This window comes from Klebsiella sp. JN_Kp126 (assembly GCF_033843325.1).
Lineage (GTDB): Bacteria > Pseudomonadota > Gammaproteobacteria > Enterobacterales > Enterobacteriaceae > Klebsiella > Klebsiella michiganensis.
The window spans coordinates 57324-98071 of the sequence record NZ_JAWXQV010000094.1; the positions used below are offsets into that span (position 1 = coordinate 57324).

40 protein-coding genes, 2 tRNA genes and 1 other RNA gene are annotated in these 40748 nt (G+C 57.2%); 20 read left to right on the forward strand and 23 right to left on the reverse strand.

The annotated features are described in order from the left end of the window. Positions 1-3 precede the first annotated feature (3 nt). Positions 4-726, forward strand: coding sequence for an ABC transporter ATP-binding protein (locus SIK97_RS26385; protein ID WP_014228488.1), 723 nt, complete (start codon positions 4-6; stop codon positions 724-726). On the opposite strand, the gene bioD is transcribed toward SIK97_RS26385, so the two are convergent. The 4 genes from bioD to bioB are packed head-to-tail and all read right to left on the reverse strand — an operon-like array spanning position 668 to position 4316. Beyond that, a complete protein-coding gene (gene bioD, locus SIK97_RS26390) occupies positions 668-1390 on the reverse strand; it encodes a dethiobiotin synthase (protein ID WP_032748817.1) in 723 nt (240 codons plus the stop codon). The genes SIK97_RS26385 and bioD overlap by 59 nt on opposite strands. Beyond that, positions 1383-2138 (reverse strand): malonyl-ACP O-methyltransferase BioC, encoded by a 756-nt coding sequence (gene bioC, locus SIK97_RS26395; protein WP_057173976.1) that lies wholly within the window; start codon positions 2136-2138, stop codon positions 1383-1385. Before bioC ends, bioD begins: the two co-directional genes overlap by 8 nt. Next, a complete protein-coding gene (bioF, locus tag SIK97_RS26400; RefSeq protein WP_057173974.1) occupies positions 2122-3279 on the reverse strand; it encodes an 8-amino-7-oxononanoate synthase in 1158 nt (385 codons plus the stop codon). The genes bioC and bioF overlap by 17 nt, the downstream gene beginning before the upstream one ends. Further along, a complete protein-coding gene (gene bioB / locus SIK97_RS26405; RefSeq protein WP_014228484.1) occupies positions 3276-4316 on the reverse strand; it encodes a biotin synthase BioB in 1041 nt (346 codons plus the stop codon). The genes bioF and bioB overlap by 4 nt, the downstream gene beginning before the upstream one ends. An 85-nt stretch (positions 4317-4401) precedes the next feature. Between bioB and bioA the strand changes: the two genes are divergently transcribed. Both bioA and SIK97_RS26415 read left to right on the forward strand, forming a co-directional pair. After that, a complete protein-coding gene (gene bioA, locus SIK97_RS26410) occupies positions 4402-5691 on the forward strand; it encodes an adenosylmethionine--8-amino-7-oxononanoate transaminase (RefSeq protein ID WP_032750110.1) in 1290 nt (429 codons plus the stop codon). A 69-nt stretch (positions 5692-5760) separates the two neighbouring features. Next, the gene (locus tag SIK97_RS26415; protein WP_009653774.1) at positions 5761-6237 is read left to right on the forward strand and encodes a kinase inhibitor; all 477 of its coding nucleotides are present in this window, start codon (positions 5761-5763) and stop codon (positions 6235-6237) included. Between the two features lie 99 nt (positions 6238-6336). Here SIK97_RS26415 and SIK97_RS26420 read toward each other — a convergent pair whose 3' ends face one another. The 5 genes from SIK97_RS26420 to hutI form a co-directional block, all read right to left on the reverse strand. Then, complete coding sequence (locus tag SIK97_RS26420) at positions 6337-7719, reverse strand: amino acid permease (protein ID WP_004849033.1); 1383 nt, start codon at positions 7717-7719, stop codon at positions 6337-6339. Between the two features lie 112 nt (positions 7720-7831). Continuing rightward, positions 7832-9355 (reverse strand): histidine ammonia-lyase, encoded by a 1524-nt coding sequence (hutH, locus tag SIK97_RS26425; protein WP_025108118.1) that lies wholly within the window; start codon positions 9353-9355, stop codon positions 7832-7834. Next, entirely contained in the window at positions 9352-11040 is a 1689-nt protein-coding gene (gene hutU, locus SIK97_RS26430) for a urocanate hydratase (protein ID WP_004849031.1), read from the reverse strand. The genes hutH and hutU overlap by 4 nt, the downstream gene beginning before the upstream one ends. 143 nt (positions 11041-11183) lie before the next feature. Then, positions 11184-11909: a histidine utilization repressor gene (locus SIK97_RS26435; protein WP_057173972.1), complete on the reverse strand. Its 726-nt coding sequence runs from the start codon at positions 11907-11909 to the stop codon at positions 11184-11186. 140 nt (positions 11910-12049) lie between these two features. After that, positions 12050-13267, reverse strand: coding sequence for an imidazolonepropionase (gene hutI, locus SIK97_RS26440; RefSeq protein ID WP_049102784.1), 1218 nt, complete (start codon positions 13265-13267; stop codon positions 12050-12052). 355 nt (positions 13268-13622) lie between these two features. Between hutI and SIK97_RS26445 the strand changes: the two genes are divergently transcribed. The 3 genes from SIK97_RS26445 (at position 13623) to SIK97_RS26455 (ending at position 16151) form a co-directional block, all read left to right on the forward strand. Beyond that, positions 13623-14906 (forward strand): putative acyl-CoA thioester hydrolase, encoded by a 1284-nt coding sequence (locus SIK97_RS26445; protein ID WP_048252225.1) that lies wholly within the window; start codon positions 13623-13625, stop codon positions 14904-14906. 413 nt (positions 14907-15319) lie between these two features. Beyond that, positions 15320-15538 (forward strand): hypothetical protein, encoded by a 219-nt coding sequence (locus tag SIK97_RS26450; protein ID WP_014228477.1) that lies wholly within the window; start codon positions 15320-15322, stop codon positions 15536-15538. Between the two features lie 58 nt (positions 15539-15596). After that, positions 15597-16151 carry a LuxR C-terminal-related transcriptional regulator gene (locus SIK97_RS26455; protein ID WP_057173970.1) on the forward strand — a complete coding sequence of 185 codons (555 nt, stop codon included), beginning with the start codon at positions 15597-15599 and terminating at the stop codon, positions 16149-16151. Positions 16152-16245: 94 nt separating this feature from the next. Here SIK97_RS26455 and SIK97_RS26460 read toward each other — a convergent pair whose 3' ends face one another. Continuing rightward, positions 16246-16977, reverse strand: a complete 732-nt coding sequence (locus tag SIK97_RS26460; protein WP_004849019.1) for a MerR family transcriptional regulator — start codon at positions 16975-16977, stop codon at positions 16246-16248. Positions 16978-17166: 189 nt separating this feature from the next. Then, complete coding sequence (locus SIK97_RS26465) at positions 17167-18390, reverse strand: diguanylate phosphodiesterase (RefSeq protein ID WP_014228474.1); 1224 nt, start codon at positions 18388-18390, stop codon at positions 17167-17169. A 335-nt stretch (positions 18391-18725) separates the two neighbouring features. Here SIK97_RS26465 and ycgZ point away from each other — a divergent pair, with 335 nt between their 5' ends. From ycgZ to SIK97_RS26480, 3 genes are all read left to right on the forward strand, one after another. Then, entirely contained in the window at positions 18726-18968 is a 243-nt protein-coding gene (gene ycgZ / locus SIK97_RS26470) for a regulatory protein YcgZ (RefSeq protein ID WP_032748797.1), read from the forward strand. A gap of 121 nt (positions 18969-19089) precedes the next feature. Next, on the forward strand, positions 19090-19413 hold the full coding sequence (locus SIK97_RS26475; RefSeq protein ID WP_049079122.1) for a hypothetical protein: 324 nt from the start codon (positions 19090-19092) through the stop codon (positions 19411-19413). A 54-nt stretch (positions 19414-19467) separates the two neighbouring features. Next, positions 19468-19734: a biofilm development regulator YmgB/AriR family protein gene (locus SIK97_RS26480; protein WP_004849010.1), complete on the forward strand. Its 267-nt coding sequence runs from the start codon at positions 19468-19470 to the stop codon at positions 19732-19734. 243 nt (positions 19735-19977) lie between these two features. On the opposite strand, the gene SIK97_RS26485 is transcribed toward SIK97_RS26480, so the two are convergent. Then, the gene (locus SIK97_RS26485) at positions 19978-21447 is read right to left on the reverse strand and encodes a PLP-dependent aminotransferase family protein (protein ID WP_025108125.1); all 1470 of its coding nucleotides are present in this window, start codon (positions 21445-21447) and stop codon (positions 19978-19980) included. A 133-nt stretch (positions 21448-21580) separates the two neighbouring features. Between SIK97_RS26485 and SIK97_RS26490 the strand changes: the two genes are divergently transcribed. Further along, positions 21581-22057, forward strand: a complete 477-nt coding sequence (locus tag SIK97_RS26490; protein WP_025108126.1) for a GNAT family N-acetyltransferase — start codon at positions 21581-21583, stop codon at positions 22055-22057. A 58-nt stretch (positions 22058-22115) separates the two neighbouring features. Here the strand turns inward: SIK97_RS26490 and pgl are convergent, their stop codons facing one another. Next, positions 22116-23111: a 6-phosphogluconolactonase gene (pgl, locus tag SIK97_RS26495; protein ID WP_014228470.1), complete on the reverse strand. Its 996-nt coding sequence runs from the start codon at positions 23109-23111 to the stop codon at positions 22116-22118. A gap of 221 nt (positions 23112-23332) precedes the next feature. On the opposite strand from pgl, the gene SIK97_RS26500 reads away from it, so the two are divergent. Then, the gene (locus tag SIK97_RS26500) at positions 23333-24151 is read left to right on the forward strand and encodes a pyridoxal phosphatase (protein WP_025108127.1); all 819 of its coding nucleotides are present in this window, start codon (positions 23333-23335) and stop codon (positions 24149-24151) included. Here the strand turns inward: SIK97_RS26500 and modC are convergent, their stop codons facing one another. The 4 genes from modC to SIK97_RS26520 all read right to left on the reverse strand — a co-directional run bounded on the left by modC (position 24152) and on the right by SIK97_RS26520 (position 26969). Then, entirely contained in the window at positions 24152-25210 is a 1059-nt protein-coding gene (gene modC / locus SIK97_RS26505; RefSeq protein WP_057173535.1) for a molybdenum ABC transporter ATP-binding protein ModC, read from the reverse strand. 2 nt (positions 25211-25212) lie between these two features. Next, on the reverse strand, positions 25213-25902 hold the full coding sequence (gene modB, locus SIK97_RS26510; protein ID WP_004848997.1) for a molybdate ABC transporter permease subunit: 690 nt from the start codon (positions 25900-25902) through the stop codon (positions 25213-25215). Next, a complete protein-coding gene (gene modA / locus SIK97_RS26515) occupies positions 25902-26675 on the reverse strand; it encodes a molybdate ABC transporter substrate-binding protein (protein ID WP_047724234.1) in 774 nt (257 codons plus the stop codon). The genes modB and modA overlap by 1 nt, the downstream gene beginning before the upstream one ends. Before the next feature lie 144 nt (positions 26676-26819). Beyond that, positions 26820-26969 (reverse strand): AcrZ family multidrug efflux pump-associated protein, encoded by a 150-nt coding sequence (locus SIK97_RS26520; RefSeq protein WP_004848993.1) that lies wholly within the window; start codon positions 26967-26969, stop codon positions 26820-26822. Positions 26970-27122: 153 nt separating this feature from the next. On the opposite strand from SIK97_RS26520, the gene modE reads away from it, so the two are divergent. The 7 genes from modE to gpmA all read left to right on the forward strand — a co-directional run bounded on the left by modE (position 27123) and on the right by gpmA (position 34929). Next, positions 27123-27911, forward strand: a complete 789-nt coding sequence (gene modE, locus SIK97_RS26525; RefSeq protein WP_004848991.1) for a molybdenum-dependent transcriptional regulator — start codon at positions 27123-27125, stop codon at positions 27909-27911. A gap of 67 nt (positions 27912-27978) precedes the next feature. Then, complete coding sequence (modF, locus tag SIK97_RS26530) at positions 27979-29448, forward strand: molybdate ABC transporter ATP-binding protein ModF (protein ID WP_014228466.1); 1470 nt, start codon at positions 27979-27981, stop codon at positions 29446-29448. A 211-nt stretch (positions 29449-29659) separates the two neighbouring features. Continuing rightward, positions 29660-30676, forward strand: coding sequence for a UDP-glucose 4-epimerase GalE (galE, locus tag SIK97_RS26535; protein ID WP_004130603.1), 1017 nt, complete (start codon positions 29660-29662; stop codon positions 30674-30676). Positions 30677-30685: 9 nt separating this feature from the next. Next, positions 30686-31732 carry a galactose-1-phosphate uridylyltransferase gene (gene galT, locus SIK97_RS26540; protein ID WP_004848986.1) on the forward strand — a complete coding sequence of 349 codons (1047 nt, stop codon included), beginning with the start codon at positions 30686-30688 and terminating at the stop codon, positions 31730-31732. Positions 31733-31734: 2 nt separating this feature from the next. Then, positions 31735-32883 (forward strand): galactokinase, encoded by a 1149-nt coding sequence (gene galK / locus SIK97_RS26545; protein ID WP_032748787.1) that lies wholly within the window; start codon positions 31735-31737, stop codon positions 32881-32883. Next, the gene (gene galM / locus SIK97_RS26550; RefSeq protein ID WP_057173533.1) at positions 32877-33920 is read left to right on the forward strand and encodes a galactose-1-epimerase; all 1044 of its coding nucleotides are present in this window, start codon (positions 32877-32879) and stop codon (positions 33918-33920) included. The genes galK and galM overlap by 7 nt, the downstream gene beginning before the upstream one ends. Before the next feature lie 256 nt (positions 33921-34176). Further along, a complete protein-coding gene (gene gpmA, locus SIK97_RS26555; protein ID WP_004100351.1) occupies positions 34177-34929 on the forward strand; it encodes a 2,3-diphosphoglycerate-dependent phosphoglycerate mutase in 753 nt (250 codons plus the stop codon). A gap of 67 nt (positions 34930-34996) precedes the next feature. Here the strand turns inward: gpmA and aroG are convergent, their stop codons facing one another. After that, positions 34997-36049, reverse strand: a complete 1053-nt coding sequence (gene aroG / locus SIK97_RS26560; RefSeq protein WP_014228462.1) for a 3-deoxy-7-phosphoheptulonate synthase AroG — start codon at positions 36047-36049, stop codon at positions 34997-34999. 314 nt (positions 36050-36363) lie between these two features. Between aroG and SIK97_RS26565 the strand changes: the two genes are divergently transcribed. Together SIK97_RS26565 and zitB are read left to right on the forward strand one after the other, a co-directional pair. Further along, positions 36364-36735, forward strand: coding sequence for a YbgS-like family protein (locus tag SIK97_RS26565; protein WP_025108131.1), 372 nt, complete (start codon positions 36364-36366; stop codon positions 36733-36735). Positions 36736-36852: 117 nt separating this feature from the next. Beyond that, positions 36853-37797, forward strand: a complete 945-nt coding sequence (gene zitB / locus SIK97_RS26570) for a CDF family zinc transporter ZitB (RefSeq protein ID WP_014228460.1) — start codon at positions 36853-36855, stop codon at positions 37795-37797. Here the strand turns inward: zitB and pnuC are convergent. The 5 genes from pnuC to SIK97_RS26600 form a co-directional block, all read right to left on the reverse strand. Further along, positions 37794-38513 (reverse strand): nicotinamide riboside transporter PnuC, encoded by a 720-nt coding sequence (pnuC, locus tag SIK97_RS26575; RefSeq protein ID WP_014228459.1) that lies wholly within the window; start codon positions 38511-38513, stop codon positions 37794-37796. The two genes, zitB and pnuC, sit on opposite strands and share 4 nt — an antisense overlap. A gap of 35 nt (positions 38514-38548) precedes the next feature. Next, a complete protein-coding gene (gene nadA / locus SIK97_RS26580; RefSeq protein WP_004848967.1) occupies positions 38549-39592 on the reverse strand; it encodes a quinolinate synthase NadA in 1044 nt (347 codons plus the stop codon). A 673-nt stretch (positions 39593-40265) separates the two neighbouring features. Next, a tRNA-Lys gene (locus SIK97_RS26590) sits at positions 40266-40341 on the reverse strand. 134 nt (positions 40342-40475) lie between these two features. After that, positions 40476-40551 (reverse strand) — tRNA-Lys (locus SIK97_RS26595). Positions 40552-40597: 46 nt separating this feature from the next. Continuing rightward, positions 40598-40748, reverse strand: a non-coding RNA gene (locus SIK97_RS26600) — RtT sRNA; the annotation flags it as partial.

Here is a 40748-nt window from a genome sequence, read left to right on the forward strand (position 1 = left end):
TCTATGTTGAGTCTACGCGCCGTGAACCACTATTACGGAAGCCAGCACACGCTGTGGAATGTTGACCTTGAGCTCAAACCCGGTAAATGCACTTGCGTCATGGGGCGCCAGGGAATGGGGAAAACCACGCTCGTCAACTGTATTACCGGTCATCTGCCGGTGGCCAGCGGCACTATCACCTGGCAGGACGGAGGATCGGCACCCTATGACCTGATGCCGCTCTCCGCGCAGTCGCGCAGCGCCATCGGCATTGGCTATGTACCGCAGGATAAACGGATTTTTTCGCAGCTGAGCGTGGAGGAAAATTTGCACATTGCCCTTGCGGCGGGCGGCGAACCGGCGTCAGCGGTCGCCGGAGAGATTTACGATCTGTTCCCCGAGCTGTACGCTCTGCGCCAAAGTAAAGGGATTACCCTGAGCGCCGACGATCAGTACCAGCTGGCGCTGGCCAGGGCGCTGATAACCCGTCCGCGCCTGCTGATCCTCGACGAACCTTCGCGCGGCGGCGGCCAGCGCTTCCTGCACAAGCTCGGGGATTTACTGATGCGCCTGAACCGCGATATTGGCCTGACGGTGCTGATCGCCGAACAGCACCTGCCGTTTATTCGTCGGGTGGCGGATCGTTTCTGTCTGCTGCACTGTGGACGCAGCGTAGCCCAGGGCGACGTTATCCAGCTGGATGCCCCACTGCTGGCGAAGTGGATGACGCCCGATCCAGCGCGCTGAGGTCGAGATACTGACCGAGATCCTCGCGCTGAGCCGCCTCCGCCAGCCACGGGATCTCGCCAAGAAACGGCGCGGGCAGCACGCGTTTCAGCGTTGCCAGATATTCAGGGTGGCGCCTGCCGGGCGGTTGGATATCGTTGGCTATCCAGCCCGCCAGCGGCAGTCCGGCCTGCAGCACCGCCTGAGCGGTGAGCATGGCATGGTTGATGCACCCCAGCTTAACGCCGACCACTAAAATCACCGGCAGCCGCTCTTCCTCTACCCAATCGGCAAAGGTCAGCGTTTCTGACAGCGGCGTAAACCAGCCCCCCGCCCCTTCCACCAGTAGCCAGTCGGACAGCGCTTCCAGCTCGCGCAGTCCAGCAGAAATCGCGGCGGCGTCAATCGGTCTCCCTTCATCGGCGCTGATAATATGCGGTGACGTCGGTTCAGCAAAGGTGAACGGATTGACCTGCTCGTAGCGCAGCGCCACGCGGCTATTGCGCTGTAAAGCCAGCGCATCCTCATTACGTAATCCCTGGGCCGTATAGTCGCTGCCGGAAGCCACCGGTTTGTAGCCAGCGCTTTTAAATCCCTCGCGATTGGCCGCCTGCAGCAGCGCGCAGCTGGCGACGGTTTTCCCCACCTCGGTGTCGGTGCCGGTAACGAAGAAACGTTTAGTCACGTTCGATAACTCCTGTAAAAAGATGATACGTCAGCGGGCACTGGCCCTGCTGCTGTGGCCAGGCGAGCTGGAGCTGCCGCAGCTTGCCGCGGCTGAGCGGCGCAGGGCTGCGTCCGTGGTGCAGATGGGTCGCGCCAATGCCTTTAAGCGAGCGCATCGCGCCAAGCGCGTCGGGAAACGGCAGCGTGATGGCGTGGACGTGGCCGCTGACGCGGCGACCGGCCAGCGCCTGACGCACCGCCTGCTCGCTGAGAAAACGGTTGGCGTGCGGCCGCTCATCGATGGCTCGCCAGGCCTGATTGAGCTCAGGTAACGAACCTGACAGCAGCGTACTAAACGCCACGCGGCCGCCGGGCCGCACGACCCGGGACAGCTCATCAATGGCGGTCGCGAGATTGTCGCACCACTGAACCGCAAGGTTGCTCCACGCCAGATCAACGCAGCCGTCCGCCAGCGGCAGCGCTTCGATGTCGCCCTCGACGTAGCGGTGCGCGCAGTTTCCGCGGCGGGCCTCCGCCAGCATGTCGACGGAAAGATCCAGCGCCGTCACCCGGCTCCCTGCATCGCGCCAGAAGCGGCTTATGCTGCCGGGGCCGCAGCCCGCGTCCAGCACCTCAGGAAAAGTCTTGATATCGAGCTGTTCCAGCAGCAGCGAGGCGCTAAGGCGCTGTAATTCGTCGTGCTGAGCGTAATGTCCCGCCGCGCGGCCAAACGCCGCCGCGACGGCGCGCTTATTCACCGCCGTCATGCAGCACCTCCAGCAGGCGGGCGATATCGGCAGACTCGTGCGCGGCGGTCAGCGTCAGGCGCAGCCGCGCGCTGCCGACGGGGACCGTCGGCGGGCGAATGGCCGTCGCCCAGCAGCCTTCCTCACGCAGACGCGCCGCCAGCCGCAGCGCGCGGGCGTTGTCGCCGACGATCAGCGGTTGGATCGCGCTGCCGGAATCAGTGAGCTCCCCGGGATAGTGGGACATTCCCCGGCGAAAGTCGGCGATATGGCCGGCCAGCGTTTCCCGCCGCTGCTGACCCTCGTCGCTGCGAATCACGGCCAGCGCGGCGCTCAGCGCCACCGCCTGCGCCGGCGGCATGGCGGTGCTGTAAATCAGATGGCGGGCAAACTGCAGCAGATAATCCGCCAGCGCCTCGCTGCACAGCACCGCCGCGCCGCTGACGCCAAACGCTTTACCGAAGGTGACGATAAGCAGATCCGGGCGTACCTGCTGCGCGTAGCAGCTGCCGCGCCCCTCTTCGCCGAGCGCGCCGATACCGTGCGCGTCGTCAACCAGCAGAAGCGCGCCGGCCGCCCGCGCCGCCTGAGAAACCTCAGCCAGCGGCGCGCTATCGCCGTCCATGCTAAAAATGCCTTCGGTCACCACCAGCTGCTGGCCGGATAGCGGTTTCGCCAGCAAATCGTCAAGATGGCGGCTGTCGTTGTGCTGAAAACGCCGCAGCTGCGCCGGGCTAAGGCTGGCGGCTTCCAGCAGCGAAGCGTGGCTGAGACGGTCGGCGACAATCCGATCCTCTTTGCCCGCCAGCGCGGCAATCACCGCCTGATTCGCGGCAAAGCCGGAAATAAACAGCAGCGCGCGCGGATAGCCCAGCCAGCCGGCCAGCTGCTCCTCCAGCGCGCGGTGCGCCTCGCTATAGCCGCTGACGTGGCCGGAGCCGCCGCTGCCGACGCCGTAGCGGTCCGCACCCTGCTGCCAGGCCTTGACGATAGCCGGATGCTGGCTGAGGCCAAGATAATCGTTGCTGGAAAAATTGAGCCAGCGCCGCCCTTCGCGGCTGAGCCAGCGTCCTGCGCCCAGCGTCACCGGCAGGCGACTGCGCAAGGCATCCGCCGCCTGCCGTTCCGCCAGCGCCAGCTCGATGCGGTGCTGCCAGCTCATAGCGCCGCCGCGTTGTAATATTCCTCGGTATCCGGGTTCATCAACGCCTGCTCCAGCCGCTGCTGCTGGGCGTTATCGCCTTCCAGTACCTCGGTCTGCTGCGGATTAATCCCCAGCTTGCGGAACAGCTGCAGGTCTTTGTCCTCTTCCGGGTTTGGCGTGGTCAGCAGCTTGCAGCCGTAGAAAATCGAGTTCGCCCCGGCCATAAAGCACATTGCCTGGGTCTGTTCGTTCATCTGTTCACGACCGGCGGAGAGGCGCACGTGCGAGGTCGGCATCATGATGCGCGCGATGGCGATAGTACGAATAAAATCAAAGGCGTCCACGTCGTCGTTATCCGCCAGCGGCGTGCCTTTGACCTTCACCAGCATGTTAATCGGCACGCTTTCCGGCGGCGTCGGCAGATTGGCCAGCTGTAGCAGCAGCCCGGCGCGGTCTTTGACCGTTTCCCCCAGCCCGACAATACCGCCGGAGCACACTTTAATTCCGGCATCGCGCACTTTATCGAGGGTATCGAGGCGCTCCTGGTAGGTGCGGGTGGTGATGATATTGCCGTAGAATTCCGGCGAGGTATCGAGGTTGTGGTTGTAGTAATCCAGACCGGCGCCGGCCAGACGCTGGGCCTGGCTATCGTTGAGCGTGCCAAGGGTCATGCACGCTTCCAGCCCCAGCGCTTTTACCCCTTTCACCATCTGCTCAAGATACGGCATATCGCGATCGTTCGGATTCTTCCACGCCGCCCCCATACAGAAGCGGGTTGAACCGGCTTGTTTCGCCTGTCGCGCCGACTCAAGCACCTGTTCAACCTCCATCAGGCGTTCGGATTCCAGACCGGTTTTATAGCGCGCGCTTTGCGGGCAGTATTTGCAGTCTTCCGGGCAGGCGCCGGTCTTAATCGACAGCAGCGTGCTGACCTGAACCTGGCGCGGGTCGAAGTGCTGGCGATGGATCTGTTGCGCTTCAAACAGCAGATCCAGAAAGGGTTTATTAAATAACTCAGTAACTTGCGACATTGTCCAGCGGGGGTGGTGAGCCATTAGCCTCTCCAAAGGGTTTTGTTAATTGTTGGTTCGGTTTATACTCGTAAACCTAAATGTTTTCAAAATGGTTTACAAGTCGATTATGACAACGGACGATCTCGCTTTCGATCGGCGCCACATCTGGCACCCTTACACTTCAATGACTTCGCCGCTGCCGGTCTATCCGGTCGTGGCCGCCCACGGCTGTGAGCTGACCCTCGCCGACGGCGGGCAGCTGGTTGACGGCATGTCGTCCTGGTGGGCGGCCATTCATGGCTATAATCACCCGCGCCTGAACGCGGCGATGAAAGCGCAGATTGACCAGATGTCGCACGTCATGTTCGGTGGGATTACCCACCCTTCCGCGGTCGCCCTGTGCCGCCAGCTGGTGGCGATGACCCCGGAAAGCCTCGAATGCGTGTTCCTCGCCGATTCCGGCTCCGTCGCCGTCGAAGTGGCGATGAAAATGGCGCTGCAGTACTGGCAGGCGAAGGGTGACCCGCGCCAGCGCTTTCTCACCTTCCGCAACGGCTATCACGGCGATACCTTCGGCGCGATGTCGGTCTGCGATCCGACGAACTCAATGCACAGCCTGTGGCAGGGCTATCTGCCGGATAACCTCTTCGCCCCGGCGCCGCAGAGCCGCTTCGACGGCGACTGGGATGAGCGGGATATGGTACCGTTCGCCCGTCTGATGGCCGCCCACCGCCATGAAATCGCCGCGGTGATCCTCGAGCCGATTGTTCAGGGCGCGGGCGGAATGCGGATGTACCACCCCGAGTGGCTCAGGCGGATCCGCAGGATGTGCGATCGCGAGGGCATCCTGCTGATCGCCGATGAGATCGCCACCGGCTTTGGTCGAACCGGTAAGCTGTTCGCCTGCGAGCACGCGGGGATTGCGGCGGATATTCTGTGCCTCGGCAAAGCGCTGACCGGCGGCACCATGACCCTCTCCGCCACCCTCACCACCCGTCAGGTGGCAGAAACTATCAGCGACGGGGAAGCCGGCTGCTTTATGCACGGCCCGACCTTTATGGGCAACCCGCTGGCCTGCGCGGCGGCGACCGAGAGCCTGCGCCTGCTGGAAAGCGGCGAATGGCAGCAGCAGGTGGCAGCCATTGAAGCGCAGCTCAGCGCCGAACTGGCGCCGGCGTGCGAATCCGCGCAGGTTGCCGATGTGCGGGTGCTGGGAGCGATTGGCGTGATCGAGACGCATCGGCCGGTGAATATGGCCGCCCTGCAGCGCTTTTTCGTCGAACAAGGCGTGTGGATCCGCCCGTTCGGTCGCCTGATTTACCTGATGCCGCCGTACATCATTACGCCGGAGCAGCTGAGTCGCCTGACGCGGGCGGTAAACGCCGCGGTTCAGGAAGAAACATTTTTTAGCGAATAAGCGACGGTAATGGCGCCTCTCTCGCGCTACACTTTCTGGCTAATCAGCGGATGACTACGAGGAGAGACGATGAAATTAATCAGTCATGATTTACAGGATGGTGAGAAGCTGCCCAATCGTCATGTCTTTAACGGCATGGGCTACGATGGCGATAATATCTCGCCGCATCTGGCGTGGGACGATGTCCCGGCCGGAACCAAAAGCTTTGTGGTGACCTGCTTCGATCCCGATGCGCCCACCGGCTCCGGCTGGTGGCACTGGCTGGTGGCCAATCTTCCGGCCGATACCCGCGTGTTACCGCAGGGAGCCGGCTCCGGACAGGCGGAACTGCCCGAAGAGGCGATTCAGACCCGTACCGATTTTGGCCAGGCCGGATACGGCGGCGCGGCGCCGCCAAAAGGCGAGACCCATCGCTATATCTTTACCGTCCACGCGCTGGACGTCGAAAAAATTGCGGTCGATGAGGGCGCGAGCGGCGCGATGGTCGGCTTTAACGTCCATTTCCACAGCCTCGGCAGCGCGTCGATTACCGCCCTGTTTAGCTAATCCCCGGATGGCGGCGTAAACGCCTTATCCGGGCTACAGGTGAGTGCGATTAGGTAGCCCGGGTAAGGCGTCAGCCGCAACCCGGGTAAACCAAAACAATCACGACTCCGTCACCGCCTGCACGGCGTTTTTGCGCACCCGCGCAAACCACACCGCCGTCAGCAGCCCGAGCCATACCAGACCGGCGATAAGCGCAATCCGCGTCTCCTCCACCATCCCCAGCACCGCGATGACCAGTCCCATAAACAGCAGCGTCAGCAGCGGCGCAACCGGCCAGAACGGCACCGGGAACGCGATATTGCCGCGCTCTTCAGCGGACAGGCCGCGACGCATCGCAAAGTGGGCCAGCAGGATCATCAGCCAGACCCACACCGTCGCGAAGGCCGCCAGCGAGGCAATCAGCACAAACACCTGCTCCGGCATCAGGTAGTTCAGCACCACCGCCGCCAGCAGCGCCACGCCCATCACCACCACCGTCATCCACGGCACCCCGTTGCTGGCGATGCGCTGGAAGCTCTTCGGCGCCAGCCCCTCTTTCGCCATGCCGTACATCATGCGCCCCGCGCCAAAAATATCGCTGTTAATCGCCGAAATACTGGCGCTGATCACGATGATATTCAGGATGGTGGCCGCCGCCGGAATCCCCAGACCATCAAAAATCAGCACGAACGGACTGCCCCGCTCGCCGAAGCTGTTCCACGGGAAAATCGCCATCAGAATCGCCAGGGTGCAGACATAGAACAGCACGATTCGCAGCGGGATAGTATTGATCGCCTGCGGGATCACCTTCTGCGGATTCTTCGCTTCCGCCGCGGTCACGCCGATAATCTCGACGCCGCCAAAGGCAAACATCACGATACCGAGCGAGGCGATAATCCCCTCCCAGCCGTTAGGGGCAAAGCCGCCGTGGCTCCACAAATTCTCCAGCCCGGTTGCCGGAAAGGCGTTACCGAATCCAAAGAAAATGATGCTGCCGCCCGCCACAATCATGGCAATAATCGCCACCACTTTGATCAGCGACAGCCAGAACTCCATCTCGCCGAAAACGCGCACGCTGCACAGGTTCATGGCGCCGATAAAAAAGATAATGCTCAGCACCCAGATCCAGCGGGGAACATCGGGATACCACAGCCCCATATAGATGCCGAACGCGGTAACGTCCGCGAGGGCGACGATCACCATCTCAAAGGTGTAGGTCCAGCCGGTAATAAAACCCGCCAGCGGGCCAAGATACTGGCGCGCGTAGCTGCTGAAGGAGCCGGAAACGGGGTTGCGTACCGCCATTTCCCCCAGCGCCCGCATCACGATAAACACCGCCGCGCCGCCGATCAGATAGGCCAGCAGTACCGCCGGGCCCGCGGCCTTGATCGCCGATGCCGAGCCGTAGAACAGCCCGGTACCGATGGCGGAGCCGAGGGCGATAAAACGAATGTGCCGGGCATTCAGCCCGCGCAGCAGGTGTGGCTTGTTTTGTTGTTGCATATGCAAGTGTCCTGATAGTTTTTATACGACGACAAATATGCGTGTAGGGTGGCCGGGAGGAAGAGATCCTCCCGGCGCAGGTACAGAGAACAGCGATGGTTTAGCGTTGGTCTCAGAGCACGGCAGGCAGCAGCCGCGTCAGATGACGCGCCGCCAGGAGCGCAATGGCGTTTTCGATGTCCGGGGCGAAGAAGCGGTCCTCGGTGTAATGGGTCACCCGTTCGCGCAGCAGGTGGCGCGCCTCTTCCAGCAGCGGGCTGCTGCTCAGGCCTTCGCGCATATCCAGACCCTGCACGGCGGCCAGCCACTCAACGGCCAGTACGCCGCGGGTATTTTCCGCCATCGCCCACAGGCGGCGGCCGGCGGCCGGGGCCATCGAGACGTGGTCTTCCTGGTTAGCGGAGGTTGGCAGACTGTCCACGCTGTGCGGGTGCGACAGCGCTTTGTTCTCGCTGGCCAGCGCCGCCGCCGTCACCTGGGCAATCATAAACCCGGAGTTGACGCCGCCGTTTTTGACCAGGAAAGGGGGCAGCTGCGACATATGGCTGTCCATCATCAGCGCGATACGGCGCTCCGACAGCGATCCGATTTCGGCAATCGCCAGCGCGATATTATCCGCCGCCATCGCCACCGGTTCGGCGTGGAAGTTACCGCCGGAAATCACGTCGTTCTCGCTGGCGAACACCAGCGGGTTATCGGATACCGCGTTGGCTTCAACCAGCAGCACTTCCGCCGCCTGGCGAAGCTGGGTCAGGCAGGCACCCATCACCTGCGGCTGGCAGCGCAGAGAGTACGGATCCTGCACCTTGGTGCAGTTATGGTGCGACTGGGAAATCGCGCTGTCGTCGGTCAGCAGATGGCGATAGAGCGCCGCGGCGTCAATCTGCCCGCGCTGACCGCGCGCTTCGTGAATGCGCGGATCAAACGGACGACGCGAACCGAGCGCCGCTTCGGTGGTTAACGACCCGCAAACCACCGCGGAAGCGAACAGGTCTTCGGCTTCGAACAGGCCGCGCAGGGCAAACGCCGTCGACGCCTGTGTGCCGTTGAGCAGCGCCAGCCCCTCTTTCGCCGCCAGAGTAATCGGCTCAAGCCCCGCCTGACGCAGCGCTTCCGTCGCCGGCAGCCACTCCCCGCCGCGCACGCGCGCTTTCCCTTCGCCAAGTAGGGTCAAAGACATATGCGCCAGCGGCGCGAGGTCGCCGGAGGCGCCGACCGATCCCTTCGCCGGGATCCACGGCGTCACGCCCGCGTTGACCAGGCCAATCAGCGCCTGAATCACGCTCAGGCGAATGCCGGAAAAGCCGCGCGACAGGCTGTTAATTTTCAGCACCATAATCAGACGCGCGAGGTCATCATCCAGCGGTTCGCCAATCCCCGCCGCGTGCGACAGCACCAGCGATCGCTGAAGGTTTTCCAGATCTTCGGTTGAGATGCGCGTCTGCGCCAGCAGGCCAAAACCGGTGTTGATACCGTAGGCGGTGCGGCCTTCTGCCAGAATCGCGTTGACGCAGGCAACGCTGTCATCAATCGCCGCGAACGCGCTTTCGTCTAGCGTAATGTTCAGCGGCTGGCTGTAGACGTCGCGCAGCTGCGACAGGCTGAGTTGACCCGGAATCAGTGTTAAAGCGTTCATTTAGCGTGCCCCTGCGTTGCTGCCACCATCGGAAGATTCAAACCTTGTTCTGTCGCGCACTCAATCGCGATATCGTAGCCCGCGTCGGCATGACGCATCACGCCGGTCGCCGGGTCGTTGTGCAGGACGCGGGCAATGCGCGCCGCCGCTTCATCGGTACCGTCGCAGACGATAACCATGCCGGAGTGCTGCGAAAAGCCCATCCCGACGCCGCCGCCGTGATGCAGCGACACCCAGGTCGCCCCGCTGGCGGTATTCAGTAAGGCGTTGAGCAGCGGCCAGTCGGAGACGGCGTCGGAACCATCGCGCATCGCTTCCGTCTCGCGGTTCGGGCTGGCGACGGAGCCGGAGTCAAGATGGTCGCGGCCAATGACGATCGGCGCGGAGACTTCGCCGCTGCGGACCATTTCGTTAAACGCCAGCCCCAGCTTCTGCCGCCATTCGAGGCCTACCCAGCAGATACGCGCCGGTAGCCCCTGGAAACTGATACGCTCGCGGGCCATATCCAGCCAGTGATGCAGGTGCTTATCGTCTTTAACGATCTCTTTCACTTTCGCGTCGGTTTTATAGATGTCCTGCGGGTCGCCGGACAGGGCAACCCAGCGGAACGGGCCGATGCCGCGGCAGAATAGCGGGCGGATATAGGCGGGAACGAAGCCTGGGAAAGCAAACGCGTTGCCAACGCCCATCTCCTGGGCCATCTGGCGAATGTTGTTGCCGTAGTCAAACGTCGGCACGCCCATTTCGTGGAATGCCAGCATCGCCTGCACGTGGTCGGCCATTGCGCGTTTCGCCGCCAGGATAGTGCCCTGCGGGTCCGACTCGGCCTTAGCCTGGTACTCTTCCCAGCTCCAGCCTTTCGGCAGATAGCCGTGCAGCGGGTCGTGGGCGCTGGTCTGATCGGTCACCATATCCGGGCGCACGCCGCGTTTGACCATTTCCGGCACGATCTCTGCCGCGTTGCCGCACAGTGCGATAGAGATTGCCCGGCCCTCGGCGGTGTATTTTTTGATGCGCGCCAGCGCGTCATCCAGCGACGTCGCCTGTTCATCAACGTAGCGGGTACGCAGGCGGAAATCGATGCGGCTCTGCTGGCATTCGATATTCAACGAGCAGGCGCCCGCTAAGGTCGCGGCCAGCGGCTGCGCGCCGCCCATGCCGCCCAGACCGGCGGTCAACACCCAGCGCCCCTTCAGGCTGCCCTGGTAGTGCTGGCGGCCTGCCTCAACGAAGGTTTCATAGGTGCCCTGCACGATGCCCTGGCTGCCAATGTAGATCCAGCTGCCGGCGGTCATCTGGCCGTACATCGCCAGCCCTTTGGCATCCAGCTCGTTAAAGTGTTCCCAGGTTGCCCAATGCGGCACCAGGTTGGAGTTGGCGATCAGCACCCGCGGCGAGTTTTCATGGGTTTTGAATACGCCCACCGGCTTACCGGACTGCACCAGCAGCGTTTCGTCGCTCTCCAGGTTTTTCAGCGCCTTCACGATAGCGTCATAGCATTCCCAGTTGCGCGCCGCGCGTCCGATGCCGCCATACACCACCAGCTCATGCGGGTTTTCGGCGACATCCGGGTCGAGGTTATTCATGAGCATACGCAGCGGAGCTTCGGTCAGCCAGCTCTTCGCATTTAACGTTGTGCCACGCGGTGCACGTACGTCCTGCTGGCGGTATTTGCTTTGCGACATCGGGGGTTTCTCCTGACAATTAACGTTGTGTACGTAGATACATATACTTGTCTATACAAGCATACGCAAGGCAGGATTTAACACAAAAGATACATTTTTGTTATATTGCGTCAGCAATCACGTTTTGCCGACGCGCAGGAAGATCAGGAACCAAAATAGCCCTGCAGACGGTAGCGGCTGCCGGGGAAAATCAGGCGCGCGTGGGAAACGATATGGGTGGTGGACCAGGTGCGGCGGCGGATCAGCAGACACGGGTCGTGCGCGTGAATATGCAGCAGCGCGCACTCCTCCGCCGTTGCCTGCACCGCCTCAACAATGTGCTCCCCTTCGGTCAGAGGGGCGATCAGCGACAGATAGTCGTGGGGCGTGGTCGCGGTATAGTCCTGACGCAGATAGTCCGGCACCACGGAGGCGTTGACGCAGCGGTCCTCAATCTGTACCGGGACCTCATTTTCAAAATGCACCATCAGCGAATGGAAAATCCGCGTACCGGCGGCCACGTTGAGCGCCGCGGCCTGAATCAGATCCGCCTGCGCTTCCTCCAGCAGCACCACCTCGCAGCGGTGCTGATGATGACGAGAGGTAATTTCCTCCGCGATGCTGCGCACTTCAAACAGCGCCGACTGCCCTTTCGGCTCCGCGACAAACGTCCCCACCCCCTGTAATCGCACCAGCCGGCCTTCATCGGTCAGCTCGCGCAGCGCCCGATTGATGGTCATCCGGCTAAAGCCAAACTGCGCCACCAGCTCCGCCTCTGAAGGAATGCGATCGTGCGGACGCCAGACGCCGCTGTGGATCTTTTCGCTAATAGCCTGTTTCACCTTTTCATAGAAAGGCGCAGGCGCGGAACGAGGTTGCGATGAGAACATGGCCGGGCTTCCTTGTGCGAATGGGCGGCGAAACGTCCAGAATATACTGAATCGCTACTGCCACCAATGGGCGATTTGCCGCGCCTCCGCGCTGTGGTCGCGCCCCTGACAAATCCCGGCGGTCGTCGGTTGTCATAGCTTCACGCGATTTCTCCTCGCACCACGCGCTGCCAGAGCGGGCTGCGCCCCGGCTCGTAAACCATCTCAACCGGATGCTCCGCGTCCCAGATAGCAAAATCAGCAACGAAGCCCGGCGCCAGCCGGCCGTGGCTCGCCTGGCGGCCCAGCGCCTGCGCCGCATGACGGGTTACGCCTGCCCACGCCTCCTCCGGCGTTAAGCCAAATTTCACGCAGGCCATATTCATCGCCAGATGCAGGCTGGCGAAGGGGCTGGTGCCGGGGTTGTAGTCCGTCGCCACCGCCATCGGAACCTGATATTCGCGCAGCAGTTCAACCGGCGGCCTGCGGGTTTCGTTAAGGAAATAGAACGCGCCGGGCAGGAGCACCGCCACGGTGCCGCTGCGGCTCATCGCCGCCACGCCCTCTGGGGTCAGGTATTCAATATGGTCGGCGGACAGGCCTTTATAGCGGCTCACTAATTCGGCGCCGCCCAGCGAAGAGAGCTGCTCAACGTGACCTTTTACCGGGATACCTAATGCCTGGGCCGTACTGTAAACCCGTTCAGTCTGCGCGGGGGTAAAGCCGACGTTTTCGCAGAAGGCATCGACGCTTTCAAATAGCCCCTCTTCCCACAGCGTGGGCAGAATGATTTCGCATACCAGATTGATATAGCCGTCCGGGTCGCCTTTATATTCCGGCGGCGTGGCGTGGGCGGAGAGTAGCGTGGGGGAAATCTCAACGGTATGCGTTGCGGCAAGCTGTTGTACAACCCGCAGCATTTTACGTTCGTTTGCGAAATCCAGCCCGTAGCCGGACTTGATCTCCAGGGTGGTGACCCCTTCGCGCAGCAGACGAGCCAGCCGCTGCCGGGCCAGCGCCAGCAGCTCCGTCTCGCTGCTTTCCCGGGTGGCGCGCACGGTCGCGTTAATGCCGCCGCCGTTGGCGCTAATGGTCTGGTAGGAGACGCCGTTGAGGCGCTGCTCCCACTCCTGCGCCCGGCTGCCGCCGAAGACCAGGTGCGTGTGGCAATCAATCAGCCCCGGCGTGAGCAGCCTGCCGCCGAGGTCAATACTCTGCCCTGCGGGCGCCTCGCTTTCGGGCACAATAGCTTCAATGCGTCCATCGCGCACCAGCAGCGCATGATGCTCCACGAGTCCATACGGCTGAGAGAAACGCGGATCGAGCGTGGCCAGGCGGACGTTTCGCCAGATTACGCGTTCGGAAGGTGTGTGTGTCATAGCGGTCAACTTGTCATGGGTTGTATAGACATTTATTTTGATTCCGCGAGAAATGTCAACTCAGCTCCCAGCAAATGTTATTTATTTGTGATCAAAAGCGGCTCGTTTCCGGCTCTTATTATGTAAAGAAACAACTTTTTTGCGCTACGTCTTCCCGTTTCGCTTAAGTTGGTATAAAACAGCAGGCTTTAAAGGACCTATACACAAAATCATTCGAGTTGCATCAAGGCGGCAAGAGAACGAGTCCCCAGGAGCGTATATAAATACGTGACTGGGGTGAGCGAACGCAGCCAACGCCGAGGCAGCTTGAAGGATGAAGTGTATATACCCTTAATTTATTCTTGCCCGGAGCAACATGAACACATATTCCGTTTCCCACCTGGCGCTGGCGCTGGCCTTTGGCGTGACGTTGTCCGCCTGTAGTTCGACGCCTGCCGATCAACAGCCCTCAACGCAAACAGCGCCGGGCACGGCCTCTCGTCCAGTTTTAACCGCCGATGAGGCGAAAAACTTCTTACCGGCGAGCTATTTCCAGTCTCTCGATCCTAACGCCGCGGCGTGGAGCCCGTCCGCCATCAGCCTCCCGGCGCAGCCGGATTTTGTTGTGGGTCCTGCGGGTACCCAGGGGGTAACCCACACCACGATTCAGGCCGCGGTGGATGCAGCGATTACCCGCCACTCCAATCGTCGTCAGTTTATCGCCATCATGCCGGGTGAATATGCGGGCACCGTATACGTTCCGGCGGCGCCTGGCGCGCTGACCCTGTACGGCACCGGTGAGAAGCCGATTGATGTAAAAATCAGCGCAGCGATTGATTCAGAAATGGATCCGGTCTCCTGGCGTCATCAGGTTAATCCGGGCGGCAAATATATGCCGGGCAAACCGGCCTGGTATATGTACGACAGCTGCCAGAGCAGACGTGCCGCCACCGTTGGCGTGATGTGCTCAGCGGTATTCTGGTCGCAGAATAACGATCTCCAGCTACAGAACCTGACTATCGCCAACAACCTCGGCGACAGCGTAGACGCGGGCACCCATCAGGCCGTGGCGCTGCGTAGCGATGGCGATCGTGTGCAGATTAACAAGGTGAATATCCTCGGTCGCCAGAACACCTTTTTCGTGACCAACAGCGGCGTACAAAACCGCCTGCAGGATAACCGTCAGACCCGAACCCTGGTCAGCAACAGCTATATTGAAGGCGACGTGGATATCGTTTCCGGTCGTGGGGCGGTCGTGTTCGACAATACCGACTTCCGCGTGGTCAACTCGCGCACCCAGAAAGAGGCTTACGTTTTCGCCCCCGCAACCCTGAAAAGCGTGACCTACGGCTTCCTGGCGATTAACAGCCGCTTTACCGCTTCCGGCGATAACGTCGCGCAACTGGGCCGCTCTCTGGACGTTGACGGTAATACCAATGGCCAGGTCGTTATTCGCGATAGCGTCATTAATGAAGGCTTTAATATTGCCAAACCGTGGGCTGATGCCGTCGGTTCAAACCGTCCGTTTAGCGGCAACACCGGTACTGCGGATGCCAAAGGCAACCCGCAGCGTAACTTGAATGACGCTAACTTCAACCGCATGTGGGAATACAACAACCGCGGCGTGGGAAGCTTTGTCGTCGCTGAACCGAAGCAGTAACGCTTACGCCAAAAGGGGGAAGCTATTCCCCCTTTGTCTCTTTCTCTTCCCGCTGTGCCCTTCCCGCTTCTTCACCGCTATCCCCTCATCCTGTAGGTTATCCCTGTACAGACGCCGTTCTGTACAACTTTTTCACATTACCTTTACAAAAAATAACCATACAAAACAATATCTTATAAGTCAATGTTAAAAAAACCAACTAAATGTACAAAATTAATTCGGAAAAATTGTACATCCTGAAGATCGTGACTATAGTTATTACGTAAGTTTTAAATTCTGCGTTACAGCATTCTTATGATTTAAAAAAATGCACACCATTTCCTTTGAAATGGTGAAGAACCGTAGAGCAAAGATGATTTTTATCCCGCATCTTTGTTTGTTGATTTATTGTCTAACATAACCCGAGATATACCATGCAGATTAAAAATACTATTCCTGCAGAGTTTATTTCTAACTCTGCTTTGCTGAAAAATATCGAACACATGGTGCAGACCCAGACGGAGAGCGAAGCCGTTAGCCATGAGCGTTTAATCGTTGAGGTTCAGCGGCGCCTGAATCTCGAGAAAAATGAAATACTCGCCGATTTATATATCCAAACGCTGCATGTGCTACGTGGTAAAAACCATCACTAAGCATGATATGTGATTTGTTAAATTAAGCCATTATTAACACTTCTACCTCGGAGGACAAATGAATAACGACAAGCAAGGTCACTTTTTTAATCATTACGATCTTTGGATTAACAATAACCTTCTTCGTCAAGGATTACAGCTTGTACTCGATTCATTATCACCAGGCTGTTTTCATGGAAAATATGTCTTTTTCACCAGCGATAACTATTATGCGGTGCTTAATCATCATTACGATCGCAAAAGAGTTCGTTTTGTCCTGCTCACCGACGGTAATGATTTGAACTTCCTGAGCGAAATACCAATGTACAGAATCCCGGCGCGCTCAACGCCCGCTGAGATACAATCGTTTATTCTCCGCCCCACCTTGTTCGGTAAGAAGCCTGACCGGGAATCTGAAAGTATCGTTTTTACCAATCGCGAAAAAGAAGTGATTCGCCTGATGAACGATGGTGAAGCGATGGCAAATATAGGGAAGTCGCTGAATTTACATATTAAAACAATTTATCAAATTCGCCTGACCTTAATCAAAAAGCTCGGCTGCTCGGGTCGGACAGATTTTTTTAATATTAGCCGCAGCGAAACGTTTAAAGCCTGGACCCAGCTCAATTTTTGATAATTTACCTGCCAGCGCATGTTGCCATGCTTCAGGAAGACAAGCGGCGGAATAACATCTCTAAAAATGTTCCGCTGCTAACCCTCTAAGACGCTTACTCTCCGTGAAACTCAATGGTGAAGCCCTGGCTTTGCCAGTGGCTAAGTAATTCTGCCTGCAAGGGGGTCAGCGCGCGGCCGGTCCAGACAAAAATGTGCTGACCAGGAAACAGTTCCGGGCGAGGAGAATCCAGCGGCTCCGCCAGCACGTTGACGTGCCAGGCGCGCTGCGATAAACGCCACGCTTCCAGCCACAGACGGGTACGGTCTTCATTACCCCACCCCACCAACAGCGTCTCTTTCCCCACCTTTTTGCGCGATTCCGCAAGAATGGACGCTACGCAATCAATCAGGATACCGTCCAGCATACTGATAATCGCCATGGAAGTGTTCGGATCGAGATTGAGCTTACTGCGGACGGGGACAAAGAGCCGGTCAATCAGTTTATCTACGGGATATTCATGGCTGAGGGACATGATGCGGGTGCGTAATTTTGAGGGCTGGACGCCTCGCAGAAGCGTCATCATCTCTTCCTGGAGCAGGATGGCAGCGTCTTGCGTTTCAGGCTGATGGCCTTCCAGAAGCGCCTTAACCTTGCCCACGGAGACCCCGCGATCGATCCAGCGTTTGATTTCCTCAATGCGCTGAACGTCCTCTTCGTCAAACTGGCGGTGTCCTCCCTCGCTTCTCTGCGGCTTTAGCAAACCATATCTTCGCTGCCATGCACGCAAAGTCACGGGGTTGATTCCGCAACGTTCGGCAACTTCACCGATGCTGTAATATGCCATTAGCGCCCTCTAACCTGATAATACTTTACCGACTAAATTAACGAATTTAGCCTGGTTGTACAATTAACTTTTCTTGTACAGCTAAAATAAACAGGTCGGGCGCCGATATACTGGGCAAAAAAACAGGGCTTATTTTACCGTTATACACCGCTTTTTAACCGACACGCTGCGCTGAGCCGGGGTCAAAATTTAAAGAAGCTCACACGCTACTTTTTTCTCTGGCCATGCTACCGGCGGAATGCCTCCCAGACACGGACTGGCAAATAAATTTCCCTGGAAATGCGTAATCCCCGCTGACTCCAGCCACATCCACTCCTCCGCCTGCTCGATACCCACCGCAGAAATGGCGATTTCCAGGGAATGACAGCATTTAATAATCGCCTGAACGATTGCCTGTTTTGGGCCGTGCTTATGGATATCTTTGACCAGCTGGCGATTAATCTTGATGCGGTCCGGCTGAAACTGAGCCAGCAGCAACAGCCCGGCAAACCCGGCGCCAAAATGATCGATAGCCACGCGAATTCCCGCAGACTTGAGCTTACGTACGGAATCGGTGAATTCATCAAGACGGGAAATGGCTTCGCTTTCGGTAAATTCCACAATAATTTGCTCAGGGATCAAACCGCTGGCTTCAATTTCCGCTAACAGAAATTCGACAGCGTTGGGAACATTCACCAGCGTCATGGGCAGCAGATTAATCGACAACGTGCGTCCACGGAGGTGCAAAAGTCCCGCCATGGCGAAGGCAATGCGCTTGCTGTGGAGATCCGTCCAGTAGATTTCCTCTCGCGAAAGTCCGTCAAAATAGACCGCTGGCGAATCACCGGAAGTCGTGCGCAGCAGCGCTTCGTAGGAGACGACCTCTTTGGCAAACGGATCGATGACCGGCTGAAAAGCAAAGCTGCATTCGGCCTCTTGCAGCGGAGTTTCAGGGTAGCAGGCAGCGTCTTCTATCACAAACTCCCAGCTTTCAGCCGCAGGAATTTCGTAATAGTTTTCCTTTTCCGTGGCTTCGACGAAGGTACGGAAAAAATGGAGCGCTCTGTCGTCATAGGTGAGCTGATATTTTGTGGTCCCTTTATCCAGCACAGCCTGCAGCACTTCATCGCGGTCAAACTCTCGTAAATCAAAGAGTTCCATGCCAATTTTACCAAAGCGCCGCATCGGTCCATGATCCCTGAGCAGCTCCACGAGGTTATGGTGCCGCGGGTCTGCGCAGATACGGCGGTAAATTTCCTCTACCTTCTCTTCAGGTCCTTCTAATAGCTGAAAAAAGTGGGTGCCGTTAAAAAGCAGAATACCCGACACGTTTTCCTGACTATTTTTGACATTTGCTTCAGCAACCATGCTTTCGAGCGATTTAATTGACACGTTGTCGCAGATATGGCTGCGATAAATAATGGTAGTGAGCATGAAGTTTCCGACAGAAGAGATGAAAGCTAATAAGATATTACAGTAGCAGGTCTACCCGCATAAGTCCTGTAAAAGCGCCCGAGTCATCAACAAATAAATCACATTAACACCCTCTTTTCGCTGGCGTTCTTGCCTTCCTGTATACCTGTACAATTCGTACATCTCCACTCGATGTTTACCTTAAGATTTGTACAATTTTAAAACCATATAAATCAATATGTTATAAAAAACATTAAGAAAATTAACATATTTTTTTCATTTCCTATGTACAAGTTGATAAACATTGTATAACTTTAATCGCAACTTCACTGATAATTGAACTTACAGGAGCACATATGCAGCAGAACGGTTACATTCCTGACACGGCTAACGCTATTGCCCACTACTTCAATAAAGCGTCGTTACCTTCGCAGCAGGAGACGTTAGGGCAGATTGTAATGGATATCCTTAATGAAGGACGCAACCTGAATCGCAAATCCCTGTGTACGAAACTGCTGGGTCGCCTTGAAGTGGCTTCAGAACCTGAAGAAGAAAGCCATTATCAAACGTTGATTGGTCTCTTGTTTGAGCATCAGTGATATAAGTGGCTTCAGCTATCTGGTGATTTAAGTCGTTACTGAATGAGGAAATATAAGGGATGGGCCAGTATCTGACACGGATTACCGGCTTGCTACTAAATTCCCAGTCAAGGAGATGACAATGATCAGAGATACCGTTATGAATCGCAATGATTATGATCCACTAACCGATTTATTGATTGGAGAGGCTGTCCTCTCTCTACTCAAAAATAAGGGGCCTATTAGTAAACAAGCACTGATCGGGAAACTCCAGGCCATGCAGGCTGGGGAACAGGATAAAAAACGGCGGAATGCACTTGGGCGTATTATCGATGAAATCAGTAATATGGTAGCTCGCCGTGGAAAAAACAATGCCGTGGGTACTTCAGGCGCTAAGCATAATTGGGATGAGCCGAATTCGTTATTAGGTTCTCCTCAGCAGCCAGGTACGAATAAAATACACTGACCACTACTGGTCTAATGTTTAACTTACAAAGTAGAGAATATGATGAGACAGACTATGCATCAGCAACCGGATATTTACGCAGGCCTGAACGATACCGCACTCTCTGAATATTTCCGCAACGCAGGCGACAGACTGATCGATGAATCAGCGGTGATGTCGCTGGCTATCAGCAGCATCCTTGAGTCTGAGGGTCACCTCAGCAACAAGGCGATTATTTTGTGGTTAATTACGGCGCTGGAAACCACCAGCGATGTCGTAACTGCAGACGTTATCCGCAAAACCCTGGAAATCGTCGTCAGCTACACCATGGATGATATCTGATTTATTAACCGGCTGTAATTAAACAGGGAAGTCACATATCGCTAAGCGAATGGTTATATTATTACAGAAGCCGTGGATATACGTTAAATCCAGGCGCGGTATCTCTCTTTTTAAAACTCTGCCCCTGTTGTCAGATGAATAATCAGGACGGGGCAGGTTTTCCAAAAAGATAATCATTGTCTGCAATATAATCCGGCAATGAATGCCATTAATCCCCTGCAAAATATTTCCCGTATTGCTGAGCTAAAACATCGCAGCCAGGCGGCGAATTCCCTCGGTCAAAACCGCTGGGGGATGGTTTGCAAAACCGAATAGAACTCCTTCGCGCGACATCGGCCGCTGACAATAGCGCTCAAACGTCTGCACGCCGAAACCTGGCTGGCGCGCCTTAGCGACGACCTCTTCTGCCTTTAAACCCGCTGATAGCCAGCAGACTATGTGAATACCCGAATCCGTTGGATGTACGACCATGCGCCCGGCAAAGTAGCGTGCAATCGCCGCCTCCAGCGCGCTTTTACGCTCAAAACAGGCTTTGCGAATACGACGGACGTGGCTGGCATAGTGCCCCTCGCTGATGAAACGGGCCAGGACGGCCTGTTCGAGATATCCACTACAGAGATCGGTGTAATATTTCGTCATGGCAAACTGTTCACGCAAATGCTCGGGGACCACTAAAAAGCCCAGCCGGAACTCCGGATACATCATCTTAGAAAATGTGCCCGCGTAGATGACGCGCTGATGATTATCTAACCCCTGCAACGCCTGCAGAGAGCGGGCGGCATAGCGGAATTCGCTATTGTAATCGTCTTCAAATATCCACGCCCGATGGGCTTCCGCCCATTCCAGTAAGGCGAGCCTTCTGGGCAGGCTAAGCGTTCCACTGAGCGGGAACTGGTGCGACGGCGCGGTATAGACCAGCTTAGCTTGCGGGTAATGGCGAATGCCATCCTGAATATCCATGCCCTCCTCGTCAACCCGAACGGGCCGGACCACAGCTCCCCTGGCGGCGAATGCGCCGCGGGCGCCGTTGTATCCGGGATCGTCGAGCCAGACTTCATCGCCCTTTTCCAGTAAAGCCTGAGCGGTGATGGAAAGCGCTTGCTGAATACCGTTGACAATGATCACCCGATCTTCGTGGCAATTGACGCCGCGCGTCGCCTGAATATAGCGACTAATCGCCTGGCGTAGAGGTTGATATCCATAGGGCGTGGCGTGCGCTCCCAGCTCACGACGCGATTGCCGCCAGACGCGCCCCAGCAGCCGCCCCCATAAAGCATGAGGGAAAAGATCGGTACAGCCGATACCGACGGCAAAAACCTGACGCATTTCGCCGCTGTCCTCTCTTTCTGACCATGATGACACCAGAGCGGCGACATCAGGATTAAGCGGCCCTGCGGCGGCTATTGCCGTTTCGGGCGGCGTCGACGCGTCATACTCGCTAATGAGGTTATCCGGGATATGCTCGCAGACAAAGGTGCCCGCCCCCTTGCGCGTGACGAGGTACCCCTCATCCATCAGGCGGTCAAAACCGGCAATAACCGAGTTTCGCGAGATCGCCATCATCTCAGCCAGCGCCCGGCTGGAGGGGATTTTTGAACCCGCCGACAATCGGCCATCCAGAATCGCCTGACGCAGGGCGTGGTAGACCTGATCTTTAATCACGCCGCGGGCTAATAACAGTTCCTGAAACAGAGGGGCAATGGGTTTTGGCATGAGCGGCAGCGGGCATCGACGGCATAAAAGTGGATCCTATAAATATACAGAAAGTGTCACTTTTTAGGAACCAGAACAGCACCTACCATAGCGCCAGGTCAAATCACCCGGTTGATAAAAATAAGGAACAGCCATGAATAGCAACAAAACCGACGTTAACCTCGCGCAGGTAACCCTCCACCCCGCGGCTGAAAGCGACTTTGCCCAGTGGCTGCCGCTGTGGAAAAGCTACCAGACGTTTTATCGCGTCGACATCCCGGAAAGCATCACGCAGCTCACCTGGAAGCGCTTTTTCCATCCCGCCGAGCCGATGTTCTGCGCAGTGGCAAAACAGGAAGGCAGGATAGTGGGTTTCGTACATTATCTCTTCCACCGCTCCACCTGGGCCGAAAGCGACTACTGCTATCTGGAGGACCTCTTCGTTGACCCGGCCGTTCGCGGTCAGCATATCGGCAAGCAGCTGATTGAGTATGTTCAGCTGCAGGCGCGCAAACGTCACGCAGCCAGCCTGTACTGGCACACGCATGAGACCAACCTTCGGGGCCAGCGTCTGTATAACTGGGTCGCGGAGAAAAGCGGCATGATTGAGTATCGTATGCGGGTGAAGTAGCCCCTGCGCAGGCGTAAAAAAACCTCGCCGCGGCGAGGTTTCGTCACTGACAGAGAACTTAGCGAGCGTTGACCACGACCCACATCGGGCCCTGGCCTACGGCATAGCGCCCTTTTTCCTGGAGCAGCCCCTGCTCGCCTTTGATTTCATACACCGCGATATGATGCGATTTCTGACCGGCGGCGATCAGATATTTGCCGCTATGATCGAGGTTAAAGCCGCGCGGCTGGGTCTCGGTATTCTGATAGCCTTCGATGGACAGCACGCTGCCGTCTTCCGAGACGCTGAAGATAGTGATAATGCTGGCGGTACGATCGCAGGCGTAGAGATGACGGCCATCCGGGGTCAGATGGATATCCGCCGCCCAGCGCACGCCGGCAAAATCAGGCGGCATCATGTCCAGCGTCTGCACGCATTCGATTTTTCCGTACGGATCTTTCAGCTCCCAGACGTCAACGGAGCTGTTCAGTTCGTTGACGCAGTAGCCATATTGCTGATTCGGATGGAACACCATGTGACGCGGGCCCGCGCCTTCAACGGTGGTCACTTCAGCCGGCTCCTGCTCTGCGAGGAAACCGTCGTCGCTCAGGGTAAACAGGCAGATACGATCCTGCTTCAGCGCCGGTACCCACAGGGTGCGATTATCGGGAGAGATATTTGCCGAGTGGCAGCCTTCCAGACCTTCAACCACCGCCACCGCTTCTCGCGGCAGGCCGTCCACCAGCGGCGTAACGCTCACGCAGCCCGCGTTATAGGAAGCGCTGAACACAAAGCGCCCCTGACGATCGGTAGAAATATGCGTTGGGCTACCCGGCAGCGCGGCTTCGCCGGCGAAAGTCAGGGCGCCATTATCGGGCGCAATGCGGTAGGCCAGTACGCGAAACTCCGGACGCACGCCGACGTAGAGAAACTCTTTGTTCGGGCTCACCACCATCGGCTGCACCTGGCCCGGGGCATCAACAACCTGCACCAGGGTCAGTTTCCCCTCAAGATCCAGATCCCAGACGTGAATCTGCTGGCTTTCCGGGCTGGCGGTATAAACGGTTTGTTTCATGAATACTCCTTCCTCACTGCACGTGGAAATTTCATTTTTCAGACTAACGACACCCTGAAAAACACAATATGCATACACAACGCTCTTCAGGTTGCCTCCTGGCAGCCTGAAAGATCAAGTGTATCGGCTCTTTAGCGGTAGATGCTGAAAAGTTTGCCGGAATGGCACAGCGGTGTACCATCATAGCCTGCTAACTTTTCATCATTAACCGGAAACAACCCATGACCTCACGCGTGATTGCCCTCGATTTAGACGGCACGCTCTTAACCGGCAAAAAGACCATCCTCCCCGCCTCGCTCGATGCGCTGGCTCGCGCCAAAGACGCGGGATATCAGATCATCGTCGTCACCGGCCGACATCACGTCGCTATCCATCCTTTTTATCAGGCGCTGGCGCTGGATACACCTGCAATTTGCTGCAATGGCACTTATTTGTATGATTATCATGCAAAAAAGGTGCTTGAATCCGACCCGATGCCGGTAGATAAAGCCCTGAGCCTGACGGAAATGCTGAACGAGCATGATATTCACGGCCTGATGTACGTCGATGACGCCATGCTGTACGAGCAGCCGACCGGGCACGTTATCCGCACCGCCAGCTGGGCGCAATCGCTCCCCGTCGAGCAGCGTCCGGTATTCACTCAGGTCGATTCTCTGGCGCAGGCGGCCCGCAAAGTTAACGCCGTGTGGAAATTCGCCCTGACCGATGAAGATACCGCCAAACTGCAGCGCTTTGCCCAACACGTTGGCCAGACGCTGGGTCTGGAGTGCGAATGGTCGTGGCACGATCAGGTGGATATTGCCCGGGAAGGCAACAGCAAAGGTAAACGCCTGGCGCAGTGGGTCGCGTCGCAGGGCCTGTCGATGCAGGATGTTATCGCCTTCGGCGACAACTATAACGACCTCAGCATGCTGGAAGCCGCCGGTACCGGCGTGGCGATGGGCAACGCGGTGGAAGAGGTCAAAGCGCGCGCCAACGTGGTGATCGGTGAAAACGAAACCACCAGCATCGCCGACTACATCTATCGCCACCTGCTGTAATCAGGCGGCTATCGACACGCTTTTTATCTGCGCATACAGCCGCTGGCCCGGGGTCACCCCCAGCTCATCGCGAGCCCAGGGGCTGATGCGCGCCCACAGGGTACGGCCGCTTATCTCCAGCCTGACCTCAACCTGCCCATGACTTTCAATACACTGCATGACCTGCGCGGGTAAAATATTGCGGATACTGGTTTGCTGAGCGGGCTGCAGTACCAGAGAAACGTCCGAGGCCTGAATGCGGATCCGCGCGCTTTCGCCCTGCGGCCTGTCAAGACGGTTAACCCATATCTGCCGATCCCCCAGCGCCAGAGCGGTCATGGCATACTGCGGATGCTGAGCGGCAACGGTCACGTTCAGGATCGTGCTTTGCTGCTCCTGGGGAAGCCAGGGGTGCATCACGCTGCTGCTCCACACCTCTTCCAGACAGCCAAAGGCTTTCACTTTCCCCTCTTCCAGCACCAGCACGTTATCCGCCAGATGCTGGATTTCATCCAGAGAGTGGCTGACGTACAGCATCGGGATCTTGATTTCGCGCGCCAGACGCTGCAGATAGGGCAACAGCTCGCGCTTGCGCGGAATATCCAGCGATGCCAGCGGCTCATCCAGCAGCAGCAGCTCCGGCGCGGTAAGCAGAGCCCGGCCAATCGCCACCCGCTGCTTCTCCCCACCGGAGAGGCCGCCCGGCAGGCGGTCAAGCAGCGGCGCAATGCCGAGCAGCGCCACCAGCTTGTCAAACTGCGCCGCCATAGACTTCGCCATGCCATATTGCAGATTGCCGCGCACTTTATAGTGCGGAAACAGGCGCGCGTCCTGAAAAACGTAGCCAATGCGGCGCTTTTCCGGCGCCAGGCAGATACCTTTATCAACGTCGTTCAGCACTCTGCCGTTGAGGACGATGCGCCCATGCTGCGGGCGCGTCAGGCCGCTAATGGCGTTAATCAGCGAGGTTTTACCCGCGCCGGAGACGCCGAACACCGCCGTAATGCCGCTGGCGGGAAGCGTCTCGCAAATTTGCAGACAGTGGGTACCCAGCGTCTGGGTAAAATCGAGCTCAAGCATGTTTATTTCCCCATCCGCTGACGGCTGAGGCGGGCCAGCCATTCGGAAATCAGCAGCGATACCAGCGCCAGCGCAATCGAAATCAAGCATAAACGCGCGGCCGCACCTTCTCCCCCGGGGGTCTGGATCAGGGTATACATGGCCGAAGGAATGGTGCGCGTTTCGCCGGGAATATTGGAAACAAACGTGATGGTGGCGCCGAACTCGCCCAGCGAGCGGGCGAAAGCCAGCACGGTGCCAACGATAATGCCGGGTAGCGTCAACGGTAACGTAATAGTGAAAAACACCCGCCAGCGGCCAGCGCCGAGGGTACGCGCCGCCTGCTCGAGCTTGATGTCCACCCCTTCCAGCGCGAGGCGAATGGCCCGCACCATCAGCGGAAAGGACATCACCGCCGCCGCCAGTACCGCGCCGCGCCAGCTAAACGCGAAGCTCAGACCAAACCAGTCATACAGCCAGCTGCCGATAAAACCGCGTCGCCCCATCGCGATCAGCAAGAGATACCCTACCACCACCGGTGGCAATACCAGCGGCAGGTGGAGAATGCTATCGAGCAGCGCTTTACCGGGAAAATCTCGTCGCACCAGCAGCCAGGAGAAAAAGATGCCAAAAGGCAAGCTCAGTACCACCGCCAGGGAGGAGACTTTCAGGCTCAGCAGTACCGCCTGCCATTCAGGATCGCTTAAGAACATTAGTGGGTAGTAAATCCGTAACGTGTAAAGATGGCGGAAGCTTCCGGCCCTTTTAAATAGTCATAAAACGCGCTGACCGTGGCATTTTTATGGCCGTCGACGATTGCCAGCGGATATTCCACTTTCTTATGCGAATCTTCCGGGAAGGTACCGACAACTTTTACCCCCTTGCTGGCGACCGCATCGGAGCCGTAAACGATCCCCAGCGGCGCTTCGCTGCGTTCAACCAGGGCCAGCGCGCCGCGCACGTCTTCTGCCGGCGCCAGCTTCGGCGACAGGGTTTCCCAGGCTCCCAGCTTTTGCAGCGCCTCTTTCGCATAGATGCCAGCAGGCACGTGTTCCGGGTCACCTACGGCCAGGCGGCCGCCTTTCAGCAGGCTGGTCCAGTCGGTTTTATCACTGATGTTTACCTCGCCCTGCGCGCTGGCTTTTGGCGCCACGACAACCAGGCTGTTACCGAGAAGGGTCGCGCGCGAGGCGGTATCAATGCTCTTTTTCTCGACCGCGTAATCCATCCATTTTTGATCGGCGGAGATAAACAGATCCGCCGGCGCCCCCGCTTCAATCTGCCGTGCCAGGGTCGATGAAGAGGCAAATGAAGAAACCACCTCCACGCCCTTCTCTTTTTTATACTCTTTGGCGATATCCTGCATGGCGTTGGTGAGCGATGCCGCGGCAAAAACCGTCACTTTGCCCTCTTCCGCCAGCGCGTGGCCCGCAACGGAGAGCGTTAACGTTGCTCCGGCAAAAAAGCGTAACCATTGACCTGTCATCTGAATCTCCCGTCGGTTCGTTATGTAATAGACAATATAACGATAGCGCCAGGTTTTTCCCAGCGAAAATTAGGGGTAATCAGCGTTCGAAAAATGGAGGGGGGAAGAAATAAGAACGCCCGGCAGAACCGGGCGCGGGGGAAATCAGTGATTTTGCGGTCTGCTGTCTTTATGACCGGCTCCGGAGAAGAGGTTAAACACTTCGCCCAGCCCGTAAATCAGGCCCAGAATGACCGCCATCACCACAGGGACCATGACTACGGCAAAAACCAGACTTTTCAATAGCTCTAACATGGTTGGCTCCAGAAAGTACGAATAGTTTATTGTAACCAATTCAGCCGGAAAAACACGCCCCATTTGTGCGGTGCCCCGCTGGCCACCGTGAGAGATGCATCTTGCAAGATGACCGCTATCGGTCACAATACCCTTTTTCATCAGGATATGATTATGCAGGCTGAAATTCTTCTTACCCTCAAATTACAGCAGCGCCTGTTCGCCGATCCTCGCCGTATCGCCCTGCTGAAACAGATTGAACAGACCGGCTCGATTAGCCAGGGGGCAAAAAACGCGGGCATTAGCTATAAAAGCGCCTGGGATGCGATTAATGAAATGAATCAGCTCAGCGAGCAGACCCTGGTTGACCGGGCGACCGGCGGCAAAGGCGGCGGCGGCGCGGTCCTCACCCGCTACGGGCAGCGGCTGATTCAGCTCTACGACCTGCTGGCGCAGATTCAGCAGAAAGCGTTCGATGTCCTGAGCGATGATGACGCCCTTCCCCTCGACAGCCTGCTGGCTGCCATTTCGCGATTCTCTCTGCAGACCAGCGCGCGCAACCAGTGGTTCGGCACCATTACCGGCCGCGACCATCAGCAGGTCCAGCAGCACGTTGACGTTCTGCTGGCCGACGGCCAAACCCGCTTTAAGGTCGCGATTACCGCCCAAAGCGCCGATCGTCTGGGCCTTGAGGAAGGCCAGGAAGTACTAGTGCTGCTGAAAGCGCCGTGGGTTGGCATTACTCAGGATGCCGCACAGGCGGAACGGGCCGACAACCAGCTGGCCGGACGTATCAACCACATCGAACGCGGGCCGGAACAGTGTGAAGTGCTGATGGCGCTCCCGGATGGGCAGAGCCTTTGCGCCACCCTGCCGGTGGAACAGACGCGCGATCTGGCGGAAGGGGCGGAGGTGATAGCATATTTTAATGCCGATCGCATCATTCTTGCCACGTTGTGCTAACGGCATTGACATTGCGCTCGCGAAGACGTATCCCTGAAGCAAATCGCTGCAAAAAGTGGGATACACAATGTCATTGTTGCAAATTTCGCAAGGCACGTTTCGTCTTAGCGATACAAAAACGTTAAATATTGAACACCTCCGCGTGCAGGCTGGCGAGAGCTGGGCTTTCGTCGGCAGCAACGGCAGCGGGAAATCGGCGCTTGCGCGGGCGCTCTCCGGCGAGCTGACCCTGCTAAGCGGGCAGCGTGAGTGCACCTTCTCGCGCATCACCCGTCTCTCTTTTGAGCAGCTGCAAAAGCTGGTCAGCGATGAGTGGCAGCGCAATAACACCGATTTGCTCAGCCCGGGAGAAGAAGACACCGGCCGCACGACGGCGGAAATTATCCAGGATGAGTTTAAAGACCCCTCCCGCTGCGCCCGCCTTGCTGAACAGTTTGCAATTAGCCACCTGCTCGAACGCCGTTTTAAATATCTCTCAACCGGCGAAACGCGCAAGACCCTGCTGTGCCAGGCGCTGATGGGCGATCCCGACCTGCTTATTCTTGATGAGCCGTTCGACGGTCTTGATGTCGCCTCGCGCCAGCAGCTCGCCGGGATGTTGGCCGCGCTGAACGGCGAAGGTATCACCCTGGTGCTGGTCCTCAATCGTTTTGACGAGATCCCGGCGTTCGTTCAGTATGCCGGGGTGCTGGCGGACTGCGTGCTGAGCGAAACCGGCGAAAAGCAGGCCCTGCTGCAGCAGGCGCTTATTGCCCAGCTCGCGCATAGCGAAAAGCTTGACGGCATGACGCTGCCGGAGCCCGACGCACCGGCAGCGCGTCTTGCGCTGGACGCCGAAGCGCCGCTCATCGTGCTGAACGACGGCATAGTTTCGTACAACGATCGTCCGATTATTAACCGCCTGAGCTGGACGGTGAACCCTGGCGAACACTGGCAGATAGTCGGCCCCAACGGCGCCGGTAAATCCACGCTGCTCAGCCTGATCGCCGGCGACCATCCTCAGGGATACAGCAACGACCTGACCCTGTTTGGCCGCCGCCGCGGCAGCGGTGAAACCATCTGGGATATCAAAAAACATATTGGCTACGTCAGCAGCAGCCTTCACCTTGAATACCGCGTCAGCACCAACGTGCGTAACGTGATTCTCTCCGGCTACTTCGACTCAATCGGCATCTATCAGGCCGTTTCCGACAAGCAGCATAAGCTGGTGCAGAACTGGCTGGATATTCTGGGTATCGACAAACGCACCGCCGATGCGCCGTTCCATAGCCTCTCCTGGGGGCAGCAGCGGCTGGCGCTGATCGTCCGCGCCCTGGTCAAACACCCCACTCTGCTGATCCTTGACGAACCGCTGCAGGGGCTGGACCCGCTCAACCGCCAGCTGGTGCGCCGCTTCGTTGATGTGCTGATTGGCGAAGGGGCGACGCAGCTGCTGTTTGTCTCTCATCACGCCGAAGACGCCCCGGACTGTATCACCCACCGACTGGCCTTTGTGAGTAGTGGAGACGGTTACACTTACCAGCTGGATCCGCTGTAAAATTAAGCCTGTACAGGGGTCTGCTGATCCCTGTTTTTTTCAGAATAATAGCTACCAGACATAACATCATCCTGTTTTTAAAACAAAAAAACTCAAATGGGCTGTTTAAAAATTTTAGTGTAAACGATTCCACCAATTTGGCCTGTGTCACACTTTTGGCTTCTTTGGTATGCTATCTTCTTCTCACACGATAAGCCTATTGGAGCGAATCATGAAAGTACTGGTTACAGGTGGTAGCGGTTACATTGGAAGTCACACCTGCGTTCAACTGCTACTGCAGGGACACGAAGTGATTATTCTCGACAATCTCTGCAACAGTAAGCGCAGCGTATTGCCAATCATTGAACGTCTCGGCGGGAAAAGCGCCACCTTTGTCGAAGGCGACATTCGTAACGAAGCGCTGATGACGGAAATTCTCCACGATCACGCCATTGAAGCGGTGATCCATTTCGCCGGCCTGAAAGCCGTCGGGGAATCCGTCGCTAAGCCGCTGGAGTACTACGACAACAACGTAACCGGCACACTGAAACTCGTTTCCGCCATGCGCGCCGCGGGCGTGAAAAACTTTATTTTCAGCTCCTCCGCGACCGTCTACGGCGACCAGCCCAAAATCCCTTACGTCGAAAGCTTCCCGACCGGTACGCCTCAGAGCCCTTACGGTAAAAGCAAGCTGATGGTTGAGCAGATCCTGACCGACCTGCAAAAAGCGCAGCCGGACTGGAGCATCGCGCTGCTGCGCTACTTCAATCCGGTCGGCGCGCATCCGTCGGGCGATATGGGGGAAGATCCGCAGGGTATTCCGAACAACCTGATGCCGTATATCGCGCAGGTCGCGGTTGGCCGTCGTGAATCGCTGGCGGTATTCGGCAACGACTACCCAACCGAAGATGGCACCGGCGTGCGCGACTACATTCACGTGATGGACCTGGCAGACGGACACGTCGCGGCGATGGAAAAACTGGCCGATAAAGCCGGCGTGCATATCTATAACCTTGGCGCAGGCGTCGGCAGCAGCGTGCTCGACGTGGTCAACGCATTTAGCAAAGCCTGCGGCAAACCGATTAACTACCACTTCGCACCGCGCCGCGAAGGCGACCTCCCGGCCTACTGGGCGGACGCTGAAAAGGCCGATCGCGAGCTGAACTGGCGCGTGACGCGCAACCTTGACGAAATGGCGCAGGACACCTGGCACTGGCAGTCCCGTCATCCGCAGGGTTATCCCGACTAAGGAACCTTCATGAGCGTATTTAACCCCGTCGACCATCCACATCGTCGTTATAACCCGTTAACCGGGCAGTGGATTCTGGTTTCTCCGCATCGCGCCAAGCGCCCCTGGCAGGGGGCGCAGGAAACGCCGGCAAAACAGACCTTGCCCGCGCACGACCCGGACTGTTTCCTGTGCCCGGGTAATACCCGCGTCACCGGCGACAAAAACCCGAACTACACCGGTACGTTTGTTTTTACCAATGACTTTGCGGCTTTGATGACCGATACCCCTGACGCCCCGGAAAGCGACGACCCGCTTATGCGCTGTCAGAGCGCCCGCGGTACCAGCCGGGTCATCTGCTTCTCGCCAGACCACAGCAAAACGCTGCCGGAACTGAGCGTAGAGGCGCTGGAAGGCGTGGTTAAAACGTGGCAGGAGCAGACCGCCGACCTCGGGAAAACCTACCCGTGGGTGCAGGTCTTTGAAAATAAAGGCGCGGCAATGGGCTGCTCCAACCCACATCCGCATGGCCAGGTGTGGGCAAACAGCTTTCTGCCTAACGAGGCGGAACGCGAAGATCGTCTGCAAAAAGCGTACTTCACCGAGCACGGCGCGCCGATGCTGGTGGATTACGCGCAGCGCGAATTAGCCGACGGTAGCCGCACCGTCGTCGAGACCGAACACTGGCTCGCGGTGGTCCCTTACTGGGCAGCGTGGCCCTTCGAGACGCTGCTGTTGCCGAAAGCGCACGTACAGCGCCTGACTGATTTAACCGATGACCAGCGCAGCGACCTCGCGCTGGCGCTGAAAAAGCTGACCAGCCGTTACGACAACCTGTTCCAGTGCTCATTCCCCTACTCTATGGGCTGGCACGGCGCGCCGTTTAACGATGAAGAGAATAATCACTGGCAGCTGCACGCGCATTTTTATCCGCCGCTGCTGCGCTCCGCGACGGTGCGTAAATTTATGGTCGGCTATGAAATGCTGGCTGAAACCCAGCGTGACCTGACGGCCGAGCAGGCCGCCGAACGTCTGCGCGCTGTAAGCGACGTCCATTTTCGCGAATCCGGAGTATAACTATGAGTCTGAAAGAGAAAACCCAAGCCCTGTTTGCTGAGAAATTTGGCTATCCGGCCAGACATGTTATCCAGGCCCCTGGCCGCGTTAACCTGATCGGCGAGCATACCGACTATAACGATGGGTTCGTGCTGCCCTGCGCCATTGATTACCAGACGGTCATCGCCTGTGCGCCGCGCGACGATCGTACCGTGCGGGTGATTGCCGCCGATTACGACAATCAGACCGATGAATTCTCTCTCGACTCGCCGATTACCAGCCACGATACCCAGCAGTGGTCAAACTATGTCCGCGGCGTGGTGAAGCATCTCCAGCAGCGGAATAACGCTTTCGGCGGCGCGGATCTGGTCATCAGCGGCAACGTGCCGCAGGGCGCGGGGTTAAGCTCCTCGGCTTCGCTGGAAGTCGCCGTCGGCACCGTGTTCCAGCAGCTGTACCATCTGCCGCTCGACGGCGCGCAAATCGCGCTGAACGGCCAGGAAGCGGAAAACCAGTTCGTCGGCTGCAACTGCGGCATTATGGACCAGCTGATCTCCGCGCTCGGTAAAAAAGATCACGCGCTGCTGATCGACTGCCGCTCCTTGGGGACCAAAGCGGTCTCGATGCCGAAAGGCGTCGCGGTGGTGATTATTAACAGTAACTTTAAGCGCACTCTGGTCGGCAGCGAATACAACACTCGCCGCGAACAGTGTGAAACCGGCGCGCGTTTCTTCCAGCAGCCGGCCCTGCGCGACGTCACGTTGCAAGAGTTCAACGCCGTCGCCCACGAGCTTGACCCGGTGGTCGCCAAACGCGTTCGCCACGTGCTGACTGAAAACGCCCGCACCGTAGAAGCCGCCGCGGCGCTGGAAAAAGGCGATCTGCTGCGGATGGGCGAGCTGATGGCGGAATCCCACGCCTCCATGCGCGATGATTTTGAAATCACCGTCCCGCAGATTGATACCCTGGTGGACATCGTCAAGGCGACCATCGGCGATAAAGGCGGCGTCCGCATGACCGGCGGCGGTTTCGGCGGCTGTATCGTCGCCCTGGTGCCGGAAGATCTGGTCGAGACCGTACAGCAGGCCGTTGCCAAAGAGTATGAAGCGAAAACCGGTATCAAAGAGACCTTTTACGTCTGCAAACCGTCGCAGGGAGCTGGACAATGCTAAACCCAACAACGGAACTGGCGCCGGACGGCCAGCCGTGGAATCTCCTCACCCTGCGTAACGACGCAGGCATGACGGTCACCGTAATGGACTGGAGCGCGACGCTGCTCTCCGCGCGCGTGACGCTGGCCGACGGCAGCGTACGCGAAGCGCTGCTCGGCTGCGCGACCCCTGGCGACTATACGCGCCAGGCCGCCTATCTCGGCGCTTCCGTAGGCCGTTACGCGAACCGTATCGCCAACAGCCGCTTTTCCCTTGATGGCCATAGCGTTAATCTGACGCCCTCCAACGAGGCCGGCCATCAGCTGCACGGCGGTCCTGAAGGATTTGATAAGCGCCGCTGGCAGATTGTCAGCGCCGACGATCGTCACGCGCTGTTTTCACTCTCCTCCCACGATGGCGATCAGGGGTTCCCCGGCAATCTGACGGCTACGGCGCACTACCGCCTGACCGACGATAATCGTATCGCCATCGAGTATCGCGCCACCGTTGATCAGCCCTGCCCGGTAAACCTGACCAACCACGTCTATTTCAATCTTGATGGCGTGCAGAGCGACGTGCGTAGCCATAGGCTGCAAATCTTTGCCGATGCGTATCTGCCCGTTGAGAGCGACGGTATTCCGGGAGGCGATTTGCAAAACGTCACCCTGACCAGCTTCGATTTCCGCACGCCGAAGATGCTGGCGGACGATTTCCTGCGCGATGAAGACCAGCAAAAGGTCAAAGGTTACGACCACGCCTTTCTGCTCCAGGCGCTGGGCGATGCCAAAAGCCCGGCGGCTCACGTCTGGTCGCAGGACGAAAAGCTGCAGATGACGGTCTATACCTCCGCTCCGGCGCTGCAGTTCTACTCCGGCAACTATTTGGCCGGCACGCCGTCGCGCACCGCGCAGCCTTACGCTGACTGGCAAGGTCTGGCTCTGGAGAGCGAGTTCCTGCCGGATTCACCGAACCATCCGGAATGGCCGCAGCCGGATTGCGTACTGCGCCCCGGCGAAGAGTACGTCAGCCTGACGGAATATCAGTTTATTGCGAAATAATATCCAGCCCTCCTGATGGAGGGCTTTTTTTATCCTTTCGCTGAAAAATACGCCACTTACAGACAAAAACATAACCTCTGTTTTACAAGCACCTTACACTGAGCGACTATTTTCGCTATGGTTAGGGATAAGCATTGCCGTGAGGTAAGTCGCGGCAATATAATGAGAATAGTTATCAATCAATAAATATACACACTACAGATTTCGGGTCGCATCAAAGCGGCGAGAAAGATGACGTGTATTGAGGAGTAAGTGTATGGCTGTAACTAAGCTGGTACTCGTTCGTCACGGCGAAAGCCAATGGAACAACGAAAACCGTTTCACCGGTTGGTATGACGTTGACCTGTCTGAAAAAGGCGTGGGTGAAGCAAAAGCGGCCGGTAAGCTGCTGAAAGAAGAAGGCTTCAGCTTCGACTTTGCTTATACCTCTGTGCTGAAACGTGCCATCCACACCCTGTGGAACGTGCTGGACGAACTGGATCAGGCCTGGCTGCCGGTAGAAAAGTCCTGGAAACTGAACGAGCGTCACTACGGTGCGCTGCAGGGCCTCAATAAAGCGGAAACCGCTGAAAAATACGGTGACGAGCAGGTTAAGCAGTGGCGTCGCGGCTTTGCGGTAACGCCGCCGGAGCTGACCAAAGACGACGAGCGCTACCCGGGTCACGATCCGCGCTATGCAAAACTGACCGACGCTGAGCTGCCTACCACCGAGAGCCTGGCGCTGACCATCGACCGCGTCGTACCGTACTGGAATGAAACCATTCTGCCGCGTCTGAAAAGCGGTGAGCGCGTGATTATCGCCGCTCACGGTAACTCCCTGCGCGCGCTGGTGAAATACCTCGACAACATGGGCGAAGCAGAGATCCTCGAACTGAACATCCCGACCGGCGTACCGCTGGTGTATGAGTTCGACGAGAACTTCAAGCCTATTAAACATTACTATCTGGGTAACGCCGACGAGATCGCCGCGAAAGCCGCTGCCGTAGCGAACCAGGGTAAAGCGAAGTAATTTTCGCGGGATGTAAAAAAAGCGTGGAGCACTCCACGCTTTTTTATTTTGAGACTTGCCGTAAAACCTAACCGCGGCGCGCTTTTACCGCATTCGCCAGCTGACGAAGCAGCGTATCGGTATCTTCCCACCCGATACAGGCATCAGTAATGCTTTTACCGTAGGCCAGCGGCTCACCGCTGTCGAGGCTCTGATTGCCTTCCACCAGATGGCTTTCGATCATCACGCCCATAATCGCCCGCTCGCCGCCGGCAACCTGCTGGCATACGTCTGTGCCGACATCCATCTGCTTTTTAAACTGTTTGCTGGAGTTGGCATGGCTGAAATCGATCATGATCTGAGCGGGCAGGCCTGCTTTCGCCAGACCCACCTTCACTTCTGCCACGTGCTGCGCGCTGTAGTTCGGCTCTTTACCGCCGCGCAGGATAATATGGCAATCGCTATTGCCGCTGGTGTTCACAATCGCCGAATGTCCCCATTTGGTCACCGACAGGAAACAGTGCGGCGCGCCGGCGGCATTGATGGCGTCGATAGCGACTTTAATGGTGCCATCTGTGCCGTTTTTAAAGCCTACCGGGCAGGAGAGGCCGGAAGAGAGTTCGCGGTGCACCTGTGACTCGGTGGTACGCGCGCCAATCGCGCCCCAGCTCATCAGGTCGGCAAGATACTGCGGGGTGATCATATCGAGGAACTCCCCGGCCGCTGGCAGTCCGCTGTCGTTAATATCAAGCAGCAGCTTGCGCGCGATCCGCAGACCATCGTTGATGCGGAAGCTGTTATCCATATGCGGATCGTTGATCAGCCCTTTCCAGCCCACGGTGGTGCGCGGTTTTTCAAAATACACGCGCATCACGATTTCCAGCTCGCCTTTAAGCTCTTCGCGAAGCGCGAGCAGACGCTCGGCATACTCTTTTGCCGCCGCCGGATCGTGAATGGAGCATGGACCGATCACGACCAGCAGCCGATCGTCATGACCTTTAAGGATCTGGTGGATCGCTTTGCGCGCATGCGCAACGGTGTTGGCGGCGTTTTCGGTAGCGGGGAATTTTTCCAGGAGCGCAACGGGAGGTAATAATTCGTTGATCTCTTTAATGCGTAAATCGTCGTTCTGATAATTCATCTTATTTCCAGCGTTGCCATACTTATCTAGTTAAATGCAATCCCTCCAATCTATCTCTTCACTCAAAAAGTGTAAACGTGATTTTACAGTGGCGGCAGAATATTCCTGGAAATAGGCTAAAAAACGCCATAAAGTCGCGGAATAGTGGCCACAAGCTATAATTTTTAACTGTTAGAACTTAATTTTCTTTAGCATTCAGCATTATATATTAATGCCGCTCGCTAACAGCGAAGCTTTAACCACAACGAGTAGAACCTCCGGCAATGCACTGTTGGAAGAGGTAATTCGGTAAATCGATATAACAGGAGCATCCAATGAAAATGAACAAGCTAACCAGTCTTCTCCTCGCAGCAACCCTGGGCCTGGCCAGCGGCGCGGCGCTGGCCGCCGATACCGGCGCGCAGTCGAACAACGGGCAGGCCAATTCGGCAGCCGACGCGGGTCAGGTCGCCCCAGACGCGCGTGAAAACGTGGCGCCAAACAACGTGGACAACGGTAAAATTAACGCCGGTTCCACCGATACCGGCGGCACCATGCTCCACCCCAACGGCTCCACCATGAACCACGACGGGATGTCGAGCGATGAAGTCCACAAAAACTCAATGTGCAAAGATGGCCGCTGCCCGGATACCGATAAAAAGGTCGGCCAGGACGAGGCGACGAAAACCGACGGTACCACCCAATAATCTGCGCGGTATCCGCCCGGAAGGAGAGCTAAGGCTCTCCTTTTTTCATTTTATTCACCCCAAGAGGTGAATCATGTCATAAAGTAATCATCAAAATAATAATGTAGGGATGGCACCATGGGGCAATCACACTCGCATAATTCTCCGCAATCCACCGAAGATAATAATGCCCGTCGGCTGCTGCTGGCGTTCTGCGTCACGGCCGGATTCATGTTGGTTGAGGTTGCAGGCGGACTCATTTCAGGTTCGCTGGCGCTGCTGGCCGATGCCGGGCATATGCTGACGGACGCCGCAGCGCTGCTGTTCGCCTTTCTGGCCGTGCGTTTCGCCAGTCGCCCGCCTAATGCTCAACACACCTTTGGCTGGCTGCGGCTGACCACGCTGGCGGCCTTTCTCAATGCTATCGCCTTAGTGGTCATTACGATATTAATCGTCTGGGAGGCCATTCAGCGTTTTCATCATCCGCAACCGGTAGCCGGTAAAACCATGATGATCATCGCCGTTGCCGGCCTGCTGGCCAATATTCTGGCCTTCTGGATCCTCCATCGCGGCAGTGAAGAGCGTAACCTCAACGTGCGGGCCGCCGCTCTGCATGTGCTGGGGGATCTACTCGGTTCGGTTGGGGCCATTATTGCCGCAATCGTGATCATCACCACCGGCTGGACGCCTATCGATCCTATTCTGTCCGTGCTGGTATCGTGCCTGGTTCTGCGCAGCGCATGGCGTTTGCTGCAGGAGAGCGTTAATGAGCTGCTGGAGGGCGCGCCGCGTTCGCTTGACGTCGACGCCTTAAAGCGCGATTTGCGCCGCTCGATACCGGAAGTTCGCGACGTACACCACGTTCATGCGTGGCTGGTTGGAGAAAAAACGGTGATGACGCTGCACGTGCAGGTGGTACCGCCGCACGATCACGACGGCCTGCTTGAACGAATCCAGGGCTTCTTACAGCATAAGTATGAAATTGAACACATTACGGTTCAGATGGAGTATCAGCCCTGCAGCGGCCCGGAGTGCCGTCTGAACATGACGCACGCCGGGCATGGACATCATCATCACCATTAGCGGGAAAACGCGTGAGAGCCGCGCTCACGCGCGCTGTTAATCCACATACGGCTGCCGTTGAGGGCGATGAAGGTCAGCAGCAGATATTCGAGCGACATCGCATAAACGCCCTGCAGGGCGAAAATAACCACGCTGATGACGTTGATAATCACCCACAGCAGCCAGTTTTCGACGTATTTGCGCGTCATCAGGATCATCGCCGCAACCGAGAGAACCATCATGCAGGAGTCCCAGAACGGGAAAGCGTCTGGCTGCAGCGCCGGCATAGCAACCTGCAGGCCCAGGGTGTGCATCAGCGCGACGGCAATCCTGGTCAGAAACGCAAAAACCGGATCGATAAATACCGTCATCAGGCCAATCGCCACCACGCAGGCCGCCAGCCAGCCTAACGCTTTCGGCAGCGGCAGCCAGCGGATTTGCAGTTCCGCCTGGTTATCGCTGGTTTGTCGTGACCAGGCGTACCAGCCGTAGACGTTGGCCGCGAAGAAAAAGATCTGCAGCAGAAGGCTGGCGTAGAGCTGGATCTGAAAGAAGATAATGGCAAACAGCGTGACGTTGATCAGCCCAAACGCATAGTTGGCAATCTTCTCCAGGCTCGCCAGCCAGATGCACAGCAATCCTGCGACGGTGCCTACCGCTTCAATCCACGACAGGTCATATCCTCCTGCGCCAATGGGTATATGCACTAATATGTTCTGCGTACTAAAAAAATCCATCTTATCCCCAGAGCGTTCTGTAACGCAGTAATGAGCTATCCCCGAAGTGTAGCCGCAAAATCGAGCATTCTGTTTAGCGGAACCAGCGCCCCGGTTCGCAGCTGTTCATCAACGTGAATTTCATGTTCAACGCCTCCCTTTTCCAGCCCTTCCGCAATCGCCTGCAGGCCGTTCATCGCCATCCACGGACAGTGGGCGCAGCTGCGACAGGTTGCCCCTTCGCCTGCCGTAGGCGCTTCCAGCAGCTCTTTTTCCGGTACCGCCTGCTGCATTTTGTAGAAAATTCCGCGGTCGGTGGCGACGATGAGCTGCTTGTGCGGCAGCGTTTTAGCGGCATTGATCAACTGGCTGGTTGACCCCACCGCGTCAGCCATATCGACAATCGCCTGCGGTGATTCCGGGTGAACCAGCACCGCGGCCTGCGGATAAAGCGCCCGCATTCTCGCCAGCGCTTGAGTTTTGAATTCATCATGAACGATGCAGGCACCCTGCCAGCACAGTACGTCGGCGCCGGTCTGTTTCTGCACATAGCTGCCTAAATGGCGGTCCGGCGCCCAGATGATTTTTTCACCCATGCTATCAAGATGCTCAATGAGTTCCACAGCGATGCTCGACGTCACAACCCAGTCGGCGCGCGCCTTTACCGCCGCTGAAGTATTGGCGTAGACCACGACCGTACGATCCGGATGCGCATCGCAGAAAGCGCTAAACTCCTCGATCGGGCAGCCCAGATCGAGCGAGCACTCCGCGTGGAGCGTGGGCATCAGGATGGTTTTTTCCGGGCTGAGGATTTTCGCCGTTTCTCCCATAAAGCGCACGCCGGCGACCAACAGCGTCGAGGCAGAATGTCGGGCGCCGAAGCGCGCCATCTCCAGGGAATCGGAGATACAGCCGCCGGTCTCTTCGGCCAGTTGCTGAATTTCGGGGTCGGTATAGTAATGGGCCACCATCACCGCATCGCGCTCGCGCAGCAGGCGTTTAATTTTTTCGCGATAAAAGTGCTTCTCATCGCGGTTTAACGGCATGGGCTTCGGAGGAAAAGGATAAATCGCCGCTTCCGGGTCAAACATTACGCTCATCTTGCAGTCTCGTTTCACTGGCTTAACTTTCAGACCGTAATAATGCCTGAAGAAAGGTATTAACCGGTCATGGTGTTTTATATGCTAAACAAGATAGCCGATTGTGCAGAAAATGTCGTGAGGAATTTTTCCCACAGGGAGCATTTCCCGGAGGCGATGCTGCGCATCTGTCCAGGCTGCCAAACCTGCAGAACGCACGAATCTGTAGCCCGGGCAAGGCGCGTCAAGCGCCGCCCCCGGGATGAAGCCACGCAAAGGCATCAGGCCGTCACATTTCCCGGAGGCGATGCTGCGCATCTGTCCGGGCTGCTAAACCTGCAGAACGCACGAATCTGTAGCCCGGGCAAGGCGCGTCAAGCGCCGCCCCCGGGACGAAGCCACGCAAAGGCATCAGGCCCGGCACATTTCCCGGAGGCGATGCTACGCATCTGTCCGGGCTATTGGCCTGTGCCAATTGTAGCCACGGTAAACGCAGCGCGACGGTAGAATAACGCAGCATTAAGGTATTGCGGATTGTTGTGATTTTCGAGGAAATGGCAGATAGCAAAAAAGCGCCTTTAGGGCGCTTTTTTGCATTGGTGGGTCGTGCAGGATGACTCGCTTCGCTCGCCCTACGGGCCGTTGCTGACGCAACGTTATCCTTCACGCTTAACATCTGAGTTTGATGTTAAATTGGTGGGTCGTGCAGGATTCGAACCTGCGACCAATTGATTAAAAGTCAACTGCTCTACCAACTGAGCTAACGACCCCTTGCGGGTTTACTGCTAACTGGAACGATTCAGGATGGTGGGTCGTGCAGGATGACTCGGCTTCGCCTCGCCCTACGGGCCGTTGCTGTCGCAACGTTATCCTTTACGCTTACTACTACTGCTCACCTAAGCATTGGTGGGTCGTGCAGGATTCGAACCTGCGACCAATTGATTAAAAGTCAACTGCTCTACCAACTGAGCTAACGACCCGCTCGGGTACTGCCTGAATATTCTTCACTCGTCACCAATTCGAAATTGGTGGGTCGTGCAGGATGACTCGCTTTCGCTCGCCCTGCGGGCCGTTGCTGACGCAACGTTATCCTTCACGCTTAACATCTGAGTTTGATGTTAAATTGGTGGGTCGTGCAGGATTCGAACCTGCGACCAATTGATTAAAAGTCAACTGC

What these genes read in the sequence shown, in the direction of transcription:
- SIK97_RS26385 (WP_014228488.1), top strand. Translation starts at nt 4, where the DNA reads ATGTTGAGTCTACGCGCCGTGAACCACTATTACGGAAGCCAGCACACG.
- bioC (WP_057173976.1), bottom strand. Translation starts at nt 2,138, where the DNA reads ATGACGGCGGTGAATAAGCGCGCCGTCGCGGCGGCGTTTGGCCGCGCG.
- bioF (WP_057173974.1), bottom strand. Translation starts at nt 3,279, where the DNA reads ATGAGCTGGCAGCACCGCATCGAGCTGGCGCTGGCGGAACGGCAGGCG.
- bioB (WP_014228484.1), bottom strand. Translation starts at nt 4,316, where the DNA reads ATGGCTCACCACCCCCGCTGGACAATGTCGCAAGTTACTGAGTTATTT.
- bioA (WP_032750110.1), top strand. Translation starts at nt 4,402, where the DNA reads ATGACAACGGACGATCTCGCTTTCGATCGGCGCCACATCTGGCACCCT.
- SIK97_RS26415 (WP_009653774.1), top strand. Translation starts at nt 5,761, where the DNA reads ATGAAATTAATCAGTCATGATTTACAGGATGGTGAGAAGCTGCCCAAT.
- SIK97_RS26420 (WP_004849033.1), bottom strand. Translation starts at nt 7,719, where the DNA reads ATGCAACAACAAAACAAGCCACACCTGCTGCGCGGGCTGAATGCCCGG.
- hutH (WP_025108118.1), bottom strand. Translation starts at nt 9,355, where the DNA reads ATGAACGCTTTAACACTGATTCCGGGTCAACTCAGCCTGTCGCAGCTG.
- hutU (WP_004849031.1), bottom strand. Translation starts at nt 11,040, where the DNA reads ATGTCGCAAAGCAAATACCGCCAGCAGGACGTACGTGCACCGCGTGGC.
- SIK97_RS26435 (WP_057173972.1), bottom strand. Translation starts at nt 11,909, where the DNA reads ATGTTCTCATCGCAACCTCGTTCCGCGCCTGCGCCTTTCTATGAAAAG.
- hutI (WP_049102784.1), bottom strand. Translation starts at nt 13,267, where the DNA reads ATGACACACACACCTTCCGAACGCGTAATCTGGCGAAACGTCCGCCTG.
- SIK97_RS26445 (WP_048252225.1), top strand. Translation starts at nt 13,623, where the DNA reads ATGAACACATATTCCGTTTCCCACCTGGCGCTGGCGCTGGCCTTTGGC.
- SIK97_RS26450 (WP_014228477.1), top strand. Translation starts at nt 15,320, where the DNA reads ATGCAGATTAAAAATACTATTCCTGCAGAGTTTATTTCTAACTCTGCT.
- SIK97_RS26455 (WP_057173970.1), top strand. Translation starts at nt 15,597, where the DNA reads ATGAATAACGACAAGCAAGGTCACTTTTTTAATCATTACGATCTTTGG.
- SIK97_RS26460 (WP_004849019.1), bottom strand. Translation starts at nt 16,977, where the DNA reads ATGGCATATTACAGCATCGGTGAAGTTGCCGAACGTTGCGGAATCAAC.
- SIK97_RS26465 (WP_014228474.1), bottom strand. Translation starts at nt 18,390, where the DNA reads ATGCTCACTACCATTATTTATCGCAGCCATATCTGCGACAACGTGTCA.
- ycgZ (WP_032748797.1), top strand. Translation starts at nt 18,726, where the DNA reads ATGCAGCAGAACGGTTACATTCCTGACACGGCTAACGCTATTGCCCAC.
- SIK97_RS26475 (WP_049079122.1), top strand. Translation starts at nt 19,090, where the DNA reads ATGATCAGAGATACCGTTATGAATCGCAATGATTATGATCCACTAACC.
- SIK97_RS26480 (WP_004849010.1), top strand. Translation starts at nt 19,468, where the DNA reads ATGCATCAGCAACCGGATATTTACGCAGGCCTGAACGATACCGCACTC.
- SIK97_RS26485 (WP_025108125.1), bottom strand. Translation starts at nt 21,447, where the DNA reads ATGCCAAAACCCATTGCCCCTCTGTTTCAGGAACTGTTATTAGCCCGC.
- SIK97_RS26490 (WP_025108126.1), top strand. Translation starts at nt 21,581, where the DNA reads ATGAATAGCAACAAAACCGACGTTAACCTCGCGCAGGTAACCCTCCAC.
- pgl (WP_014228470.1), bottom strand. Translation starts at nt 23,111, where the DNA reads ATGAAACAAACCGTTTATACCGCCAGCCCGGAAAGCCAGCAGATTCAC.
- SIK97_RS26500 (WP_025108127.1), top strand. Translation starts at nt 23,333, where the DNA reads ATGACCTCACGCGTGATTGCCCTCGATTTAGACGGCACGCTCTTAACC.
- modC (WP_057173535.1), bottom strand. Translation starts at nt 25,210, where the DNA reads ATGCTTGAGCTCGATTTTACCCAGACGCTGGGTACCCACTGTCTGCAA.
- modB (WP_004848997.1), bottom strand. Translation starts at nt 25,902, where the DNA reads ATGTTCTTAAGCGATCCTGAATGGCAGGCGGTACTGCTGAGCCTGAAA.
- modA (WP_047724234.1), bottom strand. Translation starts at nt 26,675, where the DNA reads ATGACAGGTCAATGGTTACGCTTTTTTGCCGGAGCAACGTTAACGCTC.
- SIK97_RS26520 (WP_004848993.1), bottom strand. Translation starts at nt 26,969, where the DNA reads ATGTTAGAGCTATTGAAAAGTCTGGTTTTTGCCGTAGTCATGGTCCCT.
- modE (WP_004848991.1), top strand. Translation starts at nt 27,123, where the DNA reads ATGCAGGCTGAAATTCTTCTTACCCTCAAATTACAGCAGCGCCTGTTC.
- modF (WP_014228466.1), top strand. Translation starts at nt 27,979, where the DNA reads ATGTCATTGTTGCAAATTTCGCAAGGCACGTTTCGTCTTAGCGATACA.
- galE (WP_004130603.1), top strand. Translation starts at nt 29,660, where the DNA reads ATGAAAGTACTGGTTACAGGTGGTAGCGGTTACATTGGAAGTCACACC.
- galT (WP_004848986.1), top strand. Translation starts at nt 30,686, where the DNA reads ATGAGCGTATTTAACCCCGTCGACCATCCACATCGTCGTTATAACCCG.
- galK (WP_032748787.1), top strand. Translation starts at nt 31,735, where the DNA reads ATGAGTCTGAAAGAGAAAACCCAAGCCCTGTTTGCTGAGAAATTTGGC.
- galM (WP_057173533.1), top strand. Translation starts at nt 32,877, where the DNA reads ATGCTAAACCCAACAACGGAACTGGCGCCGGACGGCCAGCCGTGGAAT.
- gpmA (WP_004100351.1), top strand. Translation starts at nt 34,177, where the DNA reads ATGGCTGTAACTAAGCTGGTACTCGTTCGTCACGGCGAAAGCCAATGG.
- aroG (WP_014228462.1), bottom strand. Translation starts at nt 36,049, where the DNA reads ATGAATTATCAGAACGACGATTTACGCATTAAAGAGATCAACGAATTA.
- SIK97_RS26565 (WP_025108131.1), top strand. Translation starts at nt 36,364, where the DNA reads ATGAAAATGAACAAGCTAACCAGTCTTCTCCTCGCAGCAACCCTGGGC.
- zitB (WP_014228460.1), top strand. Translation starts at nt 36,853, where the DNA reads ATGGGGCAATCACACTCGCATAATTCTCCGCAATCCACCGAAGATAAT.
- pnuC (WP_014228459.1), bottom strand. Translation starts at nt 38,513, where the DNA reads ATGGATTTTTTTAGTACGCAGAACATATTAGTGCATATACCCATTGGC.
- nadA (WP_004848967.1), bottom strand. Translation starts at nt 39,592, where the DNA reads ATGAGCGTAATGTTTGACCCGGAAGCGGCGATTTATCCTTTTCCTCCG.